This is a genomic window from Candidatus Saccharibacteria bacterium oral taxon 488, from assembly GCA_010202465.1.
Lineage (GTDB): Bacteria > Patescibacteriota > Saccharimonadia > Saccharimonadales > Saccharimonadaceae > Nanosynbacter.
In genome coordinates this window covers 403176-458021 of record CP047919.1, presented here as the reverse complement: position 1 = coordinate 458021, position 54846 = coordinate 403176, and the positions used below count along the sequence as shown (strand labels likewise).

Below are 54846 nucleotides of genomic sequence, written 5' to 3'. Positions count from 1 at the left end.
TCGCTGAACTTGGCAGAATAATGATTTAAGCGGCGCCCTTATCACTTTGAAGCGAGAAACTCATCGAGCGTATTTTCGACTTCCATCCACCTAGGACTCAGCCACATCACGTGCGATTCGGTATTATTGATGGAAAGCACGGCGTGCTTGATCTGCTTCGCGGTGTGAAGCGGATGGTCGAGCGGAACCGAACCATCATACCTACTATGCAGTATAAGCGTCGGTTGTGTGATAGTTTCGGGATTACCCTTCATCAAACGCCGACTAATATCATTCATGAACCCACTGCCAGAGCGAAATTGCATAAACATCGACGCGATTGCATCAATAGACGACGGCGGGTAGCTAGCAAGCACGTCACGCGCGTCCAATGTCGTGAGTTGTTGAAACAAATAACTGACTATTTTTCGCGACCATCTGCGGAGCAGCCAGCGCATCACTGCCCACGTTACATGTTCGAGCACAGGATTAAACGCGATACGGGCTGCCATACGAGTACTTTGACTAGGCCATTTCTTGAAACTCACCGCGCTCATCAGGACGAGTTTATCAACGCTGTCGGGGTGAAGCTCGGCGAACCGCATCGCCGCTCTGCCGCCAGCCGATATGCCGACCAGGATGACACGCTCAATCCCGAGCTGCTCTAGCAACTCGTTTGTCGCCTGTTCGAATTCGCCATAGGTTTCGCTAAGCGCTGTATCTGTCCCACCATAGCCGGGTCGGCTGACGCTGAGGATTGAATAGCCGCGACTAACGAAGTAATCCTCACCCGTACGCATGGCGGCAGTCGTGTGACCGCCGTTCAAAATGAGAACCGTTAACGAGCCGTGCATGTCATGTCGATATTCGATCGTACCGCGGGACGTTTGAAGCAGCTCCATCATGTGCAATCAACCGTGCGAGGCGTGCTATTTCTTACCGCCGCGAATCGCATCAATCAGTTCAATCGGGAAGAGCATCATTGTCTTTTGTGATGGTTCGGTGGAGATGCGCTCCAGTGTATTCAAGGTGCGCAGGTTAATCGCGCCTTGGGTTTTTGCCAGGATCTCTGCTGCCTGCGCCAGCGTTTCAGCAGCAGCTTTTTCGCCGTCGGCGTTGATGATGTTAGCGCGGCGTTCGCGCTCGGCTTCGGCTTGCTTGGCCATGGCGCGCTTCATGTCGCCAGGCAATTCAATATTCTGAATCTTAACATTCTCGACATCGATACCCCATTTATCCGTCTCGGCATCAACAATTTCCTTGATCTGCTGTGAAATTTCCTCGCGCTTGGCCAAGAGATCATCCATATCAACGTTACCGGTGACGTCGCGCAGGGCAGCTTGGGCAAATTGGCTGGTGGCATAAATATAGTTGGTCGTCTCCAGCACCGCTTTTGGGGCGTTAATTACTCGGAAATAAACTACCGCGTCAACGCCGACAGTGACGTTGTCTTTGGTGATGACTTCTTGCTTTGGTACATCGATTGGCGTGGAACGCACATCAACCATCATCATCGTCTGAAAAATCGGCACCACCACCCTTAGGCCCGGCTCGCGTACACCAGTAAATTTACCAAGCGTCAACACCACGCCGCGCTGGTATTGATTGACCACTTTAATGCCGCTCAGCACAAACATCAGTACGATGACTAAAATTACTGCTACTATTTCCATATCTACCTCCTGTTTATAAGGAAATTATACGCCACGTATAGAATGGCTGGCAAGGGCCTCCTTGATCAGCTCGTCAACCAGCGCCTGTGGGCTGAGGCCCGAAGCTTCCCAGAGCTTCGGATACATGCTGATGTTGGTGAAGCCGGGGATGCTGTTAATTTCGTTGAGAAAAATCTGGCCCGTTGGGTCAAGGAAAAAGTCAACTCGCGCCATGCCGCGTCCACCGGTCGCTTGGTAGGCGGCCAGCGCGAGGCGCTGCAGTTCTGTCGCCACCGACTCGTCAACCTCCGCGGGGATAACGACGCGCGAAGTGCTGGAGGCGCTGTACTTATCGTCGTAGCTATAAAATTCTTCACCAGGAAGGATCTCGCCGGGAATGCTGACGCGGGCGGACGTACCGCGGCCGAGGACGGCCAGCTCGATCTCGCGGGCGGTGATCGCTTGTTCTATCAATACGGTGTCGTCGTGGCGAAAGGCTTCATCAAGCGCGGCGGTGAATGCTTCGGCCGAGTGGACTTTGCTGACACCGACGGACGAGCCGGCGCGGGATGGCTTGATGAAAACAGGCGCACCAAGCTCATCAGCTATCTCGGCAAAGGTCGGTCGCGGCGCATCATTCGCTAGCGTTCGCCACGGTACAACCGGAACGTGAGCGCCGAGCGCCAGCCGCTTGGTCATGTCTTTGTCCATGGTGACAGCCGCCGAAAGGAGACTCGGGCCGACATAGGGAATATGAAGTAGCTGCGCCAGGCCCTGTACGCTACCGTCCTCACCATTTTTGCCGTGAAGCACCGGAATTATCACGTCAATCGGCAGCCGGTCAACGCCGTCGATGAGCAGTGACCGCTGGCCGAGTTGTGGCGTTAAGTGTGGGCTTGGCTGGTTGCGTGTCTCAATCGTCTCGACGAGCCGCCACCGACCAGCGCGGTCGATGTAGCATAGGTTAATGTCGTAGCGTGCTGCGTCCAGTGCCGCCAGCACATTAGTAGCGGAATTGATCGAGACTTCGTGCTCGGATGACTCGCCGCCAAATATGAGGAGAACGCGTAATCTATCCATTATTCTAGTATAGCGCATTGCACCTTGGCGGGGCGAATTTATGGCGTGATATAATGAAATGATGATGGCGGATAACGGGAATAAGAGGCTCAATAGATCGCTGACGCCTGAGGTCATTGGCGGTAGCGACTCGGTAGCTGAGTGTGCTAGGTGTGGGGTCGTCGGTAATATTGGTACGATTGCCGGTATGTTAACGACCTTGTCAGGTGAGGTGTGGCACAACGTGTTATCAGAAGCTGGTCGGCAAGTGACATTTTTTGGTGGTATAGCGGTAGCGGTGGGTGGCTTGGGGCAGATATCTCGGGCTATTCGATTGCAGAAGTATAGTGAATGTGAAGCTAATCTTCTCCAGAGGGCGATTAAGAATCTGCCGCCACTGGTTGGTAGTATCAAAGATAGCAGTAGGTGGTTAGACGAGCTGTTCGGGGAGCTCGACCAAAAGCGATTGGCATATGAGATGGCGGTTAAGACTGGCAATACGTCAGCTATACCGTTGACCACTGATGAGGCGGAACGTCACGCGGCACTTGTGCGACTGACTAGTCACTGCTCTGGCGGTGCCGGTCTCGTCAATGGAGCAGCAGCGCGGGTTCTACACTGGGCTGGCTGCGCGTTGCCGCCGGAAATGACGGCAGCTGGGCGGCGCCGGTCTCGTCGCGAGGCTGGTCAAGCGGGGGCAGACAGTATGCATCAAACGACGCTGGATATGCTGGAGCAGTATGTGCCGCTGGATGGGATGACATGGCGAGAGTACGTGGCGTCGCCGGAGTTTGCGGCAGTCTGCGGAAGCGCTCAGCAGATTGATCAAGGGTTGCGTCTGCAAACAAAACCGCTTGGGCGGCGACCGGCTGATTGTTTTTCACACTTTTCGCAGTATCGGCCGCGAGAGGATAATTGGTGGTAATGGACGCGCGACAACCGCTGGCCGAGCAGATGCGGCCGCAAACCTTGGATGAGGTGATTGGACAAAGTCATTTGCTGGGCGAGGGCGAGCTGCTGCGGCAGATTGCCCGGCGCGGTGAGCCGGTCAGTTTGATTTTATGGGGGCCGCCGGGGACGGGCAAGACGACATTGGCGCGGATCATCGCCCGCGAGGTTAATGCGGAGTTCGTCGAGCTGTCAGCGGTGACTAGCGGCAAAAAAGATGTCGAACGGGTGATCGAACATGCCAGGCAAAATTGGAATTTGGGCCTCAGGACAATTCTATTTGTTGACGAAATTCATCGATTTAATAAGGCGCAGCAGGATGCCTTTTTGCCGCATGTCGAGAGCGGGCTGATTACTTTGATTGGGGCGACCACTGAGAATCCGAGTTTTGAGGTGATCACGCCGCTGCTCAGCCGGACGCGGGTGCTGGTGCTCCAACAGCTGACCAAAGATGAAATTATATTGGTATTGAAACGGGCGCTCAAAGTTTTGAAACAATCCAAACGGGTGTCGTCCAAAGCTCTAGACTATTTGGCGGAATTGGCGGACGGCGACGCGCGGGTGGCGCTGGGTAATCTGGAGTTGGCGCTGAGCTTTGGCAAGAAAGTCACGCCGGAGGTTGTCAAGGCAGCGGCTCAGCGCCGTTTGCCGGGCTATGACAAAAAGGGCGATGCGCATTATGACGTCATCTCAGCGTTCATCAAATCACTGCGCGGTAGTGACGCGGTGGCTGCGGCGTACTATTTGGCGCGTATGATTGACGCTGGTGAAGATCCGAAGTTCATTGCTCGGCGGATGGTGGTCTTTGCGTCAGAAGACATTGGTCTAGCTGGCAATGGTGCGCTGAGCTTGGCAGTTGCTACCTTTGAGGCGGTGGAGTGCGTTGGCTTGCCCGAAGCTAAATATAATTTATTCCACTGCGCTATCGCCCTAGCGCGCAGCCAGAAGTCGCGCGAGATTACTGATTTGATGAATGAGGCTTTCGCTCTAGCGCACAACTATCCGAATTCGCCCGTGCCGCTGCATCTTCGTAACGCCCCAACCAAGCTGATGAAAGATTTGGGCTACGGTAAAGATTACAAATGGCAAGCTGGCTTCCAGCACGAAAAAGGATTTCTGCCAGAAGATATTCCGCGCCCAACCAAGAGTTAGCCTATCTCGGGCAGCGCTCATCAAACCGATCATACAGCGCCGCGTAGACGCCGTTGGTCCAGCCAAAGCCGTCTTGCAACGGATACTCACCACCGCCGCCAATGCGTGACTCGCTATCAACGTCATATTTCTCGATCATCTTGCCCTGATCAGTAAAGACGCGCTCGGTCGAAGCCAGCCAGCGCTTTCTAATTTCCTCCGCTAGCTCATCCAGCCCATACCGCTTCAAGCCGCAAACCGCCACCCACTGCAGCGGCGCCCAGCCATTTGGCGCGTCCCATTGCTGACCATTGTCAACCAGCGTCGTGCGTAGTCCGCCGTCGCGTAAGAACTCGCGTTCTAATTTCTCGGCCACGCGCTTGGCTTGTTTCTTGGTGGCGATACCACTGTAGAGCGGGAAGACGCCGGCCAGTGTGGCGTGGCTCGTCTGGTGACCGGTGCGGAAATTATAATCATAGAAAAAGCCGTCGGTTTCATTCCAACAGTGCTGACGGATGCTCTCGGCCCGGCGCTCGGCCAGGCGAATAAAGCGTTTCTTGAGCGGCGCCTGGCGCAGTACGCCGTAACAATGCGCGATCGTCATCTCTAGTTCATATAACAAACAGTTCAGATCAACCGGCACGAGGTCGGTTGTCATAATTGTTTCAATGTCGTGTGGATCATTGAACCAGCGTGAGCTGAAATCCCAACCGCTCTCAGCCCCGGCCCGCAGGTCGAGGTAGACCTTGGCCTTGTTGGCGGAGCGGCTGTTCCTGGCAGTTTCGATATCTTCGCGGCGACTTTCTGGGCGCGGCGTGGCCTTGTCGTCGTAGTAGCGATTGAGTACCTGGCCATCAGGCATAGCTACCACGCGGTTGGTGGCCATAAAGTCGATGCTCGAAAGCTTGCGTTGGCCTTTCATCCAGAATTTATATTCGGCCAGTAGTGAGGGAAAGTACTCGAGGTACGTCAAGCTCGGAGCGCGCCGGCCGGGCTTGCTGGCGAGGAGCTTGACCATCGCTGCAAAAAACGGCGGCTGGCTGCGACTGAGAAAGTACGTCCGATTAGCAGTCGGGATGAAACCAAAACGCTGAATCATGTACACATAATTTTTCATCATGCCGTCGATCAGCTTCCACTTGCCGTCCACCGCCAGACCCAGCATGATAAAATACGTATCCCAATAAAACTGCTCGGCAAACCGACCACCCGGCACCACGTAGTCGTGCGGCAGGGCGATCAGCGAACCTTTCGACTTGTGGGCGCGGCGAATGAGCAGCGGCCAAAGGTTGGTGACGTGCTGCCTGGCGGAGTCAGCCTGGACAAAGCTCACCTTTTTGATCGGCGATTCAAATTCATAAAAATGTAGCTTCACAAATTCATCCAGCCGAAAGTTGGGATCACGTCGGGCCAGGCGATACTCCTGGAGGATGCGGGTGGCTCGCTTTCGCGGTACGAGATCGACGAAAGTTTTACCATCGGCAAACACGCGGTGTGACTGCACTTCATGAAACAACTGCCCGAGCTTTTCGTCGGGATCTTTACGGTCGATCGGTGTAATGCGCTGGGCGGTGCGTGCTAACGTGCGCTTGATAATTGTTGTGGTTTTTTTGGGAAGCATATGGTTAAGTATAGCGTGTTACCGTGGGATAATCTATAGTAACGTTAAGTTTCTTATGTATTTTGTCAATCGGGAGTTTGTCGGGGCGGGGTCTACCGCTTGGCGGCGCGCTTTCGCTCATTAGCGTCGAGGTAACGTTTACGCAGGCGCAAGGATTTTGGCGTCACCTCCAGTAGCTCGTCGTCCTCGATGAAGTCGATGCATTGCTCCAGGCTGAACTGCGTGAATGGTGTCAGCTGTACCGTGCCGTCGGACGATTTGGAGCGCATGTTGGTCAGGTGCTTGGCTTTACAAACGTTAATTTCAATGTCTTCTTGGCGGTTGTAGATGCCGACAATCATCCCAGCGTAGACTTCCGTGCCAGGTCCAATCAAGAGTTCGCCGCGCGCCTCAGCCGCTTGCAGTGCATACGGCGTCGTCGTACCGGCTTCAAAGGCGATGAGCACGCCGCCGCGGGTCTTTGGCAATTTACCGCCCAGCGGTTGATAGCCATACGGCAGGGAATTCATAATCACTGTGCCTTTGGTGGCGGTCAAGAGTACGTTGCGTAGACCGATCAACGCCCTGGTCGGCAGCACGTAGGTGATGCGGGTAGCGCCGCTGGCGGTGGTTTCTTGCGACTTCATTTCAGCGTGGCGGGCACCGAGTTCTTGGCTGATCGCGCCGATGAATTCGCTGCTAATTTCGATTTGTAGTTCCTCAATCGGCTCTTTTTCGACACCGTCTTCAGTAATGGTGACCACTTGCGGGCGGCCGACTTCGAACTCAAAGCCTTCGCGCCGCATAGTCTCGATCAAGACGCTGAGGTGCAGCTCACCGCGGCCAGATACCGTAAAGCCGATGCCGTTTTCTTCAACGCGCAGCGCCACGTTGGTCTCCAGCTCTCGCCGCAATCGGTCGCCAATTTGCCGCGACGTGGTAAATTCTCCCTCGCGCCCTTTCATCGGGCTAGTGTTTGGGCCGAGGTACATGCTCAGCGTTGGTGCTTCGATGGCAATCGCTGGCAAGGCTTCCGGCTGTTCTTTGTCGGCAATCGTATCGCCAATATGCGCTTCAGCTACGCCAACCAGCGCCACGATGTCGCCAGCAAACGCCTCGTCAAGCTCTTCGCGGTTCAGCCCGCGGTAACCAAAAACTTTCTCAATTCGCGCTGAACCTGACACTTCGCCGTGTTTCAGCAAGCTAACCGCCAGGCCGCGCTTGACCGACCCGCGAGCAATCCGCCCGATGGCATATTTGCCTTGGAATGTGTCGTACTGCAAACTAGTTACCAACATCTGAAACCCACCATCAGCCGTGACGCTCGGTGCCGGGATATCGTTGATAATCGCCTCAAAAATCGGTGTGAGATCAGCGTTGTCGCTCGGGTTGGTAGGAATCTCCCGCCACGCCTTGCCATCGCGCCCAACGGCATAATAAATTGGATAATGCAGTTGACTGTCGTCGGTCGCTAGCTCCAAAAACAGATCGCTCAGTTCATCTTCAACCTCGGCAATTCGCCGGGCAGGCTTGTCAATTTTATTGATAATCACCACCGGTTTCAGCCCCAGTTCCAGCGCCTTGCTCAGCACAAACTTTGTCTGCGGCATCGGTCCTTCTTGCGCATCGACGATCAGCAGCACGCCGTCCGCCATCTGCAGCGTTCGCTCGACTTCGCCGGAAAAATCAGCGTGCCCCGGCGTGTCGATGATGTTGATTTTATAATCGCCGTAAAAAATCGAGGTCTGTTTGGCGGTGATGGTGATACCGCGTTCGTGCTCCTGATCGCCCGAATCCATGATCAATTCCTGGCTCATCTCGGCCTGGTTGTCGCGAAATGTGCGCGACTGTTTGAGCAGCCCATCAACCATGGTCGTCTTGCCGTGATCGACGTGGGCAATAATGGCAGTATTTCGAATCTTGCTAGCGTCCTTCATAAAAATATGGTCTGATGTTAATCGCAGACCTTCCTCTACGCCATTATAGCATAATTTTGTGACCTCATGACACAAGACTAAAAGCGCATATAATTGAGCGTGCAGCTATTAAAATTTAAGGTAATGGAATAAGTGGTGACGAATTATACTCTATTCGGACTTTTGTGTTAAGTATCGATATCCTAGTAAAATCGTCTCGCGATCGACGCCCTCACGGGAAGCGACTTCACCCAAAGCACGAGGAATGCTCGGATCTTTCTCAAGCTCCTCCTCTATTAATTTTGCGAGCCTATTCATTTCAGCGGGACGATCCACGGGATCAATGTCCTCAATTGACTTTAGTGTATGAGTCTTGGGCGCAGCCTCTGCTCTTAGGTTACCTTTTTTCACATCGCCTCCTCGATTAATTGCACAACTATTATGCAACACTCGAGTATATAAAACAATCCTTTCTTTGTGGGGGCAGAGTGTTTTCTATCTTTTAGCATAACACAATACAAATTATCGACCACACCACATAAGGTACTCCTTTCCTGTTGGGATGGGTAAGCCTAGTGTTTGAATAATTATAAACTGTGCTAACATAGTGGGTAGACTGGAGACAACTTATTGGGTATGAAGTGTAGCAAATTGCTATATAAGAAACTAAAGCCTCTCCTGAGAGAGCATCTTAGAAAAAAGCACCTTCTCGTGGTGGGCTGCTTTATCTTATTTAAATGTGGCGGCTTTTTAACCGTTAAGAATGATTCATATATAGGCATAATACTACAGTCTTCCGAGCTCTGTTTGGGTGGAGTTTTAATTACCAGTATTCTATTTGCCATATCTGCAGAAAAAGAGGATAAACATCACATTGACAATAGGTTGAAAAACAACAATTCAGTACTTAATAAGTTATCTTATCTGATTGACAAGCAAGAAATGATACGCGATATCAAAGCCTCGCCTACCAATCGAGATCTAATTACTACGTATCTTGGCATATTTATAGAGAATGGTGAGTGTGCGGATAAAGAGGTTGATAATATCATACGTAAGTATCATCCAGATAGACTTACATATCAATTTATGCAATACGATAAATACTTAAAGATAGACGATACTCTTCGCTATTATGCGATTACACATGAAATCGTTGATAAGTATTTACCTAGTGACGAAAAAGGCATGAGCCTAAAAATGCAGGATATTCCAATAATGAAACCATCATTTGCCTCAAGTATAACGAAGGCTAAGCCATTAGTTAAGTATTGGTCCTGTATGTTCATTGCTGCTTTTGTGCTATCAGTTATCGCCATACCCGATAAAGTAGATATAGATATATTTGGATTAACAACCACTGTAGGTATACCTGTATATTTTAAGCATACACCGCTGATTATAGAGCTTATGGTATGGATCACGATATGTAACTTTATTAATCAATTCACTCATTTTATAAAGGATTTTATAAGGATCCTAGAGGATCGTGTTAACTATGAATCATCTATAAAAATTTAAACTAACAATATTGGCCAGGCTAAAGTTAATTTCGCGGTGGAGATAGAGAAGGAGGTTTTGCCGACAGACGTGGTATGGCTTGAAGAGCGAGCTATCAATACCGCAGTAAATATTACTAATACCAAGGCTATGCTCTTGAAATATCAATCGTGGTAGGTGATACCCAAAGGATCAGAGTGTACGGCAGTGCAGGATACCTCGTTCCCCAGCTCATGCCAAAGGCGGTGTTGGATGTAACTGATACTATGCTCGCGGCGGGATTTGGTCAGTTTGTGGTGACATGGTGCTACGACTACCTGTTACTGTGTCGTTCATGAACACGATGCTCTTACCTAGCATGTAACTCGTAATCATAGCCAACATCAAGCAATCCGGCAATTATACATTGCCTCATATTGGCCATGAATATACCGTCTTTGCCCCGCATATACGCCCTGTGCTCTGCTTCGACAGTTTCTGCCGAATGCCATCCTGGTTTTTCCGGAGGAATATTAAACGGACGAGTCAAGTCATACGATGAATCATCTTGCATATCAGGCGATCTATGCTCGCTGTATTCTTTGGGGTGTCTACCGCCTTTTTTAGCCATTCCTTCCATCCCTTTTGTCGCTATTTCCCCAAGTTCTCTCGTGCGTCCATATGGCCGTCCGCATCCCTCGCACACTGTTTCCTTGCGAGATATTTCCCCCGGAGCTGCATCTACGCCAGGTATGGCCTCTGACTGCTGAGCTGCTGGTGGCTCTTGCTCTCGTGGTTGGGGTGATGAACGCCATTGTTCTTTCATGCTGCTTCTTAATATAGCACAGGTATTCAAAAATTAGTAGGATGAGCTGGATTTGACCTACTCCGCAGAGATGATATCATATGACTATGCGGGGATGACCCTCTCTGAGGGGGGGGATGTGTACTTATCAGATAAGCCGACCCACGGAGAGTACACGTGCTGAACGGACTCGGGTATCTATGGCGAAGCTCGCACTAGGCTGATCATGAGTGTAGTTAATAGAATTCAATGCGCGAAATGTACGCGACTATGGTCTGATGTTAATCGCAGACCCTCCCCTTAAATATAAAATAAATTTACCATGAGTGAAAGAAAATAAAAAGAGTAGGGGGGATTGTATTTAATAGCTAGTTTTGACCATAGGGTCTTTAATAGATGGTCACAGATTGTTCATTAAGCTGATCTTTGGAAAAATGTATTAATCTGGTTTTGTCGTCAGCACTATGTAGAATATCTGAATCCTCCATCACTATTCCTAGCGCTTGAGTCGCCATTTTAACTAGTATTGGATCTATACCTAGTCTTTGATGGACTAATTCCGATACTCTTCTGTTCCTTGTTTCGGCTATTAGCAGGGCGGGGCAATCAGGTATATTGTCGGATGAGGGTATGCATATTCCATAGGCGGGCTCTACTCGCGTGAAATAGTTTGGAGCTACATTGTCTCGGCTAGAGTCTTGCGCGATACTCACCCCCCATCTTTTACGCTCTGATAGTAGCGGCTCGTTTTCCTCAAGATACTTACAGTATATATCCGTGTGATGGTTTTCAGGAGACACTATTATGTGTCCTATTGGCTCTCCGTCGGGCGATAGCTTTCGTGAAAATATAACCAAACCAGATGGATGAGGTTCGGTTTCCATTTCTATGTCAAGATGGGTCGATGTAACGTAGAAAGATTCCATATTTATTCATATCAATATTAACTGGTGGGAAATACAGGGCTCGAACCTGTGACCTCACGAATGTGAATCGTGCGCTCTAGCCAACTGAGCTAATCTCCCATGAAATAAAACCTTGGTGCGGATGAAAGGACTTGAACCTTCACGCCGTGAGGCACATGCTCCTAAGGCATGCGTGTCTACCAATTCCACCACATCCGCATAGCTAACTGTCAAAGACGCGCACGGTACTTTCAGGCGCATCTACCCCTCAATTATACACAACCCGCTGCACTCAAGCAATACACTTTACGCCCCACCTCGACCGTGCTATCATGAAACTAACAGAAAAAGGGGGACTATGAATAAGGTTGCGACGTATTTGAATGAACATCTGACGGGTGAAGTGGTGACGCATGACGGTGCTTTGGCGGATGCGCAGCGGGACGGGAGCGTGCTGGCGCGCCGGCCGGAGTTGATCGCACGAGTGGCGGACACGAGTGATGTGCGCAAGGTTTTGCGGTTTTGTTCGCAGCTAGCGGAGAAGGGCCACGTCTTGCCGGTGTATGCGCGCGGATGCGGCACGGACAGTACGGGCGCAGCGATCGGGCGTGGTATCGCTATCGACATGTCGGCACATATGCATAATGTTGTCGGAATTGACCCCAAGCAGCAGCTGATCCACCTCCAGTCGGGTATTTCTCACAGAGCGGCGCAAGCGGTGCTGTCAACGCATAAGGGCTTGGGCTTGCCGGAAATTTCATTGACGGGTGAGGACGGGACGATTGGCGGCGCAATTAGTACTGAAGCGGCTGGCATGCTGTCCTCGGCGTATGGTCTATTGAGCCAGTCGATTCACCAGATGGAAGTTGTCTTATCAACTGGCGATATCGTGCAGACCGGCCGGCTGTCAAAGCGCGAGCTGAGCAAGAAAAAGGGCCTGGCAACGTTTGAGGGCGAATTGTACCGGCAGCTGGATAATTTGATAACGGATAATGAAGCGCTGATTGCTCGGATTGATGCTGGCGCGCCAGAAATGGCCGGCTTTTCGAGTATTGCTCAGGTGCGGCAGCGCGACGGCTCGTTCGACCTCACGCCGCTGTTTGTCGGTGCTCAAGGCAGCCTCGGTATCATCGGCGAGCTGATCATGAAGGCTGACTTTATCCACCCGGAACTGGCCGTGGTGAGCGCGGCCTATAGTTCAATGAATGCAGCGCAGGCGGCGGTTGACACAGCGCTCCAAGCGGGTGCCTCGACAGTCGAGCTGATCGACGGGCGGCTCTTCTCGCGGGCGGCAGCCCAGGGTAAAAAACTAGCATGGGCGCCAAAAGAATGCTATCGCGGTGGCGTGGTGGTGGCATTCTTTCACGCGTTTTCGGACCGCGCGCGTAGCAAGGCTGCCAAGAAGTTACTGCGCGCGCTTCGTGGTGGTACGGCAGCAAAGGTCGAGCTACGCAACATAGAAATGAAAGAGGCGTTTACGCTGCATTCAGTGCTGACTCTGGCGGAGCATCCCGCCGATGAGCACGGTGTCATGCCGCAGGTATTCTCGGGGATGTGGCTGCCGGGCGTGCAGCTGGACGGCTTTATCAAGTCGATGCGTGCACTCGAGAAAGAATACGGCGTGGCCATGCCGCTATTTATCGACGCGACGACTGGCATGGTCAATAGCTATCCGGTATTCTCGAGCAAAAAGGTCAGTGACCGCCAGCGCCTCCTCAAACTCTGCTCGGACATGGTGCGGATCGTGGCCAGTCACGAAGGGTCGTTCGCGGGCTTTGGTGGCGAGGGTCGGCTCAAGGCCGCGTTTGTCCAGCCAACACTCACGCCCGAGGAACGTGATCTGTATGCAAAAATCAAGCACATCTTTGATCCAAAAGGCATCCTCGCGCCAGGCATCAAGACTGCTGTGCCGATGAAGCAGCTGGCAGAAGAGTTAAATGCTTGGTGCCGGCTGGTGGGCTGAAACGGCTAGGCAAACTCCTTGCGGAGGAGCGGCCGGTCGTGTATAATACTCGGTAGTCACGCGGATGTGGCGGAATTGGTAGACGCGCTAGCTTCAGGTGCTAGTGTACGCAAGTACGTGAAGGTTCAAGTCCTTTCATCCGCACCAAGAATTGACGACTGCATTACAAGAAAATCACCGCTCATTTGGGCGGTTTTTCTTGTGATATAATAACCGTATGAGTAAGGCGAACAGCCATATCGACTACATAGAGTTTCCAGCAAAGAGCGTGGAGGAGTTGAACGCAGTAAAAGACTTCTTTACCGAGGTATTTGGTTGGTCATATCAACAATGGGGTGATGACTATGCGGACACAAACGACAGCGGCGTGGGTAGTGGTATCAATGCCGAGGATCCAGCAACGGCTCCGCTTCCAGTGATCTATGTTACTGACATTCAGGCGGTCTACGACAAGGTGAAGACAGCCGGTGCTTCGATTACCAAAGAGATATTTAATTTTCCTGGCGGTAAACGCTTTCATTTTCAAGACCCGGCGGGCAATGAGCTTGCTGTTTGGTCGGAGTAGGTTGATATGGATAAAAATGGTGGAATTGGAAAGACAAAAGATAGGACCATGAAACGTTCGCAGTAGTTAACGCAGCAGAGGGGGGGTAAAATAGTCGTGGCAAAACCATACGCATTTACAGCCGAGGTATGCTTATTTCCACAAGCTGGCGGCTGGCATTACGTTGCCGCGCCTCAGGAATACACTGACGAGCTCAAGCCGCTTGCAGAGAGAGGTTTGGTGGCAGTAGAAGCCACGGTTGGCAGCTCATCATGGCATACCTCGCTACTGCCAATGGGTGACGGCTCGCAGTTTCTGGCGCTACCCGCGAAAGTCCGCCAGAAAGAGCAGATCACCATCGGCGATGTGATCGAGGTGTCGTTTGTTGTGAGATAATGTGGAAGCTTGAGTGTGAACCGCATTCCTCATGATGATAAGATTTTTGTCTCTTTTGCCTGGCGTTTGCTACAATAACAGAGATGCAAGATACGCGAAATGTGATTGACAAATTCAAAGGTCAGAGCGAGGCGGAGATTATAAAAGAGCTGGACGCCAAGGATCATGGCTTGGTGATTGCTCTGGAGAACACCGAGCGGGATTTTAATATGGGGACGATCGTCAGGAGTGCCAATGCGTTTGGCGTGCGGCAGATTTATGTCATCGGGCGGCGGCAGTGGAACAAGCGCGGCGCCATGATGACGGATAAATATTTGCACGTGCATTATGTTGGTTCGACAGCGGAGTTTGTTGAGTTAATGCGGTCTGAAGGCAGGATAATCATCGCGATTGATAATATCCCGGGCAGTATCAATATGTCGGAGACGACCTTGCCGAAGCGCGTGGTGCTGGTGTTTGGCCAGGAAGGGCCGGGCATTTCCGAGGAGATGGCGCAGGCGGCGGACAAGATGGTTGCCATTGAGCAATTTGGCTCAACCCGCTCCATCAACGTCGGCGCGGCAGCGACTGTGGCGATGTATTGCTGGTTGCAGCAGCATGTGCTCGGTTGATATCCGACGCTGCCCCGGGTGTTATTGAAAAATTCGCCCCACTATGCCACAATAAAAGCAACCATGAGCAATTTATCGACCCAGAGTTATAAGGGCGCGCGCGATTATTTCCCGGAGGACAAGCGCCTGCAGAATTATATTTTCAAGGTGTGGCACGCCACGGCGCAGAGTTTTGGGTATGAGGAGTACGGTGCACCCTTGCTCGAGCCGCTGGATATTTACACCGCCAAGTCGGGGCAGGAATTAGCGGGCGAGCAGACGTATCTATTTACCGATCGTGGTGGTCGTCAGGTGGCAATTCGCCCAGAGATGACGCCGTCGATTTCCCGCATGGTGGCCGGTCGGCGCCAGGAACTGGCCATGCCGGCCCGGCTCTATTCTATCGCTAATTTCATGCGCTACGAACGGCCGCAGCGCGGACGGGAGCGCGAGTTTTGGCAGCTGAACGCCGACCTGTTTGGTGCGGAAGGGCCGTGGGCGGACGCGGAGATCATCGAGTTTGGCTACCGCAGCATCATGAACTTTGGTGCGCGCGAAGACATGTTTACGGTGCGGGTGAATAATCGCCAGCTGATCAATCAGTTGATGAGCGGGTTTCTCGGTCTCGATGTGATCGGCGCCCAGATGATGACGCGGCTACTTGATCGAAAGAATAAGATTTCGCCGGAAGCTTTCCGCGAGCAAGCCATCGAGATTTTCGGCTCAGAAGAGGCCAAGGCAGGCCTGCCAAAGTTGGCGCAGCTAATCAGCATGCGCAGTGTCGATGACCTGTCGGAGGAGTTGGCGGATAGCCCGAGTGTCCAGCAGCTTCGCCAGGTGATGACCCTGCTGCGTCAGAAAGGCATCGGCAATGCGATGTTCGACGTGACGCTGATGCGCGGGCTGGATTATTATACTGGTACGGTGTTTGAGTTTTTTGATAATTCGCCGGAGAATAATCGAGCGCTATTTGGCGGCGGGCGCTATGATGGGCTGGTCGGACTGTTCGGTGTTGAGCCAGTCGCCACGGTCGGCGTGGGGCTCGGTGCGACGACCATGCAGCAGTTCCTCGAGGTGCATGACTTACTGCCAAAACTAACGACGCATACCGATGTGTACATCATCGCGGTGGACGCGGCATCGCTAGGTGGTGCAGATACTTTGGCGCGGTCGCTGCGCAGCGAGGGAGTGCGGGCCGAGTTAGATTTCAGTGGGCGTAAGTTAGACAAGCAGCTGAAAACCGCGCTCAAAAAGAACATCCCATTCGTAGCGTTTGTCGGCGAGGAAGAGATCGCTTCGGGTGTCTACACGATCAAGAATCTCATCGAGTCAACCGAACAAAAAGTCAGCCTCGAGCGAATGATCAGCGTGGTCAAGGATCGGCGCTACGACGGTGATGACGACGCAGCGTTTGAGATTTAGCGTTACCCCTGTTATAATAGGTAGTCATGAAGACGACTGTAAAGAAACTATCAGATACCAAGGTTTGTTTGACAATTACGCTGGGGGCGGACGAGCTGAATGCGGCTGAGCAGGTGGCGCTGACCAAGATGGCGCGCGACCTCAAGGTGCCGGGATTTCGTAAGGGTAAAGTGCCGGTCAGCGTGGCTGCCAAGCACGTCAATCCAATGGCGCTCCAGGAGCAGGTACTCGACAACGCCCTGTCCAAGGCGGTGGCTGAGGCCTTTATGAACGAGAAGCTGCAGGCGCTAGAGCGGCCGAGCGTTGAGGTCAAGAAATTTGTTCCCAATCAAGAAGTTGAGTTTACCGCCGAGGCGACTGTTGTGCCGCCAGTCAAGTTAGGCGATTACAAAAAGCTCAAGGCCAAACCTCAGGCCGTCAAGGTTGAAGCCAAAGACGTCAATGAAATTATCGAACGAATGCAGCAGAATTTTGTCGACAAAACCGAGGTCAAGCGCGCAGCTAAGGATGGCGACGAAGTGATCATCGACTTTGTTGGCAAGAAAGACGGCGTGGCGTTTGACGGCGGTTCGGCCAAGGATTTTGCCCTGAAGCTGGGTGGCGGTCAGTTTATCCCCGGCTTTGAAGAGGGCGTGGTCGGTCACAAGGCCGGCGAGACATTTGATCTCGATCTCGAATTTCCGAAGGATTATCACGCTGAAAATCTAGCCGACGCCAAGGTGGTGTTTAGCGTGACACTGCACAAAGTAAATGAGCTGAAGCTACCGGAGCTCAATGATGAATTTGCCGCCAAATGCGGCCCGTTCACCGACATCAAAGAGCTCAAGGCGGACATCAAGCGCGAAATCACTGCGCAAAAAGAGCGCGAGGCCAAGGAGAAGCTCAAGGATGAGCTGGTGGCGGAATTGGCGGATAGCTCCAAGGTAGCGCTGCCAGAGCTATTGATCGACGATCAGATGCGGTCAATTGAACAAGACTTGATGCAAAATTTGTCATATCGCGGCCTGACAATGGACTCGTATCTAAAGACGCAAGGCTTCAAGGATAAAGCCGACTGGCAGAAAAAAGAGGCTCGCCCGGCGGCTGAAAAGCGGGTCAAGGCTGGCCTGGTGCTGGCTGAGCTATCGAAGGAGCTGGGCGTAGAGGTTAGCCGCGAGGAGCTTGATAGGCAAATTTCCACCTTCAAGCAGCAGTACGGCAAGGACGCCAAGCTGGCCGCGCGATTTGACGATCCAAACGTCCACCGTGACATCGCCAATCGGATGATCACCGACAAGACGATCGACAAGCTGGTTGAGCTGAATAGTAAATAAGGTTTCGGCGAGTACATATGACAAGGCCAGCTAGCTATCTCATCCCCACTGTCATCGAAAAGTCGGCCGACGGCGAGCGGGCGTTTGATATTTATTCGCGGCTGCTCAATGAGCGGATTATTTTCCTCGGCGAGGAGGTTAACGAGCATACTGCTAACAGCGTGGTGGCGCAGCTACTGCACCTGGCGTACGTTGACCCAGGGGCGGACATCTCGCTCTATATCAACAGTCCGGGCGGCAGTGTCTATGATGGCATGGCGATTTACGACACCATGAATTTTATCAAGCCGGACGTGGCGACCTATGGCATTGGCTTGCAGGCCAGCATGGGTGCGTTTCTACTCAGCTCTGGCGCCAAGGGCAAGCGATTTTGCCTGCCGCACGCCAAGGTGATGATTCACCAGCCGTCCTCTGGTACGCGGGGCAAGGTGACCGACATGGAAATTGACCTGAAAGAGACGCTGGAAGTGAAGGAGATGCTGGCCAAAATCATGGCCAAAAACACCGGACAGAAGCTCTCTAAGGTCAAGGCCGACATGGAGCGCGACTACTGGATGAGCCCTCAGGAGGCAGTACAGTATGGACTGGTGGATAAGGTATTGAGCAAGTTATCGTAGGCTCCAAGAAGCCCCCGCGATTCATAAATGTATTCAATATGGCGTGACGTTGTGAAAACTACCGCTATTTTCGCTTGTGGTTGCGCTGAGATATTGTCATAATTAAGAAAAGACGAGGAGGGGTTATGAGACAATATCTAGATACGCTGCGGCACGTTCGTGACAGCGGTGTGGGGAAAGGTGACCGGACTGGCACCGGTACAACGGAAGTATTTGGTGTGCAGACGCGGTATGATCTGGCGGATGGGTTTCCGGCGATAACCACCAAGAAATTATATTTCAACAGCGTGGCACATGAGCTGCTTTGGTTCCTCAAGGGTACGGGCAACATTGAGTATCTGGCGCAAAACGGCGTGCATATTTGGGACGAGTGGCCGTACAAGAATTATCTGGAGAAAACCGGTCAAAGTATCCCGGAGATCAATGGCGAGGAGTGGCGCGCTGGCATGAAGCAATTCATTGGGCGAATTGCAACCGACCACGCGTTTGCCGAGGAATGGGGTGATCTGGGGCCAGTTTACGGCGTGCAGTGGCGCAAATGGCCGGATGGCAAGGGCGGGACGCTTGACCAAATCCAAAACGCCATTGACATGATACAAAATAATCCAACATCGCGGCGCAATATCGTTAGTGCTTGGAATGTGGCGGAAATTGATGACATCGTACAGTCGGGCGGACTGCCGCCGTGCCACACCATGTTCCAGTTTAATGTGCGGCCAGGCGAGGACGGTGAGAAAGATAAGCTGGACTTGGCGCTGACCCAGCGTTCGGCAGATATGTTCCTCGGCGTGCCGTTTAACATCGCCAGCTACTCCCTACTGCTGTCGATGATCGCCCAGGTAACTGACAAGCAGCCCGGCGAATTCATCCACACCCTGAATAGCGCGCATATTTACAATAATCACCACGCGCAGGTCGATGAGCAGTTGTCGCGCCGTCCGCTGCCGCTGCCAAAACTGTGGCTGAATCCGGATATCAAGAATATCGACGATTTTACCGTTGATGATATTCGCCTAGAGGGGTATGAACATCATCCACCGATCAAGGCGCCGATTGCGGTGTAATGTGTTCGTGCCAGTCTTCGGCAACTGTTTAGTAATTTGTTGGCGTACTAAATTATCCAAAGGTGTTGGGAATTGAGCCTAGCTAAATTATCCGGCGATATATCACAAAATCAAAATCGTAGGCGTTGTTGTCGTCTGCCGGATGATGGGCGCGGCTCACTTCCTGCCAGGTGGTCATGTCAATCTCGGGGAAAAAGGTGTCAGCGTCTGGGAATGCAGCGTCGACCTCGGTGGCGTAGATAGTGTCAATCTCTGGTGTGTTCAGCGCATCGCCATACACCCGCGCCCCACCGATGATGAAGGTTTTGTAACGAGCTAGCGCTAGGGCGCTTTCTAGGTTCACTGCGGTGAGGACGCCCTTAACACCCGTCGGCCGCGAGGAAATGACGATGTTTTCACGCTCTGGCAGCGGACGGCAGCCGATTGATTCAAAGGTTTTTCGGCCCATAATGACGTCGCTACCTTTGGTTAGCCGCTTGAAATTCGCCAAATCTGCTGGCAAGCTCCGCCCCCACGGCAAATCACCACCTCGGCCGATGGCGCGGTTGGTACCATAAGCAACGATGATGGCTTTCTCCATAACCCCAGTCTAGCATGATGTAAAATTTACGAAAAGCTTGCTCGAGCGGGTAAATATTGTCATAATAGAATCACTCGGGGGAGTGAGGTAAGATAAACAAGAGGAGGCGCGGCATGAGCGTGTATTCAAACCGGGAAATTTTGGCAGCAATCGAGGAGGGAACGATCGTCTGTACGCCGTTTGACCCAGACAATGTGTCAGAAGCTAGCCTAGATTTTACGCTGGGACATTATTTTTATAAACAGGAATTTGACGATCAGTCAAGCGTCTATAATCCATTTGACGAAGCGGAGGTGGCGCGGTATTTTAAGGGGCCGCTGATGGCGATACCGCACGCCGAGTGGTGCGAACATAACGGCTTTAGGCGGTTTCGTAATATTCCGGACGATCATCCAATCATTGTACTGCGCCCTGGCGAGCGGATCTTGGCGCATACCCACGAGTTTGTGGGGATTCGGGCGCACGGCGGCGCGGCTGAGGTGAAAAGCCGCAGCTCGTGGGGCCGTAACGGCGTGGCGGTGTGTTTTGATGCCGGCTGGATCGATCCGGGCTATATCAATCGGATTACGCTCGAGATTTACAATTTGAACAAGCACGAAAGCGTGGTACTGCCAGTCGGCGAGCGCATCGGGCAATTAATTTTTCACCAGACCGGGCCGGTGGATGGTGGCTACGCTGACGGGCGTGGCGGCATCAGCGGCAAATATCAGCATACTGACGACCTTGCTGAGCTCATCCATAGCTGGCGTCCAGAAACGATGCTGCCGCGGGCGTTCAAGGATCGGCGTCATGCACCGGTGACTATCGTCGGGCTAAGCGAGGGTATCAAATGAACCGTCCCGGTCGATACATCGTCATCGAAGGCAACGACGGCACCGGCAAGTCAACCCAAGTAGCCATGCTGGCGGATTATTTTCAGGCGCGCGGCCATGTAGTGTGTGTGGTCGAAGAGCCAGGTAGCGACGATCCAGAAAAGTCAACGCCCGTAGCCAATGAACTGAGGCGTATTGTCAAGAATGGCAATCTAGTGCGCTCTAGCGAAATTAACCTAGCGTTGTTTTCGGCGGCGCGGCGCGAGTTGTGGCGCGAAAAGATTCAGCCAGCTCTGCAGCGCGGCGAAATCGTCCTCAGTGCGCGTAATTATATCTCGACACTGGCTTATCAGGGCTATGGTGACGAACTGGACACAGAGGAGATTATGCGGATGACAAAGTTATTTACCGATGAGCGATACCTGCAGCCGGACGCGATGGTGGTCTTGACACTCAGTGACGCCCAGCGCCAGCAACGCATCGCGGAGCGCGGGCGCATCACTCATCCTGATACATTTGAGTCGCGTGAGCAGTCGTTTCAGGACAGGGTTAACCACGCCTATGAGGCTATCGCCGCCGAGCGAAATATCCCGCTATTGTCAGCCACCGGCACGCCGAAGGAAGTACACGCGCGGATTCTTGACAGCATTACTCGATACTTGTAGTATATTTTCATAAACAGGAGAGGACATGATCGAGACAGTTCGATTAAGTGGTGGTGATATTACCGATTCATTGTGTGATGAGCTACGCCACTTGTGGGTTGAGTCTCTCGTACATGTGAAGCCAGATATCAGCGCTTGCGAGACAAGGCGATTGTATCAATCTGAACAGTTTACGCCCGAAGTACTTCGGAGGCAAGCCGATCTTGCCGAGGGTGGTATCTATGTTGCGCTCGCAGATGCGTCAATCAAGGCGGCAGCAAGTGTAGGTCGAACCGATGCCTTAGGCTTGGCCTCAGATATTCCGGATGTACAGGATAATAATCTGATATATCTCGAGCGGTATGGGGCTAGAAATATGAAACGCTGGGATCTGTTTCGGGGACTGGTAAATGCGGTACTTAATCATGAGACTGGGCCAAATAATCGGCCAACATATCTTGGTATGTATATTGACGAGCGGGCTCTACTACTACCGGGTCACGTCAAAGATATTAATCCGCAAAATCACCAAGTTAGCCGTATTGTCAAACGTGACTCGGTTGGCGGTGTCGCTGGTAATTATCGACTACATACGGCGCAACTTCAAACCGATGGAAGCTGGGAATGGTTAGCGACGATCACTGACGGTGAGCGTGCGGCTAGATTACTGGGTGAAGTGTGCCTTCGTTTAGAACTAGCCGCTGCTTAACAATAGTCAATTTTTCTTTATTTTCTCTTGCAATTCGTCGTCCTATGCGTCATAATGTGTCACAGTGAAGTAGTGTAGTTTTAGCGAGGGGCGAGCTTGATGGGCGGGCAAACCTCAGGCTCGTGCTGAGACTAAGAGATCTTCCGGCCGTGATCACCAATTATAATCAATGCGAGGAGTAACGCCTGTGGCTCAACAGACCACTCGTGGCGCGCGCGTCTTTTTCACTGGAACAGACAGTGCGATCGCCATGCCAAATCTCATCGCTCACCAAGAGGACTCGTGGCGCTGGTTCGTCGAGGATGGTTTGAGCGAAATCTTTTCAGAAATTAACCCAATTGACGACTATACTGGTCAGAAGTTGGCACTGCGGTTCGGCAGCTATCATTTTGACGAGCCAAAGACCACCGACCAGTTCGCCAAGGAAAACAATTTGACGTTTGAAGCGCCGCTGCATGCAACCGTCGAACTAACCAACAAAGTCACGGGCGAAGTCAAGGAACAAGAAATCTACCTCGGTGATTATCCATGGATGACCGAGCGCGGTACCTTTATCATCAACGGTACGGAGCGCGTAGTAGTCAGCCAGCTGATTCGCTCAGCCGGTGTGTTCTTTACCGCCGATACGGTGGCTGGCCGTAACTATTACGGTGCCAAGATGATCCCAGGTCGTGGTGCATGGCTGGAGTTTGAAACGGCAACCAATGGCACGATTTATGTCAAGATTGACCGCCGTCGTAAATTGCCAGTGACGACATTACTGCGGGCTTTGGGCCATCCAAAAACGTCAGAAATTCGCGAACTGTTTGCTGACATTGACACGGGCGAGACCAGCTACATTCAAGAAACGCTCGAAAAAGACACTGCGCGTGGCGCCAATGAAGCGCTGATCGAAGTCTATCGTCGCCTGCGGCCGGGTGACTTGGCGACAGTTGATAATGCGCGCCAGATGATTGAGCGAATGTTCTTTGATTTCAAGCGATTTGATTATAGTCGAGTTGGCCGGTACAAGATGAACCAGCGTTTGGGTCTGGACGTTGCTAACACCGCTGAGAATCGTATTTTCCAGATGAGTGACCTGGTGGCCATCATCCGCGAAATCATTCGCCTCAACAACACCCAAGAGCCAGCTGATGACATCGATGCCCTGAGTAATCGCCGCGTCAAGCTAGTCGGCGAACTGATTGCCCGTCAGTTCCGCGTCGGTATGCTCAGAATGCAGCGCAACGCCATGGACCGGATGAGTGTGGCTGATATGGAGAACGTCACGCCGAGCCAGTTGATCAATGCACGACCAGTGGTGGCAGCAGTGCGCGAGTTCTTTACTAGTTCGCAGCTCAGTCAGCTCCTCGATGAGGTCAATCCACTGTCCGAACTGAGCCACAAGCGCCGATTGAGCTCGATGGGGCCGGGCGGTTTGAGCCGCGAGCGCGCCGGTTTTGACGTGCGCGACGCTCACCCAACGCATTACGGCCGTATCTGCTCGGTGGAGACGCCAGAGGGCGCTAACGTTGGTCTGGTGCTGAACCTCGCTACCTACGCGCGTGTCAATGAGTATGGCTTTATCGAGACGCCATACCTGCGCGTCACCGATGGTCGGGTGACAGACGAAGTGGTCTATCTGGATGCTGCCCAGGAAGCCAGCGAAGTCATCGCCGACGCCGGAGCACGCTTGAATGACGACAAGTCGTTCACCGACAGCCGTGTCAGCGCCCGTAAATTCCTCCAGCCAGGTCAGGTTGACGTCGAAGAAGTTACCTTTATGGACGCTGCTCACAAGCAGATCCTCGGCTCGACGGCGGCGCTAGTGCCGTTTATCGAAAAAACCCGCGTCGACCGCGCCTTGACTGGCTCGAACATGCAGCGCCAAGCAGTGCCGCTGCTCACGCCAGAGCCAGCGGTTGTCGGTACCGGTATTGAGCAGGCGGTGGCCGAGAATAGTGGCCACCTGATCCAGGCCGAGGCTGATGGCGAAGTAGTGCGGGCTGACGCTGATGAAATTCATGTCAAGTACGCTGATGGCGTCAAGGTCTATACGCTACGGCACTTTGTCAAGAATAATGACGATCGCTGCTACAACCAAAAGGTTCGCGTGGCGCGTGGCGATAGGGTCAAGCAGGGCGACATCCTCGTCGAGGGCGCATCAATTGCCGAGGGCGAGATCGCGCTGGGGCGAAACCTGACGGTGGCCTTTATGCCGTGGGGTGGTTACAACATGGAGGACGCGATTATCCTCAGTCGCCGCTTGGTGGAGGACGATCGCTTGACCAGCATTAATATCAAGGATTATAACGTGGAGGTTCGCGAGACCAAGCTCGGCCCAGAGATCGTCACCCGCGACATTCCGAATGTGTCAGAAGACAGTCTGCGTCACTTAGACGAAAATGGTATCGTGCAAATTGGTTCTGAGGTCAAGGCTGGCGACGTCTTGGTTGGTAAGATTACGCCGAAAGGCGAGCAGGAGCTTAGCTCTGAGGAGCGTCTGCTGCGCGCTATCTTTGGTGAAAAAGCCAAGGATGTCCGTGACACTTCACAGCGCATGAACAATGCTGGCGGCGGCAAGGTTGTCGGTGTCAAGATCTTTAGCCGCGAGAATGGCCACGAGCTCAAGGCCGGCGTGTTGATGCAAATCCAAATCTTTGTGGCGCAGATGCGCAAGATCGGTGTCGGTGACAAGATGGCTGGTCGCTTCGGTAACAAGGGCGTGGTCGCGCGGGTACTGCCGGTCGAGGATATGCCATTCATGGAAGACGGTACGCCAGTTGACGTGATCTTGAACCCGCTGGGTGTGCCGAGCCGTATGAACCTCGGTCAGCTGTTTGAAACGCACCTCGGTATGGCAGCGCGGGCACTAGGTTACCGTGTGGCGACGCCGTCGTTTGATGGTGTGCCGTCAGCCACGATTTCTGATGAATTAGAAAAAGCAGGCTTTGCCCGCGATGGTAAATCACAACTCTTTGATGGTCGGACCGGTGAAGCATTTGAAGAGCGCACCACAGTTGGCGTGATGCATATGATTAAGCTACACCACATGGTCTCTGACAAGATTCACGCCCGCTCAACTGGTCCATACACCATGGTTACTCAGCAGCCGCTCGGCGGTAAAGCACAGAACGGTGGTCAGCGCTTCGGCGAGATGGAGGTCTGGGCATTGGAAGCTTACGGTGCTGCGGCGACCTTGCAGGAAATGCTAACTATCAAGTCTGACGACGTGTATGGCCGTGCCAAGGCCTACGAGTCAATCATCAAGGACGAGCCAATCGTCGGGCCAAAACTGCCAGAATCCTTCAACGTGCTTGTCAAGGAGCTCCAGGGATTGGGCCTTCGGGTTGATCTGCTTGACGAGGGCGGCGTGGTTGACGCTGAGCATGTCATCGCCTCCAGTGGCCCAGCTGACAAGACCGTGCCACAAGCCGCGAGCGACGACGATGACGATGACCAAGTTTACTTAGATGAATCAGACGACATCGGCGACATCGAGGCCGGTATGAGCGTACAAGATATTGACGAAGTAGAAGAAATAAAGGAGGAGGCGTAAGATGGCGCAATATTCATTTAACGCGACCGGAATTAGCGATTTTGATGCGGTGCGCCTAGCGGTGGCCAGCGCCGAGGACATCCTAAAGTGGAGTCACGGCGAGGTTCTCAAGCCAGAGACGATCAATTATCGCACCCAAAAGCCAGAGCGCGATGGCTTGTTCTGCGAGCGGATTTTCGGTCCGGTCAAGGACATCAATCCGCATGATTCCAAGCTCAAGGGCGTGCGTTCACGCGAGGCTGCCGTCGATAAAAACGGCGAGCTCGTCACCAAGTCAATCGTTCGCCGCGAGCGCATGGGCCACATTCAGCTGGCCGCGCCAGTGGCACACATCTGGTTTATGCGCGGTACGCCGAGCGCTATGAGCTTGCTACTGGGGATGACAGTGCGTAATATTGAGCGGATCGCCTACTTTGCAACCTATGTCATTCTCAAGGTTGATGAGATCACCCGCGACCAATACCTGGCGGATTTGGAGGCTGAGACTGAGGCGGGCCGGATGGCGATCAAGATGCGCTACGAGCAGCTCGCCGAGGCTGACGGCGCTGATATCAAGCAACTCGCGAAAGAGCAAAGCCGTGAGGTTGACGAGCTTAATGACAAGTACACCACGAAAAAATCACAGCTCGAGAGCCTCGTCAAGGGTGCGCTGATCTCGGAGACGGATTATCGTAACTTGCCAGAGGAGTACGACGAGCTGATCGAGGTCGGCATGGGTGCCAGTGCGCTCAAGGCACTGCTGGATGAAATTGATCTGTCAGAACTGATCGCCCAGCTGAGCGAGGAGGCTGAACACGCCAAGGGTCAGCGCGAGAAGAAACTGCTCAAGCGTCTGAAGATGCTCGAGAGCATGCAGGCTGCTGGCATCAAGCCATCCAGCCTCTGCCTGACGGTACTACCAGTCATCCCACCGGACCTCCGTCCAATGGTCGCCCTCAGTGGTGGTCGGTTTGCGACGTCTGACCTGAACGATCTGTATCGCCGCATCATCAACCGCAATAATCGCCTGAAGAAGCTGGTCGAACTCAACGCGCCAGAAGTGATTCAGCGCAATGAACGACGCATGCTGCAAGAGGCCGTCGACGCCCTGATCGACAACGCAGCGGCGCGCGGTGGTCGGGCGGTCAGCTCGACTGGCAGCCGTCGTCGCCTCAAGTCAATCAGCGATATGCTCAAAGGCAAGCAAGGCCGCTTCCGCCAGAACCTGCTCGGTAAGCGTGTCGATTACTCTGGCCGCTCGGTCATTGTCGTCGGCCCGAAGCTAAAGATCAATCAGTGCGGTCTGCCGAAACAAATGGCGCTCGAACTATTCAAGCCGTTCGTCATCAGCTGGCTGATCAAGGGTGAATTTGCCCACAACATTCGCTCAGCAACTCGCTTGATCGAGTCGGGTGAAGCGGTTGTATGGGATGCGCTTGACGAGGCGATCAAGGGCAAGTACGTGCTGCTCAACCGCGCACCGAGCTTGCACCGCTTGTCAATTCAATCCTTCCAGCCAGTTCTCGTCGAGGGTAAAGCGATTCAGCTCCATCCGCTGGTCTGTGCTGGCTTTAACGCCGACTTTGACGGTGACCAGATGGCCGTGCACCTGCCGCTTTCCAAGGAAGCGCAGGCCGAGGCGCGCGAGCTGATGAGCGCCACCAACAACCTATTGAAGCCTGCCGACGGTGCGCCGGTGCTGCACATCTCGCAGGACATCGTGCTCGGTAACTACTACCTGACCTATGACAAGCCGCAGGCGCAAACTGATAATGTCAAGGCATTTAGCTCGGTCTACGAGGCGGAACTGGCGTACGACAAGGGTGCTATCCAGCTGCAAACACCAATTCGCATCTATGCTAAGGGTAAGCTGCGCCAGACGACCTTGGGCCGCGTCTTCTTTAACGAGATTCTGCCAGAGGACTTCCCATACGACAACAACGTCCAGACTAAGAAGCAGCTGAAAAAAGTATTGGCACAAATCTTCAACAAGTACGGTGCCGAGGAAACCGCCAAGATCGCTGATCGCATGAAGGGTCAAGCCTTTCGCTTTGCGACAACTGCGGCCGTGTCGACCGGTATGACTGACTATGTGCACTTTGACGAGATCGCTGAGTTTGTGGCTGAGGGCGACGCCAAGGCGGCCTTGATTTCTGAGCAATTTGACCAAGGTTTGATCACCGAGGACGAGCGCTACAACTTGACGGTGAATGCCTGGCGGAATGTGGACAATAAGATCACGGCCTTTCTCCAGGATCAGCTGGCGCACATGGACACCAGTATCTCGATGATGGTCAACTCTGGCGCTCGTGGTGACATCTCGAACGTCAAGCTCGCTAGCGCCATGATCGGTATTCAGGTCGACGCCGCTAACCGCGAAATTGAGCTGCCAATCCGTAGCTCCTACACCGGCGGTTTGTCCAGCCTGGAGGCCTTCGTGGCAACACGTGGTGCGCGTAAGGGTCTGATCGACACCGCGCTCAAGACCGCCGACTCAGGCTACCTGACGCGCCGGTTGGTTGATGTGGCACAGGACGTCTTCACGGTTGAGGACGTTGAAGGTGACGACGAAGGTTACGCGATCTACCGCTCAGAAACTGAGGAAACGATGATTGACTTCTCGAACCGCTTGGCTGGCCGGTACGCTGCCGAGACAATTCCAGGTCACGTCAACAAGGACGAATTAATTACCCGAGAAATCGCTGATTCAATTGATGATGATGAAAGCGTCCAGAGCGTCAAGATCCAATCAGTCTTGTCAACCAACAACCTCAACGGCATTCCACAGCGCAGCTACGGTGTCGATATGTCAACCGGTAAACTGGTCGGCAATCATCAGCCAGTCGGTGTCATCGCTGCTCAGTCAGTCGGTGAGCCGGGTACTCAGCTGACCTTGCGTACCTTCCACAACTCTGGTGTGGCTGGTGGCGACATCACCCAGGGTCTGCCGCGTGTTGAAGAATTGTTCGAGGCGCGCACGCCAAAGGGTCAGGCGTTTGTTACGGAAATTGCTGGGTTAGTTGACGTTTGGGAAGATGGCAAAAAGTACATCGTCCAAGTTACTCCAGAGTCCGGAAAAGTTGAGCGCTTGCCGTTAGACGGCCGAACCATCGTGGTCAAGGCTGGCTCAAGCGTCAAGGCTGGCGACGTGCTGGCAACTGGCGAAGGTGACACTCGCCCGCTCATCGCACCATTTGATGGTGTGGTTGAAGCAGCAGAAGGCACCTTGGTGATCGCCGCTGAAGCTGGCGCACCAGCTCGCTACGAAATCCCAGGCACTATGCAGTTGGTCGTTAAGGCTAACGACGTCGTCGAGGCTGGCGACCGCTTGACGGCTGGTTCATTGAACCTGCATGACTTGATGCGCCTCAAGGGCGTCGAGGCAACTCAGCGCTACATCATCAACGAAGTGCTGCGCATTTACGCCGCTCAGGGTCAAGACGTGGCCGACAAGCACCTGGAGATCATCGTTCGCCAGATGTTCAGCCGCGTCCAGATCGAAGATGCTGGCAACAGCGACTTTGTGACGGGCGATATCGTCTCTAAGGCTGCGGTGGTGAACACCAACAAGCAACTAGCTGCTGAGGACAAGAACCTCATCAGCTACACTCAGTTGCTGCTCGGTATCACCAAGGTGTCCATCTGGAGCGACTCGTGGCTATCGGCTGCATCCTTCCAGGACACTACTCGCGTGCTGATCAACGCTGCCGTATCTGGTCGCGCTGACCACTTGCATGGCCTCAAGGAAAACGTCATCATCGGCCGTAAGATCCCAGTGGGGACGGGTGCTGTCGAAGAGACGGAAACCGACGAGCCAAGCGAGGACGAGTTCGCTGATAATCAGGAAAAGGAATTAGCTGTAGCGGTATAAGCCAGCCAGCCTTCTTTCTCAGAAACCGCTCCGATGGCTACGGGGCGGTTTTTCTATAGCAATTGCACGCAATCTATGCTATAATCTCCCCAGAGTTTCCTCTTTTCGGAGTAAGCGGTGGTTTGAATGTGTACAGGCTGCATGCTCGGCAGGAAAGGTATAGACACGGGGCGGAGTTGCTGAATCCAAGCCGTAGGCGCTAAGAGAAGCTGGTTTTTGCGTGCAAAATCGCGCGCCAGCCCACTTTGTGCCACCAGGCGAATCGCCATAAGTCACTAAATCAACCAAGGAGAAATTGGATGCCAACAATCAACCAATTGGTGCGCAAGCCGCGCCAAACGGCTAAGAAAAAGTCCAAGTCACCGGCACTCGGTCGCATTCATAACGCCCTGAAGACGCGTTACTATGACCAAAATGCACCGCTCAAGCGCGGTGTTTGTGTGCGCGTGACGACCAAGACGCCAAAGAAACCAAACTCAGCGCTGCGTAAAGTTGCCCGCGTGAAACTAAACAACGGCTACGAAGTCTGGGCCTACATCGGTGGTGAAGGTCACAACTTACAGGAGCACGCTGTGGTCTTGATCCGCGGTGGTCGTGTGCCTGACCTTCCGGGTGTGCGCTACCACATCGTCCGCGGTGCGTTGGACCTCCAGGGCGTCAACAACCGCAAGCGGGGCCGTTCAAAGTACGGTACCAAGAAAGGGGATAAGTAATCATGCCTCGTAAAGTTACCAAGAAACTACAACGCCAATTGCAACCTGACCGCCGCTATCAAAGCGTGCTGGTACAGCGTTTGATTAACAAGTCAATGCTGGATGGCAAAAAGTTGGCGGCTGAGCGGGCTGTTTACACTGCCCTGGAAACCGCTGCTAAAAAATTGGATTCAGAAGATCCATTGGCAGTGTTTGAAAAAGCTTTGAAAAACGTTAGCCCAAACTTTGAGGTGAAGAGCCGCCGTGTCGGTGGTGCCAACTACCAAATCCCATTCCCAGTTCAGGGACACCGTCAGTTGCACTACGCGTTTAGCTGGCTGGTGCAATCAGCTCGCGCTCGTAGCGGCATGCCATATTCACAGCGTTTGGCATTGGAAATCGTTGACGCCTACAACGAAGCTGGTGCTGCCTTTAAGAAGAAGGAAGACACCCACAAGATGGCCGAAGCCAACCGCGCCTTTGCGCACTTTGCTCGCGGCTAATTGTCGGGAAAACGTAAACTCAGAAATCGCTCTGAAAAACGGGCGATTTTTGTTATAATGGAGAAAACGAGGAGGGGTAAATGGCAAGTTTTTCATTTGATATCGTGTCAGAAATTGATAAAGCCGAGATGAATAATGTATTCATGCAGGCAGAAAAAGAGATTCAAGGGCGGTACGATTTTAAGGGAACGAGTGCTGCGATTGACTGGCTGGATGATAAAAAGGGTCTCAAGCTCACCGGCGATAATGACTGGCAAGTTGACGCAGTGCTGGATATTGTGCGCAAGAAACTAGCGGCGCGCGCTCAGTCGAGTAAAGTCCTCGACCTCACCAAAGAAAAAGTCACCTCAAACCTCAAAACCACCTGGGAAATTCCCTTCAAGCAAGGCCTCGACCAGCCGACCGCCAAGCGCATTGCTGCCGACATTCGCGCTGCCGCGCCCAAAGCCAAGCCACAAATCCAAGGCGACCTTGTCCGCGTCACTTCCGCCTCGAAAGACGAGTTGCAGAAAGTCATTAGCCTGGTGCGTGAAAATGATTATGACACGCCGCTGCAGTGCGTGAATTATCGCTAAGAGCTTTATGGTTATGGTTGCGTCAGTCGGCTTTTACGCCGTATGATTAAGAGATGACGACTGAGTCCACCCCATCTGCCACCCCGCTGCCCGAGAACCTTGCGTTACTTGATAAGGCTGTTTTCAATCAGCAAGTCGCCACTGTCCTCCGCCTGGCTCGAGAACGAATGGCCGACGTTCGAAAGCTCAATCCTCATCAGTATCTAGAAGCCACTGTGCGGATTAACCAAGAACTATTTGCCGGGCTTATCGGTCAGCTGATGACGGTAAGCGGATGGGTGCAACAACATACCAAAAACGGAGAAGAATACGTATATATTGAAGATCATAAACTCCAGTGCGCCGGTTGCCTGATTGTCGCGAACAAGTCTGATCCAGAAATCGCACTTGGTGGTCTTGGCGTAACACCAGAGGGCACCACGGCCCAGTATGTCGTTCCGCTGGATGTCCTTATCCAGTTTCCGCAGCTGATGGATATTGAACAGGCCAAGGCTATTTTACAGCTGTACACGCCTGAGGTCCTTGATTATTTGAATAATATACGACCAGTTGATCCAAACAATAATTGTATCGACTCAGCTCGAATGATCAAGGAGCTAGCAGATATTCCGATTAATGAAATTCCTTTTAGGCGATTGTCGAATAGAGACCTTAATCGAGTCATTAAGGCGATAAACATTCACTGCAAGGTACTGGCTTCACTTGATCCGTATATGCCATACGATATTATGTATAAGGGCCTCGCGCTTCATAATAGGGAATGGGTTGAATTGAATACGGCGGGTGCGATGTATGTGCAATCTGTCTCCGTGGAAACCCTCGCCACCACGAGAGTCTGTGATTCTCTAGTGATGATGGTGCGTGCAACGCTCCTTGGTCGGTCTGACGCTCAAAACAAAGATTATCTACTAGTAGCCAAGGGAATACAATGGATTCAATCAGGTCGTAGTCAAATTCCGCGGTAAGATGAGGCTCATTCACAAAACGCCAATCATCTGCTATAATACAGCTCAAGCGTAGTTTTTTGGTGCGTAAAAATAGCTCCGGAGAATCTCGAACAATAACTATTTTTAACAAAGGAAAGACAAATGGCAGCAAACGTTCCATTACAAAACTTTAGAAATATTGGTATCATTGCCCATATTGACGCCGGTAAAACGACGACCACTGAGGGTATTTTGTACCGCACTGGTTTGACGCATAAAATTGGCGTGGTCAAGGGTGACGGTGATGGTGCTACCACCGACTGGATGGCGCAGGAAAAGGAGCGCGGCATCACCATTACTTCGGCAGCGGTGACCTGTTTCTGGAAAGATCATAAGATTAATATTATCGACACCCCAGGGCACATCGATTTTACCGCTGAAGTGGAGCGTTCGCTGCGCGTGCTCGACGGTGCAGTGACCGTGTTTGACGGCAAGATGGGCGTTGAAGCACAGTCCGAGACGGTGTGGCGCCAGGCTAACAAATACGGCGTGCCGCGCATTTGTTTCGTTAACAAGATTAACCAGACCGGCGGTGACTTCTGGAAATCGCTGGAGTCAATTCATAACCGCCTGAGCAAGCAGGCCTTTCCAATTCACTTGCCAATTGGTTTTGAAAAGACGATTAACGGCGTGGTTGACCTAGTCGACATGAAGGCCTACACCTATGATGATTACACTGATCATGAGCTAAAGGTCGGCGAGATCCCAGCTGATGTGTTGGAGAAGGCAAAGAATGCCCGCGCCCTGCTGGTAGAAAATGCCGTCGAGGCTGACGATGAATTGATGATGAAATTCCTCGACCAAGGTGAAGAGGCAATCACCATTGATGAACTGAAAATGGCGCTACGCAAGCGCGTGCTGGCTGGCGACTTCTTCTTGGTGACTGGCGGTGATGGCCGCGGCGTCATCGTGGAGAAGGTGCTTGACCTGATGGTTGACTACCTGCCAAGCCCGCTGGACGTTGACGAAATTTGGGGCAAGAATCCAAAGACTGGCGACGAAGTAGGCCGCAAGCCGGATGAGAAAGAGCCAATGAGCGCCCTGGCGTTCAAGATCGCTACTGACCCATTTGTCGGTAAATTGATCTTTATCCGCGTCTATTCCGGTGTCTTGAGCTCGGGCAGCTACGTCCTGAATACCACCACTGGTGACAAAGAGCGTATCGGCCGCATCGTGCGCATGCATGCTGACAAGCGCGAGGAGATCGACAAGATTGGTGCTGGCGACATCGCGGCGGTGGTTGGTTTGAAGAACACGGGTACCGGTAATACCTTGACCGACCCAGCGCACCCAATTGCCCTGGAAAGTATTGAATTCCCAGAGCCACCAGTGTCCATCGCTGTTGAGCCAAAGTCAAAGGCCGACCAGGAAAAGATGGCGCTCGCCTTGCAGCGCCTGGCCGAGGAAGACCCAACTTTCCGCATTCACACTGATGAAGAAACCGGCCAGACGATCATGTCTGGAATGGGCGAGTTGCACCTGGATATTTTGATCGACCGCATGAAGCGCGAGTTCAAGGTTGAAGCGAACATTGGTGAGCCACAAGTGGCCTTCCGCGAGTCAATCAAGGGCCGCGCTGAAGTCCAGGGTAAGCACGCCAAGCAGTCTGGTGGTCGCGGTCAGTATGGTGATGTTTGGGTACGCTTTGAGCCAAACGAGGCGGGCAAGGGCTTTGAATTCATCGACGAGATTAAGGGCGGCGTGGTTCCTCAGGAGTATCGCCCAGCTGTCATGAAAGGTATTAAAGAGACCTTGGAAGGCGGCGTTATCGCTGGCTATCCAGTGGTTGACGTCAAGGCGACGCTGTACGATGGCTCATACCACGATGTCGACTCCTCAGAGCTGGCCTTCTCATTGGCAGGTTCATTGGCAGCTCGCGAAGGCATCAAGCAAGCAACACCAATTCTGCTTGAACCAGTCATGAAAGTTGAAGTGACCACTCCAGAAGAGTTCATGGGCGACATCATCGGTGACCTTAACTCACGCCGCGGTCGCATCGACGCCATGGAAGATTTGATGGGCGGCGCCAAATTGGTCAAGGCCTTTGTACCGCTGGCGAACATGTTTGGTTACACCTCAGACATCCGCTCGATGTCACAGGGCCGTGCAGCCAGCACCATGGAGCTCGCGCAATACGAGGAAGTACCACCAAACGTAGCGCAGGAGATTATCGAAAAGCGCAACGCCTAGGGTGTAGTGATAACAATGCTAAAAAATGCCGCTCCTTATCGGGGCGGTATTTAGTAGCTGTCCTCAGAGTGCTTGCTATCGGGATCGAGCGGGTAGCTCGCGCCATATTAATGGTTGCATACTAACGCGTCGGACATTTCTTTGACAATGTTTTTTGCCTCGTGATATCGTGCTTGGGAAGCTTCCTCGGCAACTAGTGGTATCGGGTCGACAAGTTTAAGCTCATTGTCATCATTAACTACTAGATTCCCGTGTCCAAATATGTCGGCCACTGCCTTATGTCCGTAGAGCATTTTTGTATTACCAGCCATAAACTCTCGGATATCGGGGATAGACCTTATACCTTGTCTTGGTATATCGGCTAACATTATGGCGCGCTTCGTTGGTATAAATTGCTGGCGGGCGATAATTATTGGCCGCGATGGATTGTACGGAGAACTATCTATCTCGTACGTTTGACTGACCGCGATTGCTCCAAGCGCTGATAAGCACTTTTGTTGTTTGCCTTCAAGCTCTCGCACCATCTGCTCCATTTCTGCCTCGGTGTGATTAGAGTGACGATAATGAAATTTTATTACTGTATCTGTCTTGGGATCATGGGCGGCGATGGAGTGGTGGCCCTGACCAATAACACTCAAACCGAAGCGTTCTATGGGAGAATAATCCTTACGGTTATAGTAGCGTCCAAACAATAGTGGCAGTAACTTTGTAGCCATTGCTCCTTGTAAAAGTAATCTACGCGCAGGGTTTCTTACCTCGAGTAATTTATCTGGATCATTCTGACCCACAAAACGAGCAAACTCACCGGCTCGTTGCAAGATATTGACAGTCATAGGTTAACATTGTAGCACTATTTATAAAATAATAAAATAGGGTATGACTACTGTGCCCAAGCTATCTCCCCAGAGGTGTTTCTAGCGTTGACTTTAGAGCGCCACATATGCTACAATCACAAGGTAATTTCTATTACGCGTAATATCAACTGTTCTCCTTGATGAATGAGCAGGTCTGGTTATAGTTGAAGCGCTTGTCATGAACGCCTCACTCAGAACCCAGAAACCGCACGTCATCAGGAGTATTTAAGTGGGAGTGAGGAAAAGTGAAAACACTTCTCGGTACCAAACTTGGTATGACCCAGCTCTTGGCTGAAGACGGCAAAGCCATTCCGGTGACGCTGATCCAAGCCGGCCCTGTCACCGTGACTCAGGTGAAGACTGTCGAGACCGACGGTTACAATGCGGTGCAGGTCGCTTATGGAGAGGGTAAGAACCTGAGCAAGGCCGTGGCTGGACACGTCAATCCAGCCCAAGTGACCCCGAAGCACATTCGGGAATTCCGCGTCGACGAGATCCCTGAGGGGCTCAAAGTTGGCGATGAAATCAACGTTTCCGCGTTCGAAGTCGGCGATTCTGTCGATGCGACCGGAACCAGCAAAGGTAAAGGTTTCGCTGGAACCATTAAACGCCACAACTTTAAGCGTCACCGCAAGACGCACGGTGGTAAAGGTAATACTCGTAAGCCAGGTTCAATTGGCTCGATGTATCCACAAAAAGTGTTCAAGGGTAAGACGATGGCTGGCCACATGGGTCACGAGCGTGTTACCGTCAAGAACCTGGAAGTGGCATATGTTGATCCAGAGACCAATCTGATCGGGGTGAAGGGTGCTGTGCCTGGGCCACGAAAAGGGCTGATCATTTTAGGAGGTAACAAGTAATGGCTGAATCAACCAAACTTCCTAAAGACATTTTCGCTGTTGAAGTGCCAAACCACGAACTGTTGAAATTGGCATATGACAGCTATCTCGCGGGCGCCCGCCAGGCAAGCGCAACCACTAAGCAGCGTGGTGAAGTTTCTGGTGGTGGTAAAAAGCCATGGAAGCAAAAGGGAACTGGTCGAGCACGTTTTGGCTCAAGCCGTAACCCAATCTGGCGCGGTGGTGGTGTGGTCTTTGGCCCACGCGGCAACGAAAACTACACCAAAAAATTGTCTAAGACCGCCAAGAAAGTGGCAATTCGCCAAGCCTTGACGGTGGCCAATGAAGCGAAGAAGATCGTCGTCAAAGACATCAAGACGACCGGCAAGACCAAAGAGGTCGCAACCTTCTTGGCTGACAACAAGTTTGAGCGCCGCGTATTGATCGTCGTCGACGAAAAGACGCCAGAATTGATGCGTGCCACAAGCAACATTCAGAACGTATTGGTAATCCGCGCGAGCTACCTCAGCGTCTACCACATTCTGAATGCGGATACTATTGTCATGACCCCGAAAGCTCTGCCAGTAATCACTGAGTGGCTGGGTAAGGAGGAAGCGTAATATGAAACAGATGACAATTATCCCACGCATTAGCGAGAAAGCCTACGCCGTGAGCGCCAATGGCGTCTACGTGTTCCGCGTTCCGCTCAACCTGAATAAAAACGAGATCAAAGCAGCAGTTGAAGCGCAATTTGACGTTACTGTCCTGAAGGTGAAAACCTTGGTCCAAGACGGTAAAGCTGTGCGTTTCTCACGAGGTAAAAACCGCTATCCTGGCACGACTACGCGCAAGGACTGGAAGAAAGCTTACGTGACGCTGAGAGATGGCGATAAGCTCGATGTGTTTGACGCAGTAGAGCAGCAGATGGAGGAGACCAAGTAATGCCAGTGAAAGCTTACAATCCAACCACTCCTGCTCGTCGCGGCATGACGAGCCAGGACTTGTCGGACATTACGACGAAAAAACCGCTCAAAAGTCTGACCAAAGCCAAAAAGCAAAATGCTGGCCGCAACAACCAAGGCCGCATCACCGTGCGTCATCGCGGCGGTGGCGTTCGCCGTCACTACCGTTTGGTGAACCACAATTTGCCGGCTGGCCTGACGCTGACAATTGAAGAAATTGAGTACGATCCAAACCGCTCAGCGCGCATCGCTCGAGTGAAAGATCAGTACAATTTGTACCACTACGTGTTGGCCGACACCTCGATGGTTAAGGGCAAGACGATTCAGACTGGCGAGACAGCGCAAATTGAGGCCTCAAACCGCCTGCCATTGTCTGCCATCCCTGTTGGTACGATGATTTATGCTATTGAACTGACTGCCGGCAAAGGTGCGCAAATGGTGCGCGCTGCTGGCGCCAAGGCTCAGTTGATGGCCAAAGAAGGCAATTACGCAACCATCAAATTGCCATCTGGTGAAGTTCGCAAAGTTCGCTTGGAAGCAACCGCTGCCATCGGTACAGTCGGTAACGTCCAGCACCAGAACGTCAAAATCGGTTCAGCTGGTCGCCGCCGCCGCAAGGGTATTCGCCCAACGGTTCGCGGTGTCGTCATGAACGCTGCAGATCACCCGCATGGTGGTGGTGACGGTGGTCGCCACGGTACTGGTAAAGCACCACGTACGCCATGGGGTCAATTGACGCTGGGTTATCGAACTCGCCGCCGCAAAGGCTCAAATAAATTAATCGTACGCACGCGTCACGACGCGAAGAGGAAGAGGTAAATCACGATGAGTCGTTCATTAAAGAAAGGTCCATTCGTCGATGTGAAGCTTGCGAAAAAAGTCGCTGCTCTCAGCCTTGACGATCGAACCGTTATCAAAACGTGGGCGCGCGCTTCGACTATCACCCCAGAAATGGTCGGTCGAACGATTGCTGTCTACAACGGTAAGATGCACGTGCCAGTGCTGATTACCGAAAACATGGTTGGCCACAAACTCGGTGAGTTTAGTCCAACCCGTAAGTTCCGTAAGCACGGCGGAAAGGATAAGAAGTAATCATGGCTGATACTACGTATACTGTTCGCGCTTACGCCAAAGGTGTTGACCAAACACCACGCAAGGTTAGCCTGGTGGCTGCGCTGGTACGTGGCCGTACCGTCGCTGATGCATTGGTTATCTTGGAGCACGTGCCAAAACGCGCTGCTATGCCTGTCAAAAAGGCCATCGACAGTGCCAAGGCAAACGCCATCAACAACCACGGTCTGGACGCCAAAAGTTTGGTGATTACCACGTTGAGCGTTACCACTGGTACACGCCTGCGCCGCTTTAAGCCAGCGTCACGCGGCCGTGCCTTGCCATTCCAGAAAAAGACGTCAAACATCTTGGTTGAAGTAACTGGTACCGAGAAGCCAAAGAAAGCGCCTGCGAAGAAACCAGAGACCAAGGCTAAAGCAGAGACCAAACCTGCCAAGCCTGCAGCGAAAAAAGCCGCCGAAACCACGGCAAAAAAGGAGGAGAAGTAAATGGGTCAAAAAGTGAATCCAATCAACTTCCGCCTACAAGTTCACAAGAACTGGAGCTCTCGTTGGTTTACGGCCAATAAGAAAGAGTTTGCGGAGGCAATTCGCCAGGATCACGAAATCCGCGAATTGATTGAGAAGAAATTTGCCTCACGCCCAACCATCAATCGCATTGAGATTGAGCGGAGTGCCAACTTGATCACGGTAACCATTCACACGGCGAAAGCTGGTGTGGTGATCGGCCGTGGCGGTGCGGGTGTGAATGAATTGAAAAAGCAAGTTGAGAAGATCGTCGGGTCACCGGTTCGCATCAACATCGAAGAAGTGCGTCGACCGGAATTGGCGGCTAAATTGGTGGCTGAGAACATCGCCCGCCAGTTGGAACGCCGTATCAACTTCCGCCGCGCAACCAAAATGACCGCACAAAACACCATGAGTGCTGGCGCTAAAGGTATCCGCATCGAGGTGGCTGGTCGTTTGAACGGTGCTGAAATGGCACGCCGCGAGAAGGTGATTGAAGGCTCAGTGCCACTGCACACCCTTCGCGCTGATATTGACTTCCACTGTGCTCGCGCCCAGACACCAGCTGGTATCATCGGCGTGAAAGTGTGGATTTATAAGGGAGAAAGGAGTCGCTAAATGCTGTTACCAAAGAAAACCAAGCACCGCAAAGTGCGCATCGGTAAAAACCGTGGTCAAGCAACCCGTGGTAATTACATCGCGTTCGGCGACTTTGCACTGCAATCACAATCAAACGAGCGCATCAACTCCCGCCAAATCGAGTCTGCTCGTCAGGCAATGACCCGCTACATCAAGCGTGGTGGTAAGATTTGGATCCGGATTTTCCCACACACTCCAGTTACTCGCAAGCCACTTGGTTTGAAGATGGGTGGTGGTAAGGGTAATCCAGAGTTCTTTGTTGCTAAGGTGAAGGCCGGCACAGTGATGTTTGAAATGCAGGGCGTTTCAGAGGAAGTAGCCCGCGAAGCAATGCGCCTAGCGAGCCACAAACTACCAGTCAAATGTAAGTTCATCAAGCGGGAGGACGCATAATGGCTGAGACAAAGAAAACCGCAAAAGCAGCAGTTGTGAAGACCGTTGATGATTTGAAGAAGGAACTCGCCGAAAAGCGAAATGACCTGCTTCAAGCAAAACGTTCTCACGCTGCTGGCGAATTAGTTAATCCAAAAGCGTTGCGCTCACTCCGCAAGGACATCGCACGCCTGCTGACACAAATTAACGAAAAGGAGAGCAAATAATGGCCCGACGAACACTGATTGGCGTCGTAACGAGTGCCAAGCGCGACAAGACCATCACCGTGACGGTCACCAGCCGCGAAACGCATCCGCTCTACGGCAAACAGTACACCGTGACTCGCAAGTACACTGCTCATGATGAGACCAATCAAGCAGGCGAAGGCGACAAGGTGCAAATCGAAGAGACCCGCCCAATTTCCAAGACCAAGAGCTTTACGCTGGTCAAGGTGATTGAGAAGTCTCGCGGTTCTATCAAACTAAAGGCTGAAGTTTCTGGCGAAGCTGAGGAAGAGACCAAGGAGGACGACAAATGATCCAACAAGAATCTCGCCTCAAGGTAGCTGACAACTCGGGTGCCAAAGAAGTATTGTGCATCCGCGTCCTCGGTGGTACCCGCCGCCGCTACGCTCGCGTTGGTGACGTGATCGTCTGTTCAGTCAAGGACGCCAGCCCAACCGGCAACGTCAAAAAGAAATCTGTCGTCAAGGCTGTGGTGGTTCGCACCCGCGACCAAATCCACCGCAAAGACGGCTCAACCATTTGCTTTGATGACAACGCCGTGGTGATTATCAACGATGACAAGCAGCCAAAGGCTACCCGTGTCTTCGGCCCAGTACCACGCGAACTACGCGACATGGGCTACATGAAGATCGTCAGCCTAGCTCCGGAGGTACTCTAATGGCTCGTATTCACAAAGATGACACCGTAAAAATTATTGCTGGTAAAAATAAGGGTACGACTGGTAAAGTCCTGAAAGTTAACACCAAAGATCAGACTGTTTTGGTCGAGGGTGTTGGTGTCGGACACCGCCACGTCAAGCCAAGCCAGTACAATCCAAAAGGCGGCAAGAAAGATATCCACGTACCGATGGATATCAGCAAAGTCGCGCTGGTTGTCGACGAAAAGTCAGGCAAAACCAGCCGGGTTGGTTTAGTAAAGAACGCTGACGGCGGCAAAACTCGCGTCGCTCGCCAAGCAAAAAATAAGGAGATTAAATAATGGCAGAGAAGAAAACCGTCGTGCCAGCTCCTCGCTTGAAAGCCTTGTACCAGGAGAAATACCTGAAGGAACTGCAAGCCGAACTAGATCTAAAGAACGTGCACCAAGTGCCAGCTTTGGAAAAGATCATCGTGAGCGTTGGCACCGGCAAAAAGAAAGATGACAAGCGTCATTTTGAAATTGTCAAAAACACTGTTGCAAAGATCACCGGTCAGGCACCAGTTGCCCGCCAGGCAAAGAAGTCAATCGCTGGCTTTAGCATCCGTAAAGGTATGGGTGCACCAATTGGTGTTAGCGTAACCCTACGTGGTGCTCGGATGTATGAGTTCATGGATCGCTTGATTAACGTAGCCCTACCTCGCGTCCGCGACTTCCACGGCGTTGGCCTGAAATTTGACAAGGGTGGTAACTACAACCTGGGCATCATCGAACAGTCAATTTTCCCAGAGTTGACCTTCGAAGAAACGCAGATTCTGCACGGGTTGCAGGTAACATTTGTCATCAAGAACGGCAACAAAGAAGCATCAAAAGCCTTGCTGGAGAAATTTGGCATGCCGTTTGAGAAGAAAGGAGGCGTCAGGTAATGAGCGAAACTATTAATAGCCTCAATCCTGAACACTATGCAGATTGGACACCTGAACAGGAAGGTTGGGGTGCGATTGATCCAGAGGACTGGACACCCGAGCAAGAAGGTTGGGGTATCCCAGATGATGAGCGTACAGTTGAGTTAGACGGAGGTAATGATTAATGGCTAAGAAATCAATGGTCGCTCGCGACAAAAAGCGTCTGAAGATGATCGCAAAATACGCTGCGAAGCGCGCTGAGCTCAAAGAACTTGGCGACCTCGACGGTTTGCAGAAACTGCCTCGCAATTCGAGCCCAACTCGGCACAAGAACCGCGACAGCATTTCCGGCCGTCCACGTGGCTACATGCGCCAGTTTGGCCTGAGCCGCATCAATTTCCGCGAAAAAGCAGCCAAGGGCGAAATCCCAGGCATAACAAAGAGTAGTTGGTAAGAAGGAAAGGAGATTCGACAATGTCTATGCAAACTACAGACCCAATCGCCGACCTTCTGACGCGCATTCGCAATGCGAAACTGGTTGGCAAGACGGAAGTTCGTGTTCCGTCCAGCAAGATGAAAAAAGTCATCGCTGAACAATTAGTCAAAAACGGCTACCTCGCGGATGTTAAACTAGAGGATGCCAAGCCTCGCGGTGTGCTGGTGGTGACTATCAACGAAGAAGGCACCAACAGCACCATCAACGAGATCACCCGTGTCTCAAAGCCAGGTCGTCGTGTCTACGTCGGTGTAGCCGAGATTCCAAAGGTGAAAAGCGGCCGCGGTCTAGTACTCATCTCAACCTCAAAAGGCGTCATGACCGGCGCTGAAGCAGCCAAGGCGAAACTTGGTGGTGAATTGTTGTTGAAGGTGTATTAAATTACGCTTTGTCGGCAAAGAAAGGTGCTCGGGGAAATAATCTCCGGGCGCTTTTTATTGTACGATAATTGAGTTAAGCTCAGGAGTGTACTGAAACATGCCGATTCTTCTGTATTACACCAGCGCATGTTTCGACTGTAACTTCATGTCCAAGCAGATATCCATTGCGTCTTAACTTCGGCAGCTCGCGTACTTCATGAAACATCATATTAAGTTCGGGTACGAAGAATAACTCCCGAAATGGCATACCTTTGAGTCGTGATTCCTCTCGTGGCTCAGTTAAAATAACGCCAGAATTTTCTCCAAAAATTACCTCCTCACGGCCATCAGGGAAATTTATTACAAGACACGTTGTATATTGCGCTCGCCTGTTTGTCTTATTTTTAAGCTTTTTCAGGCAGTAGTCCACGATTTCCTGATCACTCATCTCGTTACCATTCCAGCGTCTTGTAAATACGCCAGGCTCACCGTTTAACGCTTCAATCTCCATGCCTGAGTCGTCGGCAATAATTATTAAGTTTTTATCATCCTCGCGTAGATAACACCTCGTATGTCGTGCCTTTAAGAGGGCGTTTTGTTCAAATGTTACGCCCATTTCTATACAATCGGGGATTTGATAGCTCAAGTCTGCTAGCGAAATGATTGAGACTAACGGATCGAAGTTGTGAAACGTGGCGACGAATTCTTTATACTTGCCTGGGTTTCTGGTGGCAAATAGTATAGCTGGTTTCATCATGTTATTACCTTATCCCTTTCAGTCAATTGTGCATCCATACAAATATCACGATACGGCTGAGTGATGATTTCAAACTCCTGAACTCCTATCCGCGCTTCAATATCCTCAATTCGCCGTAGCGCCAACTCTTTATCCTTACTGATGATTTCCGTTTCTACGAAAACACCCGCACCGCTAATCTCATCAATAGCAATCGTCAACCCCGGCTCATCATCGCACTTAAATATCCGTCGAAACTTATTGACCTCAACCAATTTCACCATGCCAAGATTTGCTAGTAGCTGCTTAGCGACAGCCGTATTCTCTGGATTGACCGGCAGGTTAGTTTCTGGTTTGACAATAATTCCATCCTCAGTGCGTGTGCGTTGATTGGTCGGTGGTTTATAGGTTATCTCGGCAAAATCATCACGCTGCCGAATCCGCAAACATTCGACTGTCTTCATGAAATCAACGTCAGGCCGAGAATAGTAGCTATCAATTTCGGTAGTTTCGCTAGCCAAGGAAAATCCCTGAGAACTCAGTTGTGCAATAAACACTTCCAAATTGCCCGCAAACTTACGCTTACGTTCTATTTCATGCTGTTCTGCCACGTGGAACCTCCAGTTCAATTATGCAATACCAAAAGTATATATCAATTTGCGAAATATCGCTAATCAGTTAGATATGTACAATTTTTATCAGCGTCGTCATTTTACGATATTTAAGAATTATATTTTGCTATACTGTAAGACATATGCGTAGCTTCCTCCATATGACAAAAACGTCAAACCAGACAGAAATAACTGTTAAAGATGTCTTCATTGTTGATATTCTACCCTTCTCGTTATCTATTGTCGTTATGGTGTCACTGTTGTACGGAATAGGCTGTCTTATTGGCAGTGCTGACCCCAGGCAGGGAGTTCCCAGTTATTATATTCAATTACTATTCATGGAAAATCCTCTCGTTGAGTTAATCATGGTCGCCGCCGCTTGCTTTATCGCTGTCGGGCGAGAACCCCAGATACGCTTCTGGTCGACAATGGGGGTGGCTACATTCATTGCTCTGGTTGATGCATCAAACTTTCTTTGGCATATCGATGTCAGCGGCTATTTAAGTATCTTCGCTGGTATTCTGTTAATGATCTCTGGTTGGCGGCTATGGGATTATTACGAAGTGCGTAAAATCTACACCATGACAGAACCGTATTTAACCAAGGCTGCGCTAGCAATATATATTACTCTCGGCATTTTGGCGATTGCTCTACTCATTCCGTACGGTAACTAAGCAGAACGATCAAGAACCTTGCATTTCACCCCTAATCTATGCTAAAATACCAAGGTTAATATCAAATCACACGAAAGGTGAGTAATGAGTCTGAGTCGAATCGGAAAACTGCCGGTGGTTATTCCGGCCGGTGTGACAATCACGGTTGACTCTGGTGACGTGGTCGTAAAGGGCCCGAAAGGTGAATTGACGCAATTCATCACGCCAGCAGTTGAGGTGAAAGTCGAAGACGGACACGTCACGGTTCATCCGAAGGATGAGTCCAAAACTGCTCGCGCCCAGCATGGTCTGATGCGCGCGCTGATCAACAACATGGTAATCGGCGTGACCAAAGGCTACGAGAAGCGTCTCGAGGTCAATGGTGTCGGTTTCCGCGTTAGCTCCAGCAACAATGAGCTGGAAATGGCGCTCGGGTTTTCACACCCAGTCAAATACAAAGCCCCAGAGGGCATCACCGTTACCAACGAAAAGATGACCATCATCGTCAGCGGTATCAATAAGCAGCAAGTCGGCCAAGTCGCTGCGGAAATCCGCGCGCTGAAGAAGCCTGAACCATACAAGGGCAAGGGTATCAAGTACGCCGACGAGCAAATTTTGCGCAAAGCAGGAAAGACAGGTAAGTAATCATGGTAGAAAATAAGAAATTACTCAACCAAGCTCTTCGCAAAAACCGCGTTCGCGCCAAGGTTTCAGGCACTGCAGAGCGCCCACGCCTAACCGTCACCATCAGCAACCTGCACGTTAGCGTGCAGCTGATCGACGACGTCGCAGGCAAGACATTGGCTGCCGCAACTACCGTTGGCACCAAAGCAACCGGTACCATGAGCGAGAAATGCGCTACCGTCGGTACCGAAATTGCCAAGAAAGCAAAGAAAAGTAACATTAGCGCGGTGGTCTTTGACCGCAACGGCCGCCAGTACGCTGGTCGCCTAAAGGCATTGGCTGATGCTGCGCGCCAAGAAGGATTGGAGTTCTAGTATGGTAAAGGATGTATTAAAAGAAACTGAGCGTCGTTATTATACTGGCCCGCGCGAGTGGGGCCCAGAGAACTTTGCAGGTCTCTGCATATCTCCAAGTGAGGTCGTCGAACGTGAGATTGATGGTCTCTTGCGTACCATGGCTGCAGCGGCGATTGATCCTAGAAGTGCTTTGCATGAGTTGAAGGTTAGAATTGAAGAAGGAGAGAAAGAGGATTAGTATGGCAGAACAAGCTGCAAATACTACCCCACGCGCAGAAGGCCGTCGGCCTCGCAGTCCGCGTGGTGGTCGCCGCGATGACCGGCGAAATGTGCGCGATGACGCACCAAAAGAGTTTGAAGAATTGGTCATCAACATTGACCGCGTGTCCCGCGTGGTCAAAGGTGGCCGCCGTTTCCGCTTTAAGGCGTTGGTGGTTGTTGGTAACCGCAAGGACAAGGTTGGTGTCGGTGTGGCCAAAGGTGCCGATGTGCAGGCTGCGGTCGCCAAGGCAACCTCAGTTGCTAAGAAGCACTTGATCACTTTGCCGCTGAGCGGCGAGACGATTCCGCATGACAGCGAAGTTAAGTTCTCAGGCGCCCGCGTGCTGATCAAGCCGGCTGCTCCTGGTACTGGTATCATCGCTGGTGGTGTTGTCCGGCAGATCATCGGCGTGACCGGTGTTCGTAACCTACTGACTAAGTCACTTGGCTCAACCAACAAGGTAAACATCGCTTACGCAACCATTGAAGCCTTGAAATCACTCGTTCCACGCGAAGAGTGGCTCAACGCTCAGCCAGTCAAAAAAGCTGCTAAAAAGGAGGCTAAGTAATGAAATACAACGATCTCCAAGTTTCAGCAAACAAGAATAAAAAGCGCGTCGGTCGCGGTATCGCTGCTGGCCAGGGTAAAACCGCTGGTCGCGGTACCAAGGGTCAGAACGCCCGCACTGGTAAAAAGCTTCGCGCCATGTTCCAGGGTGGTCAGCGTCCATTGGCTCAGGCTGTACCAAAAGCTCGTGGTTTTAAGAGCTTGCGCACGCCAGCTCAGGTAGTCTACCTCGACCACTTGAACGCCTTTGACGGCAAAACCGTTGACAACGCGCTGCTGTTTACCGAAGGCTACATCGCCACACCATTCCACACGGTCAAGGTGATCGCTCGCGGTGAATTGAAGGCTAAGGTTGACTTGAAAGTACAGGCTGCGTCTGCTTCAGTCGTTACAGCGATTGAAAAAGCCGGCGGCTCGTTTGAGAAAGTCCCGACGCTCTTGCGTAAAAGCATGAAAGAAGCCGAGGAGAAATAATCTTCCTTTGGTGACTAGAAAATCCCCTTCGCAGGAGAAGGGGATTTTCTTTTATCTTGGTGGGTCGGATTACTTTTCGCTACATTTCTGCGGTGCAACTAAATAAATCGTTACACGCCTGTTGGCTGCATCATCACTATTATCATGGGTGGCGACTATTGGCTCAGAAACAGTAATCTTATGCTCTGGAATTCCATTAGATACCAAATCGTGCTTAATCTTATCGGCACGCTCCAAAGCCAGCTTTGAGTCCTCACCCGTCTCATTAGGGACCAGTTCAATCGAAAATTGCTTGTCAGTATTAAATTTGTAAAGCATTCCTAGCTTAGCCATTTCAACATTGGAAGTTCCACGTTGGTATTGCGTTGAATCTGGCTTAAAGATAATGCTACGAAAGTTAAACTTGCCGTTCTCTAACACAAAATAGCCATCCTTTACGTGTGTATAGCCAGATCTTCGAAAATCTGCAGACGTTAGGCATTTTGTGGCCTTCGTAGTTGAGCCTTGTTGATTGTCTTCATCCTCCTCATTGTCATTATTCTTATCGGGCCTGGTCGCTCGCTGACGTGAAGTTGTTGTATCAGCTGAAGAAGTGGAGTTATTCGACACAATAATAATTGTTATGATAACCCCAACTATCACCAACACGCCGACAATCGCCAGCATAATCCATAGCCATAGCTTACTTTTCTTTGGCGGATAATGTGGCGGTAATTCTGGGCTTAGCTGCGGCATTGGCGATGGAGTTACTGGAGTTTCGGGCTGCTGTTGCATATGACACCTCAATCTTGCGTTATGTTAATTATTTCAATTATAGCGCATGTGCTTTATGTTTTTAGTATGGAAATATCGGCCGCGGTCATGTATAATTGACAGAGTTAAGAATTGTTAGTGACTATGAGGGGCTAAAACATGAATTGGAGAATAATTTTCCGGTCGCTGAAAAATAAAGATATGCAGAAACGCCTGGCCATTGTGGTGGGGATTATTGTGGTGTATCGAATGCTGGCGCATATTCCGGTGCCGCTGGCGAATCCGACACAGATGAAGACGGCACTGGCAGCGGCGCTGGGGCAGACCGACCTCGGTGGGTTCTTGAACTTGCTCTCGGGCGGCGCGCTAGCGAGCTTTTCACTCGTACTGGTTGGACTCAGCCCATTTATTACCGCCAGCATCATCACCCAGCTGCTCACCAAGGCCATTCCAAAGCTTGAAGAGCTGCACAAGGACGGCGAATCAGGCAGGCGCAAGATCCAGCAGTGGACGCGGCGGCTAACCATCCCACTGGCTATCGTCCAGTCAATCGCCTTTATCTTCCTGTTGCGCCAGACGGTGCTGGCTGGTGGTACGACCACGCTGAGCGATCCGACGATGCTCGAGTGGACAGTTGGCGTGACGGCAATGACGGCCGGTTCGGTGTTACTCATGTGGCTGGGTGAATTGATCACCGAGCAAGGTATCGGTAATGGTATCTCTATCTTGATTTTCGCTGGTATCATCAGCCAGATCCCGCAGATGCTCGGCTCACTCATCTCGTCGCTCGGCAACACCTCGGCTGGCGGACTGAACGTCTTTAACTGGTTTACCCTGCCGGTCAATCCAACCGTCTTTTGGCTGGTGGTGATCATGGCTATCGCCTCACTCATCGTTCTCTATTTCCTGGTGAAAATTAATGAAGCCCAGCGCGTCATCACTATCAACTACGCCAAGCGTATCCACGGCAACTCCAGCTACGGTGGTATCAAGAGCATCCTGCCGGTCAAGCTAATCGCTGCTGGCGTCATCCCGGTCATCTTTGCCGTCGCCTTCCTCAGCTTGCCGCAATTCATCGGCCAAGTCATGAAGGCATCAGGCAATCCAAACCTGCAAAACACTGCTAACACCCTGATCACGTGGTTCCAGGCACCCAACCCAGGCTCCTTTACCGGCAGTACCTGGGAGGCGTTCATTTACCCGACGCTGTATTTCCTCCTAGTTATTGCCTTTACCTATTTTTACACCGGGATCGTCTTTAACGCCAACGAAATCGCTGAGAATCTGCAAAAGCAGGGCGGCTTTATCGAGGGTGTTCGACCCGGTGAACAAACCGAAAAGTATCTGATGCGCACCGTCAATCGCTTGATTTTGTTCGGCTCAATCGTTCTTGGTATCATTGCTATCTTGCCGTTTGTCGCTGAATATTTGATGTATCACCTGGCGGCAATCCGCGGCTCGCGTCTGTCGATCGGTGGTACCGGGCTGCTCATCGTGGTCTCGGTCGGCCTCGAGTCACTGCGCCAGCTCAACTCGCGCGCTCTGATGGTTACCTATGACGACTTTGACCCAGACGAACTGACCAAGAAAAAGTCGAAAAAACGACGCTCGTCCCTCTTGTAATCGCCGAGACGATACGGTATAATTGACAACTGTAACTTATGGCGAGTCAAAAGGAAGTCATCAAGATGATTGGTAAGGTGGTGGAAGCACTGCCTAATACCCAATTTCGGGTGGAACTGGAGAATGGCCATAGTATCATCGCGCACATTTCGGGACGGATGCGCAAGAATTACATCCGCCTGGTGCCTGGTGATAGGGTGGAAGTCGAGATGACTCCTTACGATCTCACAAAGGGTCGCATCGTCTTTCGCCTCAAGGAGGAGCGACCAGCGCACGTGGCTCGAAACACGCGGCGCTCGTCATAATACTAACGATAATCTCGGGTTTACTCGGGAAGGGAGATTTCAGAGCACTTTATGAAAGTTCGTGCAAGTGTCAAGAAGATCGACAAAGATCCCAAGAAAGGTGACAAGCTAGTGCGCCGCAAAGGCCGCCTATACGTCATCAACAAACGAAAACCTAAGAACAAGCAAAGGCAGGGTTAAGCATGGCTCGAATTGCTGGGGTAGTTATCCCAACAGAGAAGCAGGTACAAATCGCGCTCACCTATATTTATGGGATTGGGCCAAAGCACGCTTCGAGCATCCTTGCGGCGGCTAAGATTGAGCCGACCACTCGGGTGAAAGATCTCACCGAGGCTGAAGAAAACAAGATTCGCGAAATTATCGACAGCGAATACACCGTTGAGGGTGATCTCCAGCGCTTGGTGACGAATAATATTAAGCGCTTGAAGGATATCAACGCCTATCGCGGTCTTCGCCATAAAGCAGGACTGCCGACACGCGGACAGCGGACTCGTACGAATGCACGAACTCGCAAGGGTCGCGCCATCGCCGTGGGCGGTACACAACCAAAAGCAGCAAGTAAGACCTAAAGAAAGGACTAAGAAATGGCAGACGCAAAATCTACCAAGAAGAAGCAGCGCCGATCAGTCCCAGCTGGTCAGCTGCATATTCAAGCAACATTTAACAACACCATCGTTACTTTTTCCGACAAGAAAGGTAACGTGTTGACCGCTTCATCAGCTGGTGCATGTGGTTTCCGTGGTAGCAAAAAAGGCACCGCCTATGCTTCACAGGTTGCTGCTGAGAAAGCTGCTGAAGCTGCGAAAACTCAGTATGGTTTGAAATCAGTTGACGTTTTCGTCAAAGGTGTCGGTTTGGGCCGTGACGCCGCTATTCGTGCGATTGGCGCCTTCGACATCTCAGTAGAAAGTATTAAGGACGTAACTGGCGTGCCTCACGGCGGTGTCCGTCCACGAAAGGCACGGAGGGCATAATTATGGCACGAGATAATTCACCGATTGTCAAGCAAAGCCGCCGCGAAGGTTATGCGCTTCATCCAAAAGCACATAAAGTTTTGGCACGAAAATCTGGCATTCCAGGTCAGCACGCACACAGCCGACATAGCAAGCCAAGCTTGTACGCCACGCAGCTGCGCGAAAAGCAAAAAGTTCGCCGCCTGTATGGTTTAGTGGAAAAGCAATTTGCTCGGCTGATGAACGAAGCAACTCGCGCCCAAGAAGGTTTGGCAGGCGAAAATCTGCTCAAGTTGCTGGAGCGCCGCTTGGATAATGTCGTTTATCGTTCTGGATTCGCTGTTAGCCGCCGCGCTGCTCGCCAACTAGTCAGCCACGGCCACTTTGAGCTAAACGGCCGCCGCGTCGATATTCCATCGATTCGCGTTAAAGCTGGCGACGTCATCACCGTTCGCCCAAAGAGCACCAAATCTGAGTACTTTACGCAAATTGACAACGTGATCAACAATTCAATCCAAGGCCCGCTGAGCTGGCTAAAGAGCGATAGCAAGAAGTTGAAGATTGAAGTGACTGGTTTGCCAAAGCGCGAGGAAGCAGAAGCTGATATCAACGAGCAATTAATTGTTGAGTATTACTCACGATAAAAGAAGGGTTAGGGAAGAATTATGGCAAAAGCAATTTACAATCCAGCACTCGCGAGCGTTGATGATGTTTCCGCGACCAGTGCAACCTTTCTGATCGAGCCGATGCACGCCGGCTACGGCAATACATTAGGTAACTCAATGCGCCGTGTCTTGCTCTCCAGCATCCGTGGTGGCGCGATCGTTGCCTTTCGTATTGAGGGCGCGACGCACGAATTCACCACTGTCGAGGGCATCAAAGAAGATGTCGTTGACATCATGCTGAACCTAAAGGGTGTGCGACTCCGCGTTCACACTGACGAGCCAGTTGAGCTGCGTCTGGAAAAAACTGGTGGTGTTATCACCGCTGGCGACATCCAAGCAAACGGCGAAGTAGAAGTTGTTAACCCAGACCACATCATCGCTACCATTGATGATCCGAACAAGACCGTCATCATGGACTTGGTGGCAGAAGCTGGCCGTGGCTATCAGACGATTGAAGAGTCGAGTGCCAATCGGTTGCACTCCGACATGATTGCGCTCGACGCTATCTTTACACCGGTGCTGCGCGTTCGCTACAAGGTCGACTCGACCCGTGTTGGCGACGAGACCAACCTCGAGAAGCTGGCCCTGACGGTTGAGACCGACGGCACGATGACACCGCGCGAAGCCTTTGAGGAGGCAGCAGCGATTCTCGTCAGTCAATATAGCGCGCTGGCAGGCTCGACCGTAGTGACTGGTGCGCCAGCGCTGGGCAACGACGAGGCAGATGATTCTGAACTTGACATGTCGATCGAAGAATTAAACCTAAGCGCCCGCACCACGAACGCGCTGATTAACAATGAAATCCGCACCATTCGCGACCTGGTGACTTTGACCGAGCAAGATTTGCGAGAATTGAAAGGCTTTGGTTCAAAGGCGCTGGATGAAGTACGCGACAAGATGGCGGAGTTGGAGTTTTAACTATGCATAGACACGGATATCAAGGGCGCAAGTTCGGCCGTGAGCGTGATCAACGGCGAGCCTTGCTCAAAGGGCTGGCAACCAGCCTGGTTGATCACGGCAAAATCGAGACCACCTTGCCGAAAGCCAAAGAGCTGAAGCGCCACATTGAAAAAATCATCACCAAGGCGAAGAAGGGCGATCTAGCCAGCCGCCGCCAGGTGATCGCAGCACTCAGCACTCGCGCTGCTGCTTACAAGCTCGTTGATGAAATTGCCCCACAACTCGGCGGCCGCACCAGCGGACATGTTCGCGTTGAACGCACCCGCCTACGTGTTGGCGACGGCGCACAAATGGCAATCATCGAGTTTGTCGACGACATCAAACCAATGCCAAAGAAGGAGAAATAAGATGAAGACGTATTCACAAAAACCATCTGACGTTTCTCGCCGCTGGGTATTGTTTGACGCGAGCGAATTACCACTCGGTCGCTTGGCAACTGAAATTGCTAAACACCTGACCGGTAAATATAAGCCAACCTACACACCACACGTTGATGGTGGCGACTACGTCGTGGTTATCAACGCTGCAAACACCGTCGTTACTGGCTACAAGGAAACTGACAAGTACTACTACCGTCACAGTGGTTTCCCAGGCGGCATCAAAGAAACGCAGTTCAAAGAAATGCGTGAACGCCACCCAGAACGAATTATTGAAGAAGCTGTCAAAGGCATGTTGCCAAAGAACAAATTGCAAGCAGAACGCCTCAAACGCCTGCGCGTATTTGCCGGTAGCGAGCATGCTCACACAGCACAAACCCCAGAGAAAGTTGAGGTAAAGTAATATGGCTACTGATACCTATTTCTACGGCCTGGGACGACGCAAAAGTGCTTCGGCAAGCGTTCGCTTGCTTCCTGGCAAGGGTACCATCACCATCAACGGCAAAGCAGCCGCTGAGTACTTGGATGGCAATAAAACCTTGCTAGCAGAAGTGACCGACCCACTAGCTGTCGTCAGCAAGCAAAAGGAATACGACGTTACCATCTTGGTCAAAGGTGGTGGCCTCGCTGGTCAAGTTGACGCCATCAAGCTTGGCATCGCTAAAGCATTGACGGCTGCTCACGCTGACCTGCGCCCAGTCTTGAAGAAGGCTGAGCTGCTCAAGCGTGACCCACGCGAGAAAGAGCGCAAGAAATACGGTCTACGTTCTGCCCGCAAGCGCGAACAATTCTCCAAGCGTTAAACAGAGGAGAAACCAATTCTCGAAAATACCCCGTCTCATATGCAGGCGGGGTATTTTCATAGTATACTAAGACTATGTTTGACCGGATTATTCATCGCTGGCTACGTATTCCTTACACCTTAAATGTGCATTATTTTTGCTGCCCAGACAATCCAAAGTCTACTACGATTTTACTTGTCCATGGATTAGGCACCTCATGGCGCACCTGGAAGCCATTGACACAATATCTGCCCAAGGACGCGCGGGTTATTGCTATTGACATGCTGGGATTTGGCAATTCGCCAAAGCCCGACTGGAAATCATACAACGTCCAAGATCAAGCTACCAGCATCGCCGCCACTCTGCGCCGCGAATCAATCACTCATCTTGACATCGTCATTGGCCACTCTATGGGATCGCTGGCCGCCGTAGAGCTCGCTAAAAAATATCCAAAATTAGCTCAGTCACTAATCCTATGCAGCCCGCCAATATATCACCCTAAGATTGACGAGAAAATCCATCATCTAGAAAAAATATTACGCGCCTTATATGGTCTCATCAACAAGCATCCGAGGAGCTCAAAACGTCTATTACAGTTTGCCGACCGACATAATATATGGCCCGACGCGGGATTTAAGGCCGATAAAATTACTGCTAAATCCTTCCTGACCGCTCTAAATACGGCAATAATCAATCAAACCACGATGACTGATATATCACAACTGAAACTGCCAATCACTATTCTGTCAGGCAAACTCGACCCACTGATCGTCGAACGGAATTTGAAGAAACTAGCCAAAGAGCATAAGAATATCGCCCATCGCTCGATGACCATGCAAGGGCACGAAATAACGGATACATACGCTGAGCGCTTGTCCGGACTAATCAGGCAGCACTTTGCGGGCGAGTATCCGTCAAAATCTACAAGTCGCACAAAAAGATTAAGAAAATGATCTATAATTGAGATCGGGTCCAAGCCCAGACTATCGTATCAATGAATCTGTATAGCGATGCCAAGTAGCGTATACTAACAATATAACCATCCCCATAAAATCAAAGGAGACCGCATGACAGCAGTAAAACAAACTATCGGCGTTATCGGTTCGCTGGGCGATTTGGGTTCGCAACTGGTGCGGTGCGCTAAGAAGTACGGCTTTCTAGTCCGCGAATTTGACATAGCCGACCGCCACACCAGCATAGAAGAGTTATCTGATTGTGAAATTATTCACGTGTGCGCGCCCCTGGAAAATTTTACCGTACCGCCCGTAAGGGGTCTAATAATTTTGCACGATAGCGTTATGGACACCAGCCGCCGATTTAACGGTCAGCTTGACCAAAAAGCCGCTGTTGTCCATTTGCTAATGAATAGCGCTCAGCGAGCGGTTGTCGCCAGCGACCAGCCAAACGCCGAGGCGGCAGCCAGCCATCTGCAGCAATTAGGATTTAACCCAATTTCTATGCCAGTCGATGAGCATGACCGAATCATTGCCCGGTCGCAAGCGCCGCTGGCACTGCTTTGCGACGCGCTGCTGCCTGAATTGTTTCAATTGGATAAAGAAGGCCGGCTGACGCCATCGGGTGAAACGCTGGCAGAAACTTTACGCTCCCGCACACTTATTTGGACGCCAGCCACTCGCCGGGCAATCTTGCGCAACCCTCAACTGCGCGAACTTATTAGCGAACTGTCGAATATCCTAGGCCAAGTACAGCCGCCAGATAAATAATCCTTCAAATCCAAACCGCACACTTCCTGTCAAATGCTATACTAAATAGCATGAACCAAGAACCTCCATATTACA

The 54846-nt window shown here is 51.7% G+C and carries 69 protein-coding genes and 3 tRNA genes (1 of these 72 cut by a window edge); 58 read left to right on the top strand and 14 right to left on the bottom strand.

All coding sequences use genetic code 11. The annotated features are described in order from the left end of the window. Positions 1-41: 41 nt before the first annotated feature. Genes GWK76_02510 through GWK76_02500 form a run of 3 tightly spaced genes read right to left on the bottom strand, consistent with a single transcriptional unit; the run spans position 42 to position 2711 of the window. Positions 42-884, bottom strand: coding sequence for an alpha/beta fold hydrolase (locus GWK76_02510; protein ID QHU92182.1), 843 nt, complete (start codon positions 882-884; stop codon positions 42-44). A gap of 24 nt (positions 885-908) precedes the next feature. Next, a complete protein-coding gene (locus GWK76_02505; protein ID QHU92181.1) occupies positions 909-1652 on the bottom strand; it encodes a slipin family protein in 744 nt (247 codons plus the stop codon). A 24-nt stretch (positions 1653-1676) separates the two neighbouring features. Next, complete coding sequence (locus GWK76_02500) at positions 1677-2711, bottom strand: D-alanine--D-alanine ligase (protein QHU92180.1); 1035 nt, start codon at positions 2709-2711, stop codon at positions 1677-1679. A gap of 61 nt (positions 2712-2772) precedes the next feature. On the opposite strand from GWK76_02500, the gene GWK76_02495 reads away from it, so the two are divergent. Further along, positions 2773-3615: a hypothetical protein gene (locus GWK76_02495; protein QHU92179.1), complete on the top strand. Its 843-nt coding sequence runs from the start codon at positions 2773-2775 to the stop codon at positions 3613-3615. Continuing rightward, on the top strand, positions 3615-4790 hold the full coding sequence (locus GWK76_02490) for an AAA family ATPase (protein QHU92178.1): 1176 nt from the start codon (positions 3615-3617) through the stop codon (positions 4788-4790). Before GWK76_02495 ends, GWK76_02490 begins: the two co-directional genes overlap by 1 nt. A 1-nt stretch (position 4791) precedes the next feature. Here GWK76_02490 and treF read toward each other — a convergent pair whose 3' ends face one another. From treF to GWK76_02475, 3 genes are all read right to left on the bottom strand, one after another. Further along, a complete protein-coding gene (gene treF, locus GWK76_02485) occupies positions 4792-6390 on the bottom strand; it encodes an alpha,alpha-trehalase TreF (GenBank protein QHU92177.1) in 1599 nt (532 codons plus the stop codon). A gap of 92 nt (positions 6391-6482) precedes the next feature. Next, complete coding sequence (gene typA, locus GWK76_02480; GenBank protein QHU92176.1) at positions 6483-8306, bottom strand: translational GTPase TypA; 1824 nt, start codon at positions 8304-8306, stop codon at positions 6483-6485. A gap of 150 nt (positions 8307-8456) precedes the next feature. Further along, positions 8457-8696 carry a hypothetical protein gene (locus GWK76_02475; GenBank protein ID QHU92175.1) on the bottom strand — a complete coding sequence of 80 codons (240 nt, stop codon included), beginning with the start codon at positions 8694-8696 and terminating at the stop codon, positions 8457-8459. 240 nt (positions 8697-8936) lie between these two features. Here GWK76_02475 and GWK76_02470 point away from each other — a divergent pair, with 240 nt between their 5' ends. Then, on the top strand, positions 8937-9806 hold the full coding sequence (locus GWK76_02470; GenBank protein QHU92174.1) for a hypothetical protein: 870 nt from the start codon (positions 8937-8939) through the stop codon (positions 9804-9806). A gap of 176 nt (positions 9807-9982) precedes the next feature. Continuing rightward, entirely contained in the window at positions 9983-10123 is a 141-nt protein-coding gene (locus GWK76_02465) for a hypothetical protein (protein QHU92173.1), read from the top strand. A gap of 11 nt (positions 10124-10134) precedes the next feature. Here GWK76_02465 and GWK76_02460 read toward each other — a convergent pair whose 3' ends face one another. The 3 genes from GWK76_02460 to GWK76_02450 all read right to left on the bottom strand — a co-directional run bounded on the left by GWK76_02460 (position 10135) and on the right by GWK76_02450 (position 11693). Further along, complete coding sequence (locus GWK76_02460) at positions 10135-10590, bottom strand: hypothetical protein (protein QHU92172.1); 456 nt, start codon at positions 10588-10590, stop codon at positions 10135-10137. Between the two features lie 927 nt (positions 10591-11517). Beyond that, positions 11518-11594, bottom strand: a tRNA-Val gene (locus GWK76_02455). Positions 11595-11608: 14 nt separating this feature from the next. Continuing rightward, positions 11609-11693 (bottom strand) — tRNA-Leu (locus tag GWK76_02450). A 139-nt stretch (positions 11694-11832) separates the two neighbouring features. On the opposite strand from GWK76_02450, the gene GWK76_02445 reads away from it, so the two are divergent. The 9 genes from GWK76_02445 to GWK76_02405 all read left to right on the top strand — a co-directional run bounded on the left by GWK76_02445 (position 11833) and on the right by GWK76_02405 (position 19383). After that, positions 11833-13437 (top strand): FAD-binding protein, encoded by a 1605-nt coding sequence (locus GWK76_02445; protein ID QHU92171.1) that lies wholly within the window; start codon positions 11833-11835, stop codon positions 13435-13437. Between the two features lie 60 nt (positions 13438-13497). Beyond that, positions 13498-13584, top strand: a tRNA-Leu gene (locus GWK76_02440). A gap of 70 nt (positions 13585-13654) precedes the next feature. After that, on the top strand, positions 13655-14002 hold the full coding sequence (locus tag GWK76_02435; protein ID QHU92170.1) for a VOC family protein: 348 nt from the start codon (positions 13655-13657) through the stop codon (positions 14000-14002). A gap of 96 nt (positions 14003-14098) precedes the next feature. Then, entirely contained in the window at positions 14099-14377 is a 279-nt protein-coding gene (locus tag GWK76_02430; GenBank protein QHU92169.1) for a DUF1905 domain-containing protein, read from the top strand. Positions 14378-14460: 83 nt separating this feature from the next. Next, on the top strand, positions 14461-14988 hold the full coding sequence (locus GWK76_02425) for a TrmH family RNA methyltransferase (GenBank protein QHU92168.1): 528 nt from the start codon (positions 14461-14463) through the stop codon (positions 14986-14988). Between the two features lie 63 nt (positions 14989-15051). After that, complete coding sequence (locus GWK76_02420) at positions 15052-16389, top strand: histidine--tRNA ligase (protein QHU92167.1); 1338 nt, start codon at positions 15052-15054, stop codon at positions 16387-16389. A 26-nt stretch (positions 16390-16415) separates the two neighbouring features. Next, entirely contained in the window at positions 16416-17702 is a 1287-nt protein-coding gene (gene tig, locus GWK76_02415) for a trigger factor (protein QHU92166.1), read from the top strand. A 17-nt stretch (positions 17703-17719) separates the two neighbouring features. Next, entirely contained in the window at positions 17720-18319 is a 600-nt protein-coding gene (locus GWK76_02410; protein QHU92165.1) for an ATP-dependent Clp protease proteolytic subunit, read from the top strand. Positions 18320-18444: 125 nt separating this feature from the next. Then, positions 18445-19383: a thymidylate synthase gene (locus GWK76_02405; GenBank protein ID QHU92164.1), complete on the top strand. Its 939-nt coding sequence runs from the start codon at positions 18445-18447 to the stop codon at positions 19381-19383. 82 nt (positions 19384-19465) lie between these two features. On the opposite strand, the gene GWK76_02400 is transcribed toward GWK76_02405, so the two are convergent. Further along, entirely contained in the window at positions 19466-19963 is a 498-nt protein-coding gene (locus tag GWK76_02400; protein QHU92163.1) for a dihydrofolate reductase, read from the bottom strand. A 113-nt stretch (positions 19964-20076) separates the two neighbouring features. Here GWK76_02400 and dcd point away from each other — a divergent pair, with 113 nt between their 5' ends. The 10 genes from dcd to fusA all read left to right on the top strand — a co-directional run bounded on the left by dcd (position 20077) and on the right by fusA (position 34462). Then, on the top strand, positions 20077-20796 hold the full coding sequence (gene dcd / locus GWK76_02395) for a dCTP deaminase (GenBank protein QHU92162.1): 720 nt from the start codon (positions 20077-20079) through the stop codon (positions 20794-20796). Further along, the gene (gene tmk, locus GWK76_02390) at positions 20793-21440 is read left to right on the top strand and encodes a dTMP kinase (protein QHU92161.1); all 648 of its coding nucleotides are present in this window, start codon (positions 20793-20795) and stop codon (positions 21438-21440) included. Before dcd ends, tmk begins: the two co-directional genes overlap by 4 nt. Before the next feature lie 25 nt (positions 21441-21465). Then, entirely contained in the window at positions 21466-22128 is a 663-nt protein-coding gene (locus tag GWK76_02385; protein QHU92160.1) for a hypothetical protein, read from the top strand. Positions 22129-22297: 169 nt separating this feature from the next. Beyond that, a complete protein-coding gene (locus tag GWK76_02380; protein QHU92159.1) occupies positions 22298-25666 on the top strand; it encodes a DNA-directed RNA polymerase subunit beta in 3369 nt (1122 codons plus the stop codon). Position 25667: 1 nt separating this feature from the next. Then, positions 25668-29516, top strand: coding sequence for a DNA-directed RNA polymerase subunit beta' (gene rpoC / locus GWK76_02375; protein QHU92158.1), 3849 nt, complete (start codon positions 25668-25670; stop codon positions 29514-29516). A 299-nt stretch (positions 29517-29815) separates the two neighbouring features. Next, positions 29816-30229: a 30S ribosomal protein S12 gene (gene rpsL, locus GWK76_02370; GenBank protein QHU92157.1), complete on the top strand. Its 414-nt coding sequence runs from the start codon at positions 29816-29818 to the stop codon at positions 30227-30229. A 2-nt stretch (positions 30230-30231) separates the two neighbouring features. Beyond that, entirely contained in the window at positions 30232-30711 is a 480-nt protein-coding gene (gene rpsG, locus GWK76_02365; protein ID QHU92156.1) for a 30S ribosomal protein S7, read from the top strand. Between the two features lie 80 nt (positions 30712-30791). Next, positions 30792-31286, top strand: coding sequence for a YajQ family cyclic di-GMP-binding protein (locus GWK76_02360; protein ID QHU92155.1), 495 nt, complete (start codon positions 30792-30794; stop codon positions 31284-31286). Positions 31287-31339: 53 nt separating this feature from the next. After that, positions 31340-32251, top strand: a complete 912-nt coding sequence (locus GWK76_02355) for a hypothetical protein (GenBank protein QHU92154.1) — start codon at positions 31340-31342, stop codon at positions 32249-32251. A gap of 123 nt (positions 32252-32374) precedes the next feature. Then, positions 32375-34462 (top strand): elongation factor G, encoded by a 2088-nt coding sequence (fusA, locus tag GWK76_02350; GenBank protein QHU92153.1) that lies wholly within the window; start codon positions 32375-32377, stop codon positions 34460-34462. A 107-nt stretch (positions 34463-34569) separates the two neighbouring features. Here fusA and GWK76_02345 read toward each other — a convergent pair whose 3' ends face one another. Beyond that, complete coding sequence (locus tag GWK76_02345) at positions 34570-35295, bottom strand: hypothetical protein (protein QHU92152.1); 726 nt, start codon at positions 35293-35295, stop codon at positions 34570-34572. Between the two features lie 266 nt (positions 35296-35561). On the opposite strand from GWK76_02345, the gene rplC reads away from it, so the two are divergent. The 16 genes from rplC to rpsH are packed head-to-tail and all read left to right on the top strand — an operon-like array spanning position 35562 to position 42367. Next, entirely contained in the window at positions 35562-36176 is a 615-nt protein-coding gene (gene rplC / locus GWK76_02340; protein QHU92151.1) for a 50S ribosomal protein L3, read from the top strand. Beyond that, positions 36176-36775 carry a 50S ribosomal protein L4 gene (gene rplD / locus GWK76_02335; protein ID QHU92150.1) on the top strand — a complete coding sequence of 200 codons (600 nt, stop codon included), beginning with the start codon at positions 36176-36178 and terminating at the stop codon, positions 36773-36775. The genes rplC and rplD overlap by 1 nt, the downstream gene beginning before the upstream one ends. A gap of 1 nt (position 36776) precedes the next feature. Beyond that, positions 36777-37097 (top strand): 50S ribosomal protein L23, encoded by a 321-nt coding sequence (gene rplW, locus GWK76_02330; protein ID QHU92149.1) that lies wholly within the window; start codon positions 36777-36779, stop codon positions 37095-37097. Then, the gene (gene rplB / locus GWK76_02325) at positions 37097-37936 is read left to right on the top strand and encodes a 50S ribosomal protein L2 (protein QHU92148.1); all 840 of its coding nucleotides are present in this window, start codon (positions 37097-37099) and stop codon (positions 37934-37936) included. The genes rplW and rplB overlap by 1 nt, the downstream gene beginning before the upstream one ends. A gap of 6 nt (positions 37937-37942) precedes the next feature. Then, positions 37943-38209, top strand: coding sequence for a 30S ribosomal protein S19 (rpsS, locus tag GWK76_02320; protein ID QHU92147.1), 267 nt, complete (start codon positions 37943-37945; stop codon positions 38207-38209). A gap of 2 nt (positions 38210-38211) precedes the next feature. Then, positions 38212-38676, top strand: coding sequence for a 50S ribosomal protein L22 (rplV, locus tag GWK76_02315; GenBank protein ID QHU92146.1), 465 nt, complete (start codon positions 38212-38214; stop codon positions 38674-38676). Beyond that, entirely contained in the window at positions 38677-39312 is a 636-nt protein-coding gene (rpsC, locus tag GWK76_02310) for a 30S ribosomal protein S3 (GenBank protein QHU92145.1), read from the top strand. Further along, positions 39313-39726 carry a 50S ribosomal protein L16 gene (rplP, locus tag GWK76_02305; GenBank protein QHU92144.1) on the top strand — a complete coding sequence of 138 codons (414 nt, stop codon included), beginning with the start codon at positions 39313-39315 and terminating at the stop codon, positions 39724-39726. After that, positions 39726-39932 carry a 50S ribosomal protein L29 gene (gene rpmC, locus GWK76_02300; GenBank protein QHU92143.1) on the top strand — a complete coding sequence of 69 codons (207 nt, stop codon included), beginning with the start codon at positions 39726-39728 and terminating at the stop codon, positions 39930-39932. Before rplP ends, rpmC begins: the two co-directional genes overlap by 1 nt. Beyond that, entirely contained in the window at positions 39932-40243 is a 312-nt protein-coding gene (rpsQ, locus tag GWK76_02295; protein QHU92142.1) for a 30S ribosomal protein S17, read from the top strand. Before rpmC ends, rpsQ begins: the two co-directional genes overlap by 1 nt. Beyond that, the gene (rplN, locus tag GWK76_02290; GenBank protein QHU92141.1) at positions 40240-40608 is read left to right on the top strand and encodes a 50S ribosomal protein L14; all 369 of its coding nucleotides are present in this window, start codon (positions 40240-40242) and stop codon (positions 40606-40608) included. The genes rpsQ and rplN overlap by 4 nt, the downstream gene beginning before the upstream one ends. Further along, the gene (gene rplX, locus GWK76_02285; protein QHU92140.1) at positions 40608-40928 is read left to right on the top strand and encodes a 50S ribosomal protein L24; all 321 of its coding nucleotides are present in this window, start codon (positions 40608-40610) and stop codon (positions 40926-40928) included. Before rplN ends, rplX begins: the two co-directional genes overlap by 1 nt. Then, complete coding sequence (rplE, locus tag GWK76_02280; GenBank protein QHU92139.1) at positions 40928-41512, top strand: 50S ribosomal protein L5; 585 nt, start codon at positions 40928-40930, stop codon at positions 41510-41512. Before rplX ends, rplE begins: the two co-directional genes overlap by 1 nt. Then, entirely contained in the window at positions 41512-41676 is a 165-nt protein-coding gene (locus GWK76_02275; GenBank protein QHU92138.1) for a hypothetical protein, read from the top strand. The genes rplE and GWK76_02275 overlap by 1 nt, the downstream gene beginning before the upstream one ends. Further along, complete coding sequence (gene rpsN, locus GWK76_02270) at positions 41676-41945, top strand: 30S ribosomal protein S14 (GenBank protein QHU92137.1); 270 nt, start codon at positions 41676-41678, stop codon at positions 41943-41945. The genes GWK76_02275 and rpsN overlap by 1 nt, the downstream gene beginning before the upstream one ends. A gap of 20 nt (positions 41946-41965) precedes the next feature. Further along, on the top strand, positions 41966-42367 hold the full coding sequence (rpsH, locus tag GWK76_02265; GenBank protein ID QHU92136.1) for a 30S ribosomal protein S8: 402 nt from the start codon (positions 41966-41968) through the stop codon (positions 42365-42367). A 79-nt stretch (positions 42368-42446) separates the two neighbouring features. On the opposite strand, the gene GWK76_02260 is transcribed toward rpsH, so the two are convergent. After that, a complete protein-coding gene (locus tag GWK76_02260) occupies positions 42447-43103 on the bottom strand; it encodes a hypothetical protein (protein ID QHU92135.1) in 657 nt (218 codons plus the stop codon). Further along, positions 43100-43693 carry a class IV adenylate cyclase gene (gene cyaB, locus GWK76_02255; protein ID QHU92134.1) on the bottom strand — a complete coding sequence of 198 codons (594 nt, stop codon included), beginning with the start codon at positions 43691-43693 and terminating at the stop codon, positions 43100-43102. Before cyaB ends, GWK76_02260 begins: the two co-directional genes overlap by 4 nt. A 161-nt stretch (positions 43694-43854) precedes the next feature. Here cyaB and GWK76_02250 point away from each other — a divergent pair, with 161 nt between their 5' ends. The 6 genes from GWK76_02250 (at position 43855) to rplO (ending at position 46629) form a co-directional block, all read left to right on the top strand. Next, positions 43855-44367, top strand: a complete 513-nt coding sequence (locus GWK76_02250; GenBank protein QHU92133.1) for a hypothetical protein — start codon at positions 43855-43857, stop codon at positions 44365-44367. Positions 44368-44457: 90 nt separating this feature from the next. Beyond that, positions 44458-44991 carry a 50S ribosomal protein L6 gene (rplF, locus tag GWK76_02245; GenBank protein QHU92559.1) on the top strand — a complete coding sequence of 178 codons (534 nt, stop codon included), beginning with the start codon at positions 44458-44460 and terminating at the stop codon, positions 44989-44991. A 2-nt stretch (positions 44992-44993) separates the two neighbouring features. After that, on the top strand, positions 44994-45344 hold the full coding sequence (locus tag GWK76_02240) for a 50S ribosomal protein L18 (protein QHU92132.1): 351 nt from the start codon (positions 44994-44996) through the stop codon (positions 45342-45344). Position 45345: 1 nt separating this feature from the next. Beyond that, positions 45346-45564, top strand: coding sequence for a hypothetical protein (locus tag GWK76_02235; GenBank protein QHU92131.1), 219 nt, complete (start codon positions 45346-45348; stop codon positions 45562-45564). Position 45565: 1 nt separating this feature from the next. Beyond that, positions 45566-46156, top strand: a complete 591-nt coding sequence (gene rpsE, locus GWK76_02230) for a 30S ribosomal protein S5 (GenBank protein ID QHU92130.1) — start codon at positions 45566-45568, stop codon at positions 46154-46156. Continuing rightward, entirely contained in the window at positions 46156-46629 is a 474-nt protein-coding gene (rplO, locus tag GWK76_02225) for a 50S ribosomal protein L15 (protein ID QHU92129.1), read from the top strand. The genes rpsE and rplO overlap by 1 nt, the downstream gene beginning before the upstream one ends. Before the next feature lie 69 nt (positions 46630-46698). Here the strand turns inward: rplO and GWK76_02220 are convergent, their stop codons facing one another. Beyond that, positions 46699-47403, bottom strand: coding sequence for a hypothetical protein (locus GWK76_02220; protein QHU92128.1), 705 nt, complete (start codon positions 47401-47403; stop codon positions 46699-46701). Positions 47404-47541: 138 nt separating this feature from the next. Here GWK76_02220 and secY point away from each other — a divergent pair, with 138 nt between their 5' ends. The 13 genes from secY to GWK76_02155 form a co-directional block, all read left to right on the top strand. Then, positions 47542-49005, top strand: a complete 1464-nt coding sequence (gene secY / locus GWK76_02215) for a preprotein translocase subunit SecY (GenBank protein ID QHU92127.1) — start codon at positions 47542-47544, stop codon at positions 49003-49005. Positions 49006-49043: 38 nt separating this feature from the next. After that, positions 49044-49310, top strand: a complete 267-nt coding sequence (gene infA, locus GWK76_02210; protein ID QHU92126.1) for a translation initiation factor IF-1 — start codon at positions 49044-49046, stop codon at positions 49308-49310. A gap of 51 nt (positions 49311-49361) precedes the next feature. Next, the gene (gene rpmJ / locus GWK76_02205; protein QHU92125.1) at positions 49362-49490 is read left to right on the top strand and encodes a 50S ribosomal protein L36; all 129 of its coding nucleotides are present in this window, start codon (positions 49362-49364) and stop codon (positions 49488-49490) included. Positions 49491-49492: 2 nt separating this feature from the next. After that, positions 49493-49879, top strand: a complete 387-nt coding sequence (gene rpsM, locus GWK76_02200; GenBank protein QHU92124.1) for a 30S ribosomal protein S13 — start codon at positions 49493-49495, stop codon at positions 49877-49879. Positions 49880-49894: 15 nt separating this feature from the next. Beyond that, entirely contained in the window at positions 49895-50284 is a 390-nt protein-coding gene (rpsK, locus tag GWK76_02195) for a 30S ribosomal protein S11 (protein ID QHU92123.1), read from the top strand. Between the two features lie 2 nt (positions 50285-50286). Next, positions 50287-50907 carry a 30S ribosomal protein S4 gene (rpsD, locus tag GWK76_02190; GenBank protein ID QHU92122.1) on the top strand — a complete coding sequence of 207 codons (621 nt, stop codon included), beginning with the start codon at positions 50287-50289 and terminating at the stop codon, positions 50905-50907. Positions 50908-50928: 21 nt separating this feature from the next. After that, the gene (locus GWK76_02185; protein QHU92121.1) at positions 50929-51846 is read left to right on the top strand and encodes a DNA-directed RNA polymerase subunit alpha; all 918 of its coding nucleotides are present in this window, start codon (positions 50929-50931) and stop codon (positions 51844-51846) included. Positions 51847-51848: 2 nt separating this feature from the next. Next, positions 51849-52235, top strand: a complete 387-nt coding sequence (gene rplQ / locus GWK76_02180; protein QHU92120.1) for a 50S ribosomal protein L17 — start codon at positions 51849-51851, stop codon at positions 52233-52235. Position 52236: 1 nt separating this feature from the next. Then, positions 52237-52668, top strand: coding sequence for a 50S ribosomal protein L13 (rplM, locus tag GWK76_02175; protein QHU92119.1), 432 nt, complete (start codon positions 52237-52239; stop codon positions 52666-52668). Between the two features lies 1 nt (position 52669). Beyond that, entirely contained in the window at positions 52670-53068 is a 399-nt protein-coding gene (gene rpsI / locus GWK76_02170; protein ID QHU92118.1) for a 30S ribosomal protein S9, read from the top strand. 74 nt (positions 53069-53142) lie between these two features. Continuing rightward, entirely contained in the window at positions 53143-54000 is an 858-nt protein-coding gene (locus tag GWK76_02165) for an alpha/beta fold hydrolase (protein ID QHU92117.1), read from the top strand. 114 nt (positions 54001-54114) lie between these two features. Further along, positions 54115-54771 carry a hypothetical protein gene (locus tag GWK76_02160; protein ID QHU92116.1) on the top strand — a complete coding sequence of 219 codons (657 nt, stop codon included), beginning with the start codon at positions 54115-54117 and terminating at the stop codon, positions 54769-54771. Positions 54772-54821: 50 nt separating this feature from the next. Continuing rightward, positions 54822-54846, top strand: the 5' portion of a protein-coding gene (locus tag GWK76_02155; GenBank protein ID QHU92115.1) for a hypothetical protein. Its footprint extends 446 nt past the window's final position; only the first 25 of its 471 coding nucleotides appear in the window; its start codon is at positions 54822-54824; its stop codon lies beyond the right edge, outside the window.

What these genes read in the sequence shown, in the direction of transcription:
- GWK76_02400 (QHU92163.1), bottom strand. Translation starts at nt 19,963, where the DNA reads ATGGAGAAAGCCATCATCGTTGCTTATGGTACCAACCGCGCCATCGGC.
- typA (QHU92176.1), bottom strand. Translation starts at nt 8,306, where the DNA reads ATGAAGGACGCTAGCAAGATTCGAAATACTGCCATTATTGCCCACGTC.
- GWK76_02275 (QHU92138.1), top strand. Translation starts at nt 41,512, where the DNA reads ATGAGCGAAACTATTAATAGCCTCAATCCTGAACACTATGCAGATTGG.
- GWK76_02445 (QHU92171.1), top strand. Translation starts at nt 11,833, where the DNA reads ATGAATAAGGTTGCGACGTATTTGAATGAACATCTGACGGGTGAAGTG.
- rpsC (QHU92145.1), top strand. Translation starts at nt 38,677, where the DNA reads ATGGGTCAAAAAGTGAATCCAATCAACTTCCGCCTACAAGTTCACAAG.
- GWK76_02260 (QHU92135.1), bottom strand. Translation starts at nt 43,103, where the DNA reads ATGATGAAACCAGCTATACTATTTGCCACCAGAAACCCAGGCAAGTAT.
- GWK76_02160 (QHU92116.1), top strand. Translation starts at nt 54,115, where the DNA reads ATGACAGCAGTAAAACAAACTATCGGCGTTATCGGTTCGCTGGGCGAT.
- rpsL (QHU92157.1), top strand. Translation starts at nt 29,816, where the DNA reads ATGCCAACAATCAACCAATTGGTGCGCAAGCCGCGCCAAACGGCTAAG.
- rplM (QHU92119.1), top strand. Translation starts at nt 52,237, where the DNA reads ATGAAGACGTATTCACAAAAACCATCTGACGTTTCTCGCCGCTGGGTA.
- rplP (QHU92144.1), top strand. Translation starts at nt 39,313, where the DNA reads ATGCTGTTACCAAAGAAAACCAAGCACCGCAAAGTGCGCATCGGTAAA.
- rpsI (QHU92118.1), top strand. Translation starts at nt 52,670, where the DNA reads ATGGCTACTGATACCTATTTCTACGGCCTGGGACGACGCAAAAGTGCT.
- secY (QHU92127.1), top strand. Translation starts at nt 47,542, where the DNA reads ATGAATTGGAGAATAATTTTCCGGTCGCTGAAAAATAAAGATATGCAG.
- GWK76_02185 (QHU92121.1), top strand. Translation starts at nt 50,929, where the DNA reads ATGGCAAAAGCAATTTACAATCCAGCACTCGCGAGCGTTGATGATGTT.
- rpmC (QHU92143.1), top strand. Translation starts at nt 39,726, where the DNA reads ATGGCTGAGACAAAGAAAACCGCAAAAGCAGCAGTTGTGAAGACCGTT.
- rpoC (QHU92158.1), top strand. Translation starts at nt 25,668, where the DNA reads ATGGCGCAATATTCATTTAACGCGACCGGAATTAGCGATTTTGATGCG.
- GWK76_02490 (QHU92178.1), top strand. Translation starts at nt 3,615, where the DNA reads ATGGACGCGCGACAACCGCTGGCCGAGCAGATGCGGCCGCAAACCTTG.
- GWK76_02500 (QHU92180.1), bottom strand. Translation starts at nt 2,711, where the DNA reads ATGGATAGATTACGCGTTCTCCTCATATTTGGCGGCGAGTCATCCGAG.
- tmk (QHU92161.1), top strand. Translation starts at nt 20,793, where the DNA reads ATGAACCGTCCCGGTCGATACATCGTCATCGAAGGCAACGACGGCACC.
- GWK76_02380 (QHU92159.1), top strand. Translation starts at nt 22,298, where the DNA reads ATGCGAGGAGTAACGCCTGTGGCTCAACAGACCACTCGTGGCGCGCGC.
- rplW (QHU92149.1), top strand. Translation starts at nt 36,777, where the DNA reads ATGAAACAGATGACAATTATCCCACGCATTAGCGAGAAAGCCTACGCC.
- rpsE (QHU92130.1), top strand. Translation starts at nt 45,566, where the DNA reads ATGGCAGAACAAGCTGCAAATACTACCCCACGCGCAGAAGGCCGTCGG.
- rplX (QHU92140.1), top strand. Translation starts at nt 40,608, where the DNA reads ATGGCTCGTATTCACAAAGATGACACCGTAAAAATTATTGCTGGTAAA.
- GWK76_02355 (QHU92154.1), top strand. Translation starts at nt 31,340, where the DNA reads ATGACGACTGAGTCCACCCCATCTGCCACCCCGCTGCCCGAGAACCTT.
- rplV (QHU92146.1), top strand. Translation starts at nt 38,212, where the DNA reads ATGGCTGATACTACGTATACTGTTCGCGCTTACGCCAAAGGTGTTGAC.
- GWK76_02235 (QHU92131.1), top strand. Translation starts at nt 45,346, where the DNA reads ATGGTAAAGGATGTATTAAAAGAAACTGAGCGTCGTTATTATACTGGC.
- GWK76_02385 (QHU92160.1), top strand. Translation starts at nt 21,466, where the DNA reads ATGATCGAGACAGTTCGATTAAGTGGTGGTGATATTACCGATTCATTG.
- rpsN (QHU92137.1), top strand. Translation starts at nt 41,676, where the DNA reads ATGGCTAAGAAATCAATGGTCGCTCGCGACAAAAAGCGTCTGAAGATG.
- rplO (QHU92129.1), top strand. Translation starts at nt 46,156, where the DNA reads ATGAAATACAACGATCTCCAAGTTTCAGCAAACAAGAATAAAAAGCGC.
- fusA (QHU92153.1), top strand. Translation starts at nt 32,375, where the DNA reads ATGGCAGCAAACGTTCCATTACAAAACTTTAGAAATATTGGTATCATT.
- rplB (QHU92148.1), top strand. Translation starts at nt 37,097, where the DNA reads ATGCCAGTGAAAGCTTACAATCCAACCACTCCTGCTCGTCGCGGCATG.
- rpsQ (QHU92142.1), top strand. Translation starts at nt 39,932, where the DNA reads ATGGCCCGACGAACACTGATTGGCGTCGTAACGAGTGCCAAGCGCGAC.
- rplD (QHU92150.1), top strand. Translation starts at nt 36,176, where the DNA reads ATGGCTGAATCAACCAAACTTCCTAAAGACATTTTCGCTGTTGAAGTG.
- rpsD (QHU92122.1), top strand. Translation starts at nt 50,287, where the DNA reads ATGGCACGAGATAATTCACCGATTGTCAAGCAAAGCCGCCGCGAAGGT.
- rpsS (QHU92147.1), top strand. Translation starts at nt 37,943, where the DNA reads ATGAGTCGTTCATTAAAGAAAGGTCCATTCGTCGATGTGAAGCTTGCG.
- GWK76_02420 (QHU92167.1), top strand. Translation starts at nt 15,052, where the DNA reads ATGAGCAATTTATCGACCCAGAGTTATAAGGGCGCGCGCGATTATTTC.
- GWK76_02410 (QHU92165.1), top strand. Translation starts at nt 17,720, where the DNA reads ATGACAAGGCCAGCTAGCTATCTCATCCCCACTGTCATCGAAAAGTCG.
- GWK76_02250 (QHU92133.1), top strand. Translation starts at nt 43,855, where the DNA reads ATGACAAAAACGTCAAACCAGACAGAAATAACTGTTAAAGATGTCTTC.
- GWK76_02505 (QHU92181.1), bottom strand. Translation starts at nt 1,652, where the DNA reads ATGGAAATAGTAGCAGTAATTTTAGTCATCGTACTGATGTTTGTGCTG.
- GWK76_02345 (QHU92152.1), bottom strand. Translation starts at nt 35,295, where the DNA reads ATGACTGTCAATATCTTGCAACGAGCCGGTGAGTTTGCTCGTTTTGTG.
- rpsH (QHU92136.1), top strand. Translation starts at nt 41,966, where the DNA reads ATGTCTATGCAAACTACAGACCCAATCGCCGACCTTCTGACGCGCATT.
- rpsK (QHU92123.1), top strand. Translation starts at nt 49,895, where the DNA reads ATGGCAGACGCAAAATCTACCAAGAAGAAGCAGCGCCGATCAGTCCCA.
- infA (QHU92126.1), top strand. Translation starts at nt 49,044, where the DNA reads ATGGCGAGTCAAAAGGAAGTCATCAAGATGATTGGTAAGGTGGTGGAA.
- GWK76_02425 (QHU92168.1), top strand. Translation starts at nt 14,461, where the DNA reads ATGCAAGATACGCGAAATGTGATTGACAAATTCAAAGGTCAGAGCGAG.
- GWK76_02435 (QHU92170.1), top strand. Translation starts at nt 13,655, where the DNA reads ATGAGTAAGGCGAACAGCCATATCGACTACATAGAGTTTCCAGCAAAG.
- GWK76_02360 (QHU92155.1), top strand. Translation starts at nt 30,792, where the DNA reads ATGGCAAGTTTTTCATTTGATATCGTGTCAGAAATTGATAAAGCCGAG.
- GWK76_02405 (QHU92164.1), top strand. Translation starts at nt 18,445, where the DNA reads ATGAGACAATATCTAGATACGCTGCGGCACGTTCGTGACAGCGGTGTG.
- rpsG (QHU92156.1), top strand. Translation starts at nt 30,232, where the DNA reads ATGCCTCGTAAAGTTACCAAGAAACTACAACGCCAATTGCAACCTGAC.
- rpmJ (QHU92125.1), top strand. Translation starts at nt 49,362, where the DNA reads ATGAAAGTTCGTGCAAGTGTCAAGAAGATCGACAAAGATCCCAAGAAA.
- rpsM (QHU92124.1), top strand. Translation starts at nt 49,493, where the DNA reads ATGGCTCGAATTGCTGGGGTAGTTATCCCAACAGAGAAGCAGGTACAA.
- rplN (QHU92141.1), top strand. Translation starts at nt 40,240, where the DNA reads ATGATCCAACAAGAATCTCGCCTCAAGGTAGCTGACAACTCGGGTGCC.
- GWK76_02495 (QHU92179.1), top strand. Translation starts at nt 2,773, where the DNA reads ATGATGGCGGATAACGGGAATAAGAGGCTCAATAGATCGCTGACGCCT.
- dcd (QHU92162.1), top strand. Translation starts at nt 20,077, where the DNA reads ATGAGCGTGTATTCAAACCGGGAAATTTTGGCAGCAATCGAGGAGGGA.
- rplE (QHU92139.1), top strand. Translation starts at nt 40,928, where the DNA reads ATGGCAGAGAAGAAAACCGTCGTGCCAGCTCCTCGCTTGAAAGCCTTG.
- GWK76_02240 (QHU92132.1), top strand. Translation starts at nt 44,994, where the DNA reads ATGGTAGAAAATAAGAAATTACTCAACCAAGCTCTTCGCAAAAACCGC.
- GWK76_02165 (QHU92117.1), top strand. Translation starts at nt 53,143, where the DNA reads ATGTTTGACCGGATTATTCATCGCTGGCTACGTATTCCTTACACCTTA.
- rplQ (QHU92120.1), top strand. Translation starts at nt 51,849, where the DNA reads ATGCATAGACACGGATATCAAGGGCGCAAGTTCGGCCGTGAGCGTGAT.
- tig (QHU92166.1), top strand. Translation starts at nt 16,416, where the DNA reads ATGAAGACGACTGTAAAGAAACTATCAGATACCAAGGTTTGTTTGACA.
- treF (QHU92177.1), bottom strand. Translation starts at nt 6,390, where the DNA reads ATGCTTCCCAAAAAAACCACAACAATTATCAAGCGCACGTTAGCACGC.
- GWK76_02510 (QHU92182.1), bottom strand. Translation starts at nt 884, where the DNA reads ATGATGGAGCTGCTTCAAACGTCCCGCGGTACGATCGAATATCGACAT.
- GWK76_02460 (QHU92172.1), bottom strand. Translation starts at nt 10,590, where the DNA reads ATGAAAGAACAATGGCGTTCATCACCCCAACCACGAGAGCAAGAGCCA.
- GWK76_02220 (QHU92128.1), bottom strand. Translation starts at nt 47,403, where the DNA reads ATGCAACAGCAGCCCGAAACTCCAGTAACTCCATCGCCAATGCCGCAG.